Raw genomic sequence first — 56,131 nt, 5'->3', positions numbered from 1 at the left:
GCCTCGCAAAGGAACTCGGCCCGCACGGCGTGCGCGTCAACGCGGTGCGCCCCGGCCTGATCGAGACCGAAATTCATGCAAGCGGCGGCCAGCCGGGCCGTGCGGCCCGTCTCGGCGCGCAGACCCCGCTCGGCCGCGCGGGCGAAGCGCAGGAGATCGCCGAGGCGATCGTCTGGCTGCTCGGCGATACGGCGTCCTACACGACGGGCGCCCTGCTCGACGTCGGCGGCGGCCGCTAAGCTGACGCGCGGCGCAACAATACAGCGGTCGAAAACGCCCAGTGGTCACGGCGCCACAAATCTCCACAATTCCGTGACAGTTTCAGTAAACATCCGTAACAATTCCGTGCTCTACTAGCGGACATTCAGACAGGTGTCTTAAACACGCTGTCCGTTACCCGGATGTAGCCCCTTATCGGTCCTGCCCATGTCGCCGGACCGGCTCGACTCGACCCGAGATCTTTTCCATGCCTGGAACCGCAGCGCCCAGCCGGCGACGCACGTCCGTGCCCGCCCCGGCCGCGCACACCCACTCGACCGCCGATACCGACGTCATCGCGACGCTGGACGCCGCCGGCACGCCCGTCGTCGCGTCGACCGCCGCCATCAGCACCCCACGCAACCGCTCGCTGCTGCTCGGCTGGCGCGCGTGGCTGTTCGTCGTCGCACTGGTGTGCGCGTACACGCTGCCCGGCGTGCTCGGCCACGATCCGTGGAAACAGGACGAAACCTACACGTTCGGCATCATCCAGCACATGCTCGAGACCGGCGACTTCGTCGTGCCGACCAATGCCGGCCTGCCGTTCATGGAAAAGCCGCCGCTTTACGCGTGGGTCGCAACCAGCCTCGCGTGGCTGCTGCAGCGCGTGATACCGCTGCACGACGCGGCGCGCCTGGCGAGCGCGCTGTTCGCCGCGCTCGCGTTCGGCTTCATCGCACGCGCGGCCCGCGTGGCCAGCCGAGCGGACACCTGGTTCGACCTGCGCGTGCTCGGCCCCGTCGTGCTGAGCGCGGGCACGCTCGTCGTCATCAAGCACGTGCACGACATGATGACGGACGTCGCGCTGTTTGCCGGCACGGCAATGGGGTTCTGCGGGCTGCTCGAACTCGTGATGCAGCACGTCGCGCGTGCGCAGCAGATGCGGCACGGGCTGCCGGCGCATCCGGCGAACCGCTGGGCCGCGCCGATCTTCGGCGCGGGCGTCGGCGTCGCGCTGATGGCGAAGGGGCTGTTCGTGCCGCTCGTGTTCGCGGCCACGCTCGTGTGCACGCTGGTGCTCTACCCGGCCTGCCGCACCCGCTCGTTCGCGCGCGCACTCGGCGTCGCCGCGCTCGTGTTCGCGCCGTTCGCGCTGATCTGGCCGACCGCGCTGTTCCTGCGCTCGGAAACGCTGTTCATGACGTGGTTCTGGGACAACAACGTCGGCCGCTTCTTCGGTTTCTCCGTTCCCGAGCTCGGGGCAGAAAATGACAAGCCGCTCTTCATTCTCCGCGCGTTCCTGACCGTCGGCTTCCCGGTCGCGCCGCTCGCGATCGTCGCGCTCGCCCGCGGCGCATGGCGCGACTGGCGCGCGCCGCGCATCGCGCTGCCCGTGCTGTTCGCCGGTATCGGGCTCGTGGTGCTGCAGGTGTCCGCGACGTCGCGCCAGCTCTACATCCTGCCGTTCTTCGCACCGCTCGCGCTGGTCGCCGCGCAGGCGATCGACCGCCTGCCGCGCCGGCTGCATCTCGCGTGGGATTACCTGAGCCGTATCCTGTTCGGCACGGTCGTCGTGCTCGCGTGGGCAATCTGGGCAGTGATGGCCGATCCGGCCGCGTCGCGCGCCGATCTCGCGCTGCTCGGCCGCTGGCTGCCGCTCGACTGGACGATGCCGATCCAGCCCGCGCTCGTGACCGGCGCGCTCGCGCTGACGGTCGGCTGGCTGACGCTGCTGCCGAAGCTGCGCACGGCGGGCCTGTGGCGCGGCGCGCTGTCGTGGGGCGCCGGCGCACTCGTCGCGTGGGGGCTCATCTATACGCTGCTGCTGCCGTGGCTCGACGTCGCGAAGAGCTACCGCTCGGTGTTCGACGACCTGAACGCGCATCTCGCGCTCGAATGGAGCGACGGCGACTGCATGGCGAGCCTGCACGGGCTCGGCGAATCGGAAGCGCCGATGCTGTACTACTTCTCCGGCATCCAGCACACGCCGATCGACGACGCGAAGACGACGCGCTGCACGTGGATGATCGTGCAGGGCGTGCGGGCCGTCGATCCGGCGCCCGGCAGCGAATGGAAGCTGTTCTGGACCGGCGCCCGCCCGGGCGACAACACGGAACTGCTGCGCGTCTACGTGCGCACGCCCGAACAGCACCTGCAGTGATACAGGGCGGCGCGATGCGCCGTCCTGCCCGCCTTCGCTTTCCTCTTCGGCACGGGCCGCGCGCTTTGCGCGATGCCGGCCGGCACGAACCCGCCAGCATCCGCGGGCTCGCCCCCTTCCCTCGTCACACCCCGGTCCGATCGTCAGAACGACGAGCCGGGCTCCCGCAGAAACGCCGTTTCCTCGTCGGTCGACGCGCGACCGAGCATCGCGTTCCGGTGCGGAAAGCGGCCGAAGCGCTCGACGACCGCCGCATGCAGCAACGCGAAGCGGTGGTAACTCTCGCATCCGGCCTCGTCGCGGATACCCGCGCACAGGCGCACGGCCTCGCGCTGGCTCTCGACCGACTCGTCGTGCTCGAACGGCAGATACGCGAACGCGCGGTGATGCCCGCTCGGCAACTGCGCGTCCCAGCCGGCCGCGACGACGCGGCGGGCCAGTGCGAGCGCCTTCGGATCGGCGGCAAACGCGCGCGGCGTGCCGCGATGGATATTGCGCGAGAACTGGTCGAGCACGACGATCAACGCCAGCGCGCCCGATGGCGAAGCGGCCCAGTGATCGCAAGCACCATCGCACGCGGCGTCGAGCAGCGCGCCGTAACGCGTGCGCAGCACGTCGTCGAACGCCGCGCCGCCGTTGAACCAGACCTTGCGGTTCTGCCCGAACTCGGCCGAGCCCAGCTCGCCGAACCAGAAATCGAGAATCTCCCGTGCCTGCGGATCGAGCGCCGCCGCGTCCGCTTTCCCGGTATCGATCGTCATGCAAACTCCAGTACGAGGCGCCGTGTGCGCGCACTCTTCTTTTCCAGTTTCGCGACCCGCAGCCCGCCGATTTCGGCCGTGTTGCGCACATGCGTGCCGCCGCACGGCTGCAGGTCGACGTTTTCGATGCGCAGCAGCCGCACGCGGCCGAGGCCCATCGGCGGCTTCACGCTCATCGTGCGCACGAGTTCGGGCCGCTCGGCCATCTCGTCGTCGGTGATCCATTCGGTCGTGACCGGATGCCCGCCTCCGACGAGGCCCGCGAGGCGCTGCTCGACGTGGTCGCGGTCGATCGCGTCGGAGGTCGCGAAATCGAGCCGCACGTAGTCGGCCGTCACGCTGCAGCCGTCGACCGCGTACGGCAGCACCGCGCACATCAGGTGCGCGGCCGTGTGCAGGCGCATGTGCCGGTAGCGGCGCAGCCAGTCGATCGTGGCGACCACGCGCGTGCCGGGGGCCAGCGTCGCGACGCTCGCCTCCTGGCCCGGTGCGGGCACGTGCACGGCGTCGTCGGGCGTCGCGCCGTCGAACTTCGCCTTGCGCGTATCGGCAATCGCGATCGTGCTGCCGTCGGACAGCGTCAGCGTGCCGGTGTCGCCGGCCTGGCCACCGCCGAGCGGATAAAACACCGTGCGGTCGAGGCGGATGCCGTCGTCGCCGACGGCCTGGACGATCGCCTCGCATTGCGTGAGGTACGCGTCTTCGCGAAACAGCGCTTGTGTCGTCATCGGGAGAGCCTCGTATCGATGGGAGAAACGGCCAGTGTCGCGCCGGGCTGCACGTGCGCCCAGACGCAGATCGTCCCGCGCACGGGCAGCGGCGTACCGGTCGATCAACCGGGCCGGTTGCGCATCCAGTCGGCCGTGTCGTAGAACGAATGCATGAGCCGCTCGCGCAGCGGCTCCGGCAACCCCACATCCTCCATCGCCCACGCCATGCAGCGCAGCCACTGGTCACGCTCGACCGACGCGATCGGGAACGGCAGGTGCCGCGCGCGCAGCCGCGGATGGCCGAACCGGCTGATGTAGTGGTCGGGGCCGCCGAGCCAGCCGCACAGGAACCAGAACAGCTTGTCGCGCGACCCGTCGAGCGACGGCGGATGCAGCGCGCGAATCTGCGCGAACTCGGGCTCGAGGTCCATCAGGTCGTAGAAGCGGTCCACCATGTCGCGCACGCGGGCTTCGCCGCCCACGAGCTCGAACGCCGTCGGCTGCGACGGCGCATCGTCATTCACATCGGTCATACGGATAGTCGGAAAACGGGATCTTCGGGGCCGCGGGCGACGCTCAGGCGTCGCGCAGCGACTGCAGCGCGGGGCGCCGCAACACATTATGCAGGCTCAGCCAGCCGGCCGCACCGGCGCAGACGACGCCGGCCGCGATGCCGGCCGGCACGAGCCACGGATCGACGGCGAGCTGGAAATCGAACACGCGCGACGCGAGCACCCAGCCAACCGCGATCGCGCCCGCCGACGCCAGCACGCCGGCCAGCGCGCCGACCACGACGAATTCCGCGCGCTGCACCGCATTGACCTGCGCGCGCGACGCGCCGAGCGCACGCAGCAGCGCGGCCTCGCGCACGCGCTCGTCGCGCGAGCCGGCGAGCGCGGTGTACAGCACGAGCACGCCGGCCGCGAGCGTGAACGCGAACAGGAACTGCACCGCCCCGACCACCTGCAGCATCATCCGCTGCAACTGCGCGAGGATCGGCGCGACGTCGATCGCCGTCAGGTTCGGGTAGCGCGCGATCAGCGGATCGAGCAGCGCGGCGTCCGATGCCGGCAGATGGAAGCTCGTCAGGTAGACGGCCGGAAAATCCTTCAGCACCGGCGGCGGCATCAGCACGAAGAAGTTGACGCGGAACGAGCCCCAGTCGAGCTTGCGCACGCTCGTGATGGGCGCGTCGACCGTCAGCCCCGTCACGTCGAAGCGCAGCGTGTCGCCCGGTTTCACGTTCAGCGTCTTCGCGAGGCCGGCTTCGATCGAGATCTGCGGCGTGGCCGCGGTGCCGAACCAGTCGCCTTCGACGACCCGGTTGTCGGACGGCAGTTCGGTCGTATACGACAGGTTGAACTCGCGATCGACGAGCCGGCGCGCCTCTTCGGACGAGTACGCATCCGGATTCACCGGCTTGCCGTTGATCGCGACGAGGCGGCCGCGCACCATCGGCGCGGGTACCGCGTCGCGCACGCCGTGCGCGGCCAGATAGGCGGCGACATCGGCGCGCTGGTCGGGCTGGATGTCGATCAGGAACTGGTTCGGCGCATCGGGCGGCGTCGACTGCCGCCAGCCCGCCACGAGGTCGTTGCGCGTGATCGCGATCAGCAGCAGGCACATCAGGCCGAGCGCGAGCGCGGTGATCTGCAGCGCGCTGGCCGTGCCGCGCCGGTGCAGCGACGCCAGCGCGTAACGCCAGCCGACGCCCGCGGCCACGCGCGCATTGCGGACCGCGCGCGCGGCGGCGAACAGCACGAGCCGGGCGATCAGCGCGAACCCGACCAGCGCGCCGGCAAAGCCACCCGCGACGATCAGGCCGAGCTTCAGGTTGCCGGCGGCCACGATCAGCAGTCCCGCGAACAGCACGACGCCGATCGCATACGCGGCCCACGCGGTGCGCGACGCGTCGCCCCACTCACGCCGCAGCACGCGCACCGGCGGCACGCGCGTGAGCGGCACGAGCGGCGGCAGCGCGAAACCGAGCAGCAGCACAAGCGCAGCGCCCATGCCGATCAGCGCCGGCCACACCGTGGGCGGCGGCAGCACGACGTCGATCAGGCTGCCGAGCGCGGCCAGCAGCGCCCAGTGGCCGCCGTAGCCGAGCACCGCGCCCACGGCGCCCGACACGATGCCGACACCGGCGAATTCGAGCGCGAACAGCGCGCCGAGCGTGCGGCGGCTCACGCCGAGGCAGCGCATCGTCGCGCAGCCGTCGAGATGGCGCCGCATGTAGCGCTGCGCGGCCATCGCGATCGCGACCGCCGCGAGCAGCGCGGTCAGCAATGCGACGAGCGTCAGGAAATGGCGCGCGCGATCCAGCGTCTGCCGCACCTGCGGCTGCCCTTCCTGCAACGACTCGAGCCCGACGCCGCGCAGCTTCCCGCCGTCGACGCGCGCGTGTGCAAACGCTTCGAAGCGCGCGACGGCCGGTGCGTCGCCGGCGATCAGCAGCCGGTACGTGACGCGGCTGCCGTAGCCCGTGAGTCCCGTCGCGGCGAGCTCGTCCGCGCGCATCATCAGCCGCGGCGAAAAATTGACGAACGAAAAGCCGCGATCGAGTTCACGGGTGATTGCCGCGGCGACCGTGAACGTGCGCAGCCCGACGCGCACCGTATCGCCCGCCTTCAGGTGCAGCGCGTCGAGCAGCGCCGGGTCGGCCCATACGGTGCCGGGCGCGGGAATCGCGGCTGCCTTCTGCGCGACGGTCGCGCCGGCCGGCAGGATCTCGACCGCGCCGCGCAGCGGATAACCGGGCGACACGGCCTTCACGGCCGCCAGGCGCGACGGCGCGGCGTCGGCGGCCTGCCCGCCCGCGGCGGACGCGATCATGCTCGGGAAGATGGCGGTCGTCGCGGTCCGCAGGCCGAGCGCGCGAGCCTGCCGGTCGAACGACGGATCGACGGGGCGATCGGCGCGCACGACGAAATCGGCGCCGAGCATCTGACGCGCGTCGCGCTCGAGCCCCTGGCGCAGCCGATCGGCGAGAAAACCGACGCTCGTCAGCGCGGCGACCGCGAGCACCAGCGCGAGCACCAGCAGTGTCAGCTCGCCGGCACGCCAGTCGCGCGCGGTCATCCGGGCAGCCTGGTGGATCAGGTCGCGCAGGCCGAAGCGGCCGGCATGCGCGCGCCCGTCATGGCCGGGTCGCCCGGCCGGCGGCTGCGCCGCGTGTTGCGGCCCCTTCAATCGCGTTTCCCTCCGATCGAGTTGAGCCGCGACACCATGTGGTTCGCCATCCCGCGAAAGCCGCCCGACACGCCACGCCACAGGCGCGGCAGCGCCCATGCCGACGCCGCAATGAACGCGGCGAGCAGCACGAGGAACGCGAGCGGAACGAAGAATGCGAGGACGAGCCCGCCGACCACGAGGCCGTCCTCGGTCGACGACGCGACCCAGTTCGAAATCGGTTCGGGAGACAGGTTGATGAGCGCACGCGTGCCGGCCTTCGCCACGTGCGCGGCGCCGGCAAGCGAGCCGCCGGCGAGCCCCGCGACCGCCAGCATGGTCGGGTCGGCATGGCCGAGCGCGCCGGCCGCGAGCACGGCGCCGGCCGGGATGCGGATGAAGGTATGCACGGCGTCCCACAGCGAGTCGAACGCGGGAATCTTGTCGGCAAGGAATTCGGTCACGGCGAGCACGGCCGCGGCGCCGATGACCCACGGCGACATCAGCACGGCCAGCGTGTCGGGCAGATGGAGCCAGCCGAACCGCGCCAGCACGCCGGCGATCAGCACCGTCAGGTACAGGCGCAGGCCGCTCGCCCACGCGAGTCCCGCGCCGAGCGAAATGGCTTCGATCATGGCCCTCTCCTTGCACTTTCCGTGCGTTTTGCCGATTGATCGGATCGGGTCGGACAGACCGGCCGCGCGGCGCGTGGCGACCGGCACCGCGCGCCGCGAGCAGCACGACGGTATTCAGGCCCGAATGCGTTCCATTATAGACAGGCCGGACGGGCGACCGGCGCAATTCCGCGGCGGCGCGGCGCCCGGGCGCATGCGCGCCCGGGAGTCCGTCGTCAGGCGGCCGACGACAGCTTCAGGCCGACCAGCCCCGCGACGATCAGCGCCGCGCTCGCGACGCGTGCGACGGTCAGCGCCTCGCCCATCATCACGATGCCGAACACGAACGCGCCGACCGCGCCGATGCCCGTCCACACCGCGTACGCGGTGCCGAGTGGCAACTGGCGCATCGCGACCGCGAGCAGCCCGAAGCTGGCCAGCGCCGTCACGATCGTGAACACCGACGGACCGAGCTTCGTGAAGCCGTCCGACGATTTCAAACCGGCCGCCCAGGCCACTTCCAGCAAACCGGCGATCAACAACCATACCCACGCCATCTCGACGTACTCCGTATCGGATGGGGCCGTCCCCGTTGAAGCGAATGACCCGGGGTCGTCCCCGGGCGGCGCCGAGTATAACAAGAGGCTTACGGCCCTGCCGGCGGCCGATGCGGGGCGGGATCGGCCGGACGCGGTCAGTTCGCCACGCGCTTCGGCGCGCCGCCGCCGATGCAGCGGTCGTCGCGGTACAGCGCCCATTCCTCGCAGACGCGGCCGTCCTTGAACACGCACATCCCGACCTGCCCGCTCGACAGGTTGCGGATCACGTGACGACCGCCGAGCTTCTCGCAATTCACCGATGCGGGATTGGCGAGCGCCTGTTGCGATGCCGAAGGCTGCTGCCCGGGCGGCAGCGGCTGGGCGAACGCGCCGGGCGCAGCCAGCGCCAGCGCACAGATGACGACCAGACGGACGGACATTGCACGCTCCTCGTTTTTGTTCGCGGAACGGTCAGGATAGCGGGGATTGCGCAGCCGGTGTGCAAGGCCGGCGCCGGTCGCGAGACTGTCGCGCCGGCGCAACCCTGCCGGTGTGCGGCGGCGCGGCCGCATGCGCCGCCTCGCACCACCCCACACCGCCCGTCACACGGCGCCGACGAGCCGGTAGCCGACGCCCGTCTCGGTGACGATGTGCTCGGGCTGCGCGGGATCGGCCTCGAGCTTCTGGCGCAGGTGCGCCATGTAGATGCGCAGGTAGTGATGGCTCTCGACGTGCGACGGCCCCCACACGTCGCGCAGCAACTGGCGGTGCGTGAGCACGCGCCCCGCGTGACGCACGAGCGTCGCGAGCAGCCGGTATTCGAGCGGCGTCAGGTGCACGATCTCGCCGTCGCGCCACACCTGGCGCAGCGCGAGATCGACGGTCACGGTGCCGAAGCTCACCTTCGGCGACTCGTTCGCGCCGCCCTGGTTGCGCCGGCGCAGTTGCGCGCGAATCCGCGCGCGCAGTTCGGACACGCCGAACGGCTTGGTCAGGTAGTCGTCGGCGCCCGCGTCGAGCGCCGCGACTTTCTCCTCTTCCTGCGTGCGGGCGGACAGCACGATCACCGGCACCTCGGACCAGCCGCGCAGCTCGCGGATCACGTCGAGGCCGTCGGTGTCCGGCAGGCCGAGGTCGACGATCACGAGGTCGGGCTTGCGCGTCGCCGCGTCGATCAGCCCCTGCTTGCCCGTCTCGGCTTCGAACACCGCGATGTCCTCCTCTTCGAGCGCGGCGCGCACGAAGCGGCGGATCTGCTTTTCGTCCTCGATCAGGACGACGGTCAGGCTGGGTTCACTCATGGTCTGGCAATGACTCGGATGGGGACGATGCGCCCGGCAGGTCGGATTCGTCGTCGGGCACGGCCGGCGCGGCCGGCGGCGTGTCGACCGGCAGCGTGAACCAGAAGCGCGCGCCCGTCACGTGGCCGTCGGGCGCGGTGCGGTTGAGCGCGCCGATTTTACCGCCGTGCGCCTCGACGATCGCGCGGCAGATCGCGAGGCCGAGCCCGATGCCCGGCGTCGCCGATTCCTTCTCGCCGCGCGTGAACTTGTCGAAGATCCGCGCCTCCATGCCGGCCGGCAGGCCCGGGCCGTGATCGTCGACGTGCACGCGCACGAACGGGTTCCCGTCGTCGGTCACGCGCTCCGCGCCGATGTCGAGCGACGTATCGGGCGGCGTATACTTCGCCGCGTTCTCGAACAGGTTGGTGAACAGCCGCTCCATCAGCACCGCGTCCATCTGCAGCAGCGGCAGGTCGGCGGGCAGCGCGACGCGCACGGGATGGCGCGCGAGCACCCGCCGGCATGCGGCGAGCGCGGCGCCGACGGTTTCCTCGAGCAGCGACCACTGGCGCTTGAGCTGCAGGCTGCCGGCCTGCAGCCGCGCCATGTCGAGCAGGTTCGTGACGATGCCCGTCATGCGCAGCGCCTCGTCGTGAATCGCGTCGACGAGTTCGCCCTCGCGCTGCGCGAGGCGCCCGCCCGCCGCGGCGTCGCCGGCCTGTGCGGCCGCGCGCCCGTTCGCGAGCATCGACGAGAAGCCGACGATCGTCGTGAGCGGCGTGCGCAGGTCGTGCGAAATCGCCGACAGCAGCGAGTTGCGCAGCCGCTCGGATTCCATGTTGACGAGCGCGTCGCGCGCGATCTCGACGTAGTGCACGCGTTCGAGCGCGAGCGCGATCTGCGCGGCGAACGCATCGAGCATCCGCTGCTGCTCGGGCACCTCGAGCTCGTGCGGCTCGCGGGAAGCCACCGCGAGCACGCCGCGCGTGCGCATCGGCGCCTTCAGCGGCAGGTACAGCGCGGCGGTCGCGGGCAGCGTATCGGTGCCGCGCCCGGCCGGCTTCTGCTGGTCGTACACCCACTGGCCGACGTCGCTGTCGAGCTCCGCGCCCGTCAGCGTGACGGCCGCATCGGGCTCCTCGATCTTCTGCCGCACCTGATCCGCGCTGTCGGGCAGCAGGATCGCGACGCGCGCGCGAAACACCTCGCCCACGTGGCGGCTGCCGATCTCGACGATCTGTTCGGTCGTCAACGCCGCGCCGAGCTCGCGCGCCATCGCGTAGATCGCGCCGGTGCGGCGCTCGCGGCGCTGCGCGACGCTCGCCTGGCGCGTCAGCGTCGACGTCAGGTGGCTGATCACGAGCGACGTCAGCAGCATCCCGAAGAAGGTCAGCAGGTATTGCGTGTCGCTGACCGAGAACGACATGCGCGGCGGCACGAAAAAGAAATCGAACGCGGCCACCGACAGGAACGACTGCAGCACACCCGGGCCGCGCCCGAGCCGCACGGCCGAAAACACCACGCCGAGCAGGTACAGCATCACGAGGTTCGTGAGGTCGAGCCGCCCGGACACGACGCTCGCGACGACGGTGATCGCCGCGCAGATCGCGGCCGCATACGCGTAGTGGCGCGGCGGCGAACGATGCGTGCCGAACTGCGCGAACGCATCGCGCCAATCGCGCGCCCGCGCGTCGAGGGGTGCCGCGCGCGCCTCGTCGCTCGCGGACGCGCGAATCAGCATCAGGTCGACGTCGCCCGCGCGTTCCGCCAGCTGCTCGCCAAATGGCCGCACGAAGCGGCGCGCGAGCCCGACCTTCGGCGAGCCGCCCGCGACGAGCTTCGACACGTTGCGCACCTTCGCATAGCCGATCAGCGCGGCGACCGCGTCGGCGCCGGCGAGCGTGGCCGTCTCCGCGCCGAGCTCGGCCGCGAGCTTCAGCGCGTCGAGCGTGCGCTGCCGCCGCGCGTCGGGCAGCCGCTGCAGGCGCGGCGTCTCGACATACACGGCGATCCAGTCGGCCTTCAGGCTCGTGGCGAGCCGCGCCGCCGCGCGCACGAGCGTCGGCGCTTCGGCGCCCGGGCCGACGCACACGAGCAGCCGTTCGCGCGCCTGCCAGATGCGCTGGATCGAACGGTCGGCGCGGTACTCGCGCATCTGCGCGTCGACGCGATCGGCCGTGCGTCGCAGCGCCAGCTCGCGCAGCGCGATCAGGTTGCCCTTGCGGAAGAAGTTGCGCACCGCGCGCTCGGCCTGCTGCGCGAGATAGACCTTGCCGTCGCGCATCCGCTCGAGCAGCTCCTCGGCCGGCAGGTCGACGAGCGTGACTTCGTCGGCCGCGTCGAACACGCGATCGGGCACGGTCTCCCACACGCGGATGCCGGTGATCGCGCCGACCACGTCGTTCAGGCTTTCGAGGTGCTGGACGTTGACGGTCGTATACACGTCGATGCCCGCGTCGAGCAGCTCGTAGACGTCCTGCCAGCGCTTCAGGTGCCGTGCGCCCTGCACGTTCGAATGCGCGAGCTCGTCGACGAGGATCAGTTGCGGCGCACGCGCGAGCGCGCCGTCGAGATCGAATTCGGCGAGCGGGCGGCCGCGATAGTCGATGCGGGCGGGCGGCAGCACGTCGAGGCCGTCGAGCAGCGCGGCGGTCTCGCTGCGGCCGTGGGTCTCGACGATGCCGACGACGACGTCGACGCCTTCCTGCCGGCGCTGGCGCGCGGCCTGCAGCATCGCGTAGGTCTTGCCGACGCCGGCGGACGCGCCGAAGAAGATCTTGAGCTGGCCGCGCCGCTGCTTTTCTTCGTCTCGCTGCAGCTTGTCGAGGAGTTGGTCGGGATCGGGGCGGTTCATGCGTCAGGAGGGCGACACGCCGGATGGCGCGCGAGATACAGTCATTGTGGTTCCAAATCGCCGCAAAAGGCAAAGACGGCGCGAGCGCCGTCGGAAAAAGCGCATCCGGCGCGGATCAGGCCGCGCCGGATGCCGGTCGGCACGCGCGACCGGTCAGTGCGCGGCCTGCGCCGCGTCGAGCGCGAGGTTCAGCTTCAGCACGTTCACGCGCGGCTCGCCGAGCACGCCGAACTGGCGGCCCGCCGTGTTCGCGGCGACCAGTTGCGCGACCGCGTCCGGCGCCAGATTGCGCGCCTTCGCGACGCGCTCGACCTGGTACGCGGCGGCGGCCGGCGTGATCTCCGGATCGAGGCCGCTCGCCGATGCGGTCACGAGGTCGACCGGCACCGGCTTCGACAGGTCGGTGCCGGCGTCGCGCAGCGCGGCGATGCGCGCCTTCACTTGGTCGGCGAGCGACGGGTTCAGCGGGCCGAAATTCGAGCCGCCGGAGCCGGCCGCGTTGTACGGCATCGGCGCGGTGGCCGACAGGCGGCCCCAGAAATACTTCGGCGCGTCGAACGGCTGGCCGATCAGCGCGGAGCCGACGACCTTGCCGTCCTGCTCGATCAGGCTGCCGTTGGCCTGCGACGGGAACACGGCCTGACCGAACACGGTCATCACGGCCGGGTAAGCGAGCCCCGTGACGGCGGTCAGGACGACGAACAGCACGACGAGCGGGCGAATCAACGATTTCATGATGGTTCCTTCAAGGACGGCCGGCTCAGGCCCAGCCGAGCGCGGCGAGCGTCATGTCGATCAGCTTGATGAACGGGAACGGCAGCAGCACGCCGCCGAGGCCGTACACCAGCAGGTTGCGGCGCAGCAGCGACGCGGCGCCGAGCGGCCGATAGGTCACGCCCTTCAGCGCGAGCGGAATCAGCGCGACGATGATCAGCGCGTTGAAGATCACCGCGGACAGGATCGCGGACGCCGGCGACGTCAGGTGCATGATGTCGAGCACGCGCAGTTGCGGGTAAGTCGTCACGAACGCGGCCGGGATGATCGCGAAGTACTTCGCGATGTCGTTCGCGATCGAGAACGTCGTCAGCGACCCGCGCGTCATCAGCATCTGCTTGCCGATCTCGACGATCTCGATCAGCTTCGTCGGGTTCGAGTCGAGGTCGACCATGTTGCCGGCTTCCTTCGCCGCCTGCGTGCCCGTGTTCATCGCGACCGCCACGTCGGCCTGCGCCAGCGCCGGCGCGTCGTTGGTGCCGTCGCCCGTCATCGCGACGAGCCGGCCGGCCGCCTGATGTTCGCGGATCGTCGCGAGCTTGGTTTCCGGCGTCGCTTCCGCGAGGAAATCGTCGACGCCCGCTTCCGCCGCGATCGCCGCGGCCGTCAGCCGGTTGTCGCCCGTCACCATCACGGTCTTGATGCCCATCTTGCGCAACTCCGCGAAGCGCTCCTTGATGCCGCCCTTCACGATGTCCTTCAGCTCGATCACGCCGAGCACGCGCGCCGCCCCTTCCTGCAGGTCGGCCACGACGAGCGGCGTGCTGCCGCGGCGCGCGACGTCGTCCACCGCGCGACGCACCTCTTCCGGGAAGCGGCTGCCGTGGGTTTCGACGTAGCGGCGGATCGCGTCGGCCGCGCCCTTGCGGATTTCGCGGCCGGGGAGATCGACGCCGCTCATCCGCGTCTGCGCGGAAAAGCCGAGGAACGTCGCGTGCAATTGCGCCATGTCGCGCTGGCGAATGTTGAAGCGCTCCTTCGCGAGCACGACGATGCTGCGCCCTTCCGGCGTTTCGTCGGCGAGCGACGACAGTTGCGCGGCATCGGCCAGCGCTTCCTCGGTCACGCCCGGCGCGGGCACGAACATCGACGCCTGGCGATTGCCGAGCGTGATCGTGCCGGTCTTGTCGAGCAGCAGCACGTCGACGTCGCCGGCCGCTTCGACCGCGCGGCCCGACGTCGCGATCACGTTCGCCTGCATCATCCGGCTCATCCCGGCCACGCCGATCGCGGACAGGAGCCCACCGATCGTCGTCGGGATCAGGCACACGAGCAGCGCGACGAGCGCGGTGATCGTCACCACGTGGCCGGCCTTCATCGCTTCGACCGAGAACATCGAGAACGGCAGCAGCGTCGCGGTCGCGAGCAGCATCACGATCGTCAGCGCGACGAGCAGGATCGTCAGCGCGACCTCGTTCGGCGTCTTCTTGCGCTTCGCGCCTTCGACCATCGCGATCATCCGGTCGAGGAACGCCTCGCCGGGGTTCGCGGTGACCTTGACGACGATCCAGTCCGACAGCACGCGCGTGCCGCCCGTCACCGACGAGAAGTCGCCGCCCGATTCGCGGATCACCGGCGCGGATTCGCCGGTGATCGCCGATTCGTCGACCGACGCGACGCCGTCGACGACCTCGCCGTCGGCCGGGATCACGTCGCCGGTCTCAACCAGCACGACGTCGCCTTTACGCAGGTCGGACGCGGTCGTGATGCGGATCGGCGACTTCGGATGCGGCTCGTTGAGCTTCTTCGCCATCACGTCCTTCTTCGCGCTGCGCAGCGACGCGGCCTGCGCCTTCGAGCGCCCTTCGGCGAGCGCTTCGGCGAAGTTTGCGAACAGCACCGTGAACCACAGCCACAGCGTGATCGCGAGGATGAAGCCGGCCGGCGCCTCGGCCTGGCCCGTGAGCGCCGCGATCCACAGGATCGTGGTGAGGATGCTGCCGACGTACACGCAGAACATCACCGGGTTGCGGAACTGCGTGCGCGGCGTGAGTTTCTTGAACGAATCCACGATCGCCGGGCGCAGCAGCGCCGGGTCGAACATGGACCGTGTTGCGGAATGTTGAGTCATTGCGATCTCTTCAAGCTCTTCAGTCTTTTCAATGTGTCGCCATGCGGGCGCGTTACGCGCCCAGCCACATCATCAGGTGCTCGACGCCCGGGCCGAGCGCGAGCGCCGGCACGTAGGTCAGCGCGCCCACCAGCAGCACGGTGCCGAGCAGCAGCACGACGAACAGCGGGCCGTGGGTCGGCAGCGTGCCGCTCGTCACCGCGATGCGCTTCTTCGCGGCGAGCGAGCCGGCGATCGCCAGCACCGGCACGATCGTGCCGAAGCGGCCGAACCACATCGCGATCGCGGTCATCCAGTTGTAGAACGGCGTGCCGACCGTCAGGCCCGCGAACGCGCTGCCGTTGTTGTTCGCGGCCGAGCTGAACGCATAGAGGATTTCCGAGAAGCCGTGCGGGCCCGGGTTCGCGATGCCGGCCTTGCCCGCATCGGCGAGCACGGCGATCGAGGTGCCGACCAGCACAAGCAGCGGCGTGAGCAGCACGACGATCGACACCATCTTCATCTCGTACGACTCGATCTTCTTGCCGACGTATTCCGGCGTGCGGCCGATCATCAGGCCGGCGACGAACACCGCGAGCAGCGCGAACACGAGCATCCCGTAGAGGCCGGAGCCGACGCCGCCGAAGACCACCTCGCCGAGCTGCATCAGCAGCATCGGCACGAGGCCGCCGACCGGCGTCAGCGAATCGTGCATCGCGTCGACCGCGCCGCACGACGCGGCCGTGGTCGCGACCGTGAAGATGCCGGTCTGCGCGATCCCGAAGCGCGTTTCCTTGCCTTCCATGTTGCCGCCCGGCTGCAGCGCGCCGGCCGACTGGTCGACGTGCAGCGCGGCGAGCGTCGGGTTGCCGGCCTGCTCGGCGCTCACCTCGACGCCGGTTGCAACCGCGAACGCGACCGTCATCGCCGCGAGCACCGCGATGCCCTGCCGGCGGTCGCCGATCATGCGGCCGAACACGAGGCACAGCGCGGCCGGGATGATCAGGATCGCGAAGATCTCGATGAAGTTCGAGAACGGCGTCGGGTTCTCGAACGGGTGCGCGGAGTTCGCGTTGAAGAAGCCGCCGCCGTTGGTGCCGAGCATCTTGATCGCTTCCTGCGATGCGACCGGGCCCATCGCGAGCGTCTGCTTCGTCAGCGGCGTCGGCACGGTCACCGCGTTGCCCTTGTCGTCCTTCACCGGGTTGCCTTGCGCATCGAGCTTCGGCGCCGCGTAGGTGCTCGCCTGCAACACCGGCACGTCCTGGTACGCCTTCATGTTCTGCAGCACGCCCTGGCTCATCAGCAGCGCGGCGACGAGCGCCGCCATCGGCACGAGCACGTACAGCGTCACGCGCGTGAGGTCGACCCAGAAGTTGCCGATCGTCTGCGCAGTGTGGCGCGCGAAGCCGCGGATCAGCGCGATCACGACGACGATGCCGGTCGCCGCCGACAGGAAGTTCTGCACCGTCAGGCCGAGCATCTGCGACAGGTAGCTGACGGTCTGCTCGGGTGTGTAGTCCTGCCAATTCGTATTGGCGACGAAGCTGACGGCGGTGTTGAACGCGCCGTCGGCCGTCATCGCGCCGAACTGCTGCGGGTTGCCGGGCAGGAAGCCCTGCAGGCGCAGCAGCCCGTAGAGGAACAGCACGCCGAGCGCGTTGAACGCGATCGTCGCGACCGCATACTGCTTCCAGTTCATCTCAGTGCCGGCATCGACGCCGGCCACGCGATACAGCACGCGTTCGAGCGGCCCGAACACGCGCACGACGCGCGAGCTGCCGTCCATCACCGCGGTCAGGTAGCGCGCGACCGGCATGGCCGCCGCGAGCAGCACGACGATGAACAGCAGCGTCTGCAACAGGTTGTTCGCGTTCATTCGATGTCCTCCGCGCGCAGCAGCGCAAAGACGAGATACGCGAACAGCAGGGCCGTCGAGGCACCCGCCAGCCAAAGCATCCAGGTCATGCGCGCCCCCCGCGACCGTATTGCACGAGCTTGTCGCAACCGGCAAGCAAACCGAGGATCAGCGCGGTGAAGAGCACCAGTGCGCCGATGAAAACCCCATCCATTTTTTGTTCTCCGTCGTCGAAATCGGACGACTAGAACCTTATGGGAACGCGCGTAAAGGGCGGGTCAAAGCTATCGGGGTGGGTATAAAAAACGCGTAAACGCGCGCGGCGGGACGAGAGCAGATCTAGGCGGGACGGACGGCGCCGCAGCGCCGCCCGCGACAGGCGCGTGCCGGCTTCGCGCCGGCACGCGGGGACGGGTCAGGGAACGAGGATCGTCGAACCGGTGGTCTTGCGCGCTTCCAGATCGGCATGCGCGCGGCCGACTTCGGCGAGCGGGTAGCGCTGGTTGATGCTCGTCTTCACCTTGCCCGACAGGATCACGTCGAACAGCTCGGCGGCCGCGGCGTCGAGATCGGCGCGCTTCGCGATGTACGAGAACAGCGTCGGCCGCGTGAAGAACAGCGAGCCGCGCGACGAGAATTCCTTCGAGTCGATCGGCGGCAGCGGGCCCGACGCATTGCCGAAGCTGACGAAGTAGCCGAGCGGCGCGAGGCAGTCGAGCGAGCCGACGTAGGTGTCCTTGCCGATCGAATCGTAGACGACCGGCACACCCGCGCCGTTCGTGATTGCCTTCACGCGCTCCGTGAAGTTCTCGCGCGTGTAGACGATCGGGTGATCGCAGCCGTGCGCCTTCGCGAGTTCGGCCTTTTCGTCGGAGCCGACCGTGCCGGTCACGGTCGCGCCGAGCGCCTTCGCCCACTGGCACACGAGCAGCCCGACGCCGCCGGCCGCCGCATGGATCAGGATCGTATCGCCGGCCTTCACCGGGTACGTGCGGCGCAGCAGGTAATGCGCGGTCAGGCCCTGCAGCATCACCGACGCCGCGTCGTCGTAGCCGATGCCGTCCGGCAGCTTCACGACGCGCTCGGCCGGCATCACGCGCTCCTGCGCATACGCGCCGGGCGGCTGCCCGACATAGGCGACGCGGTCGCCGGCCCTGAACGCGGTCACGCCGTCGCCGACGGCCGTCACCTCGCCCGCCGCCTCCATCCCGAGGCCGCCGGGCAGCGGCTGCGGATACAGGCCCGTGCGGAAATACACGTCGATGTAGTTGAGCCCGACCGCGTGTTGCCGGATGCGGACTTCGCCCGCCTTCGGCGCGCCGACCTCGACATCGACCCACTTCATCACGTCCGGGCCGCCCGGCTGGTCGTATCGGATTGCTTTCGGCATCGTTTTGCTCCTTTTATCTGAAATTCCGGTTCGGCAAACGCGTCGATACCCCCCAAAGGCGATACATGCAGACGCGGGGCTCGGCGGGTGATTCTCGCGCGTCGTGCATGGTCATGCAGCGCGTCGTCGAAATCCCTTCACTGCCGTAGGGTTTTCGCGGAAGACGGCCCGCACTCGCCCCCCATGCTGGCAGATGACACGACGTCGAGCCGGTCGCCGTTGTTGGTTCATCAAGCGTGCGGCGCACATGCCATGCGCAACACTTTGTCACCTTCAAGTCACGGCCCGCAAGGTGGATGAAATGGCCTCGGGTACGCGACGGCAAAGCGCCGCCGCCCGGCGGGCCCGTGTGTCGTGCGCCGCAATGGAGCGCCCAAGACCATTGAACGGAAGACGGCCGTGCTATTTTGCTTTTCGCCGAATCCACGAGCCCCATGCCATGAGCGTCTTTTTCATCCGGAGTGTGTTTCTTTTCGCGTCGTTGTCGGCAAGCATCGGCATCGCACAGGGCGCCGCGATACCGCGTGTCGACGGCACCCGACTACTCGACGGCATGAGCCGCACCGACAACACGCCGTACGCCGACGCCGAGCGCCACGCCATGACCGGTTACCTGGCCGGCGTGGCCGATACCACCGAAGGCAGGGACTGGTGCGACAACGGGCGCGTCAAACCGCGAGAAATCGATTCGGAAGTGCTCGGCGCGCTACACGAACTGCCGACGGACGCACTGAAGGCAAGTGCGGCAGGTATGGTCACCCATGTCTTGAGACAAAACCACCCTTGCGGTTAACAGCCCCCCTGAACGCCGGACATAGCCTCTCACTTAAGCTAGCAGGTAGGCTGGCGAACTGATCGCAACGTCTCGAAGATGGCGTTTGGCGCTGAAGAGGCAATTTGCATCACTGTCCGCACTTTCATTCATGATCGGTGTTGCTTCGCCACCCTATGAATATGCTTACTTATTCTGGCACGGACGCAGGAAAGTCTCTCTCAGTCGCCCCGCCACGTATTACCGATACAGCTTTTTCTGTGGCTGTCCCATCGCTCCCACGTGGGGCACGGCCCATTATCGACGACCAGTCTGGCGCGTGTGTGGGCTTCATCCACGAAGGCGCGAAAAACGTTTGGCATGTTTTTGACGTATCTGGTCAATACGTCGGGATCGAGGAAGCTCCCTTAGAATCACCCCTCGTTGACCCATATGATTTGGTTCTCATAGGTTCTGCGGCATTGAAGCTCATACGCACCGGCTTCAACACCGTTTCCCGATTGGCGACCGGACGCGCCGCGGTCTCTGCCACATCAAAGATGACGAGCAGAATACTTCCGCTTCTGCGCAGTAGACTGCAAGGCTTGCCGGTGAGGCGATTGCAGTTTACCGAGACAACGGCCAAGCACATGGCAAACCCGGGTCGATTTGTACCTGTTCACATCCTCCATTTGGCGATCAAGTATGGAAGGCGAATGCCCGACCCCCAGAAGGTGGCGGGTGTATTTCGATATGAAATCGAGATGTCCCGCTTTGTGAAGAGGGGAACAATCTTCATTCGAGAGCGTAAAACGCTGGAAGTTGTCGTTCGAGAGTCCGACTGGACAATCCTCCACTTTATGTACTATTGACACATGCTGATCATTGAAACAGATGACTTTCGACTTCAAATGGAGCCCGTTGCCGCGCGACGCGAGGAACCGGGAGGCCCGTATCTTGAATGGATCGATGTACGAATCCAATTGACGGTACCGGGCATTCAGGCGGAAGGGCGATGGAGTGTGATGCCCGACGAGTTGCGACAATTTCGGCAACAGATTCAATCCATGCAAACGCAGCTTCAATCCGGGCAACGAGCGGATTTAACCAGCGTCGAGCCGGGGTTTGAACTCACATTACGAATGCTCGATCGAGGCGTAATCGTAGGCGACTGGCGCTTTCAGCCAATCCCTCCCGATGGAGCATGCATCACGGGGCATTGCGGGCTGGATCAGTCGTTCTTGCCCGAACTGCTACAAGGAATCGAATCCCTTCTATCGTTCAGCGGAACGAGCCATTCACCGTAATCGAGGCCCTCGCGCGCGGAGGCACGTGCCTTGGTCGACGCCGTAGTCAGCCAGCCGACGGCTTCACCGAACGCGCAAGCACGCTCGCCAGCTCGATTGTGTGCCAGGCCATCACGCCAAGAAGCGGTGCCGTCATGAGCGGCGCGCCGAAGCCGTCGAACCCGGCCGTTGCGTGGCAATGCACCGACCCGCTCGCTCGACAGCGAAGCATTCGGCACGATCCGTCCGAAACTCCGCGGCCGATCGCATACGACAACCTCTTAAACGAAACCCCCGACCGTTAAAGCGCGGCGTTCTTCAACAGCTGACTAGCAAACATCCTGCATGTTCCTCGCCAGATCGTCGAGCAGCATCCGCGCGGTCGCGACGTTGGTCGCGACCGGCACGTCGTGCACGTCGCATGCGCGCACCAGCGCGGTGATGTCGGGGTCGTGCGGCTGCGCGGTCATCGGGTCGCGCAGGAACACGACGATGTCGACGCGGCCGTCGGCCAGTTCCGCGCCGATCTGCAGGTCGCCGCCGAGCGGCCCCGACAGCTTGCGCTCGACCTCGAGCCCGTGCGCGGCGGCGATACGGCCGCCCGTCGTGCCCGTCGCGACCAGCCGGCATTGCGCGAGCGTCTCGCGATACTGGCCCGCGAGCGCGACGATCTCGTCCTTCTTCGCGTCGTGCGCAATCAGTGCGATGCGGGGTTTGCTCATCTCCAGTTCCTTCGTCGTTCGGTTGTTGTCGTGATCGTGAATCGAAAAGCGCGGGTCAGAACGTGCCCGGATACGCGCCGCCGTCGAGCAGCCAGTTCTGCCCGGTGATGTAGCCGGCGTGCACGCTGCACAGGAACGCGCAGGCCGCGCCGAATTCGGCGCGCGTGCCGAGGCGCCCGGCCGGGATGTCCTTGGTGCGCCGCGCGCGCATCTCGTCGACCGACACGCCCTGCGCCTTCGCCGACGCGGCGAGCGTCGTCGCGATCCGGTCGGTGTCGAACAGCCCCGGCAGCAGGTTGTTGATCGTCACGCCCTGCCCCGCGACCTTGCGCGACAGCCCCGCGACGAAGCCGGTCAGCCCCGAGCGCGCGCCGTTCGACAGCGCGAGCACGTCGATCGGCGCCTTCACGGCCGAACTCGTGATGTTGACGATCCGGCCGAAACCGCGGCCGATCATCCCGTCGACGGTCGCCCGGATCAGCTCGATCGGCGTCAGCATGTTCGCCTCCAGCGCGCGGATCCAGTCGTCGTGGGAAAAATCGCGGAAGTCGCCGGGCGGCGGGCCGCCGGCATTCGTCACGAGAATGTCCGGCTGCGGGCACGCGGCGAGCGCGGCCGCGCGGCCGTCCGGCGTCGTGATGTCGCACGCGACCGCAGTGACCGACACGTTCGCGCCGGCGCGGATCTCTTCCGCGGTTTCCTCCAGCGTGTCGCGCGTGCGCGCGACGATCACGAGGTTCGCGCCCTCGGCGGCCAGCGCTTCCGCGCAGCCACGCCCGAGGCCCTTGCTGGCCGCGCACACGAGCGCGGTCTTTCCTTCAATGCCGAGATCCATCGTCGCTTCCCTGGTGGCGCGCGTGCCGGCGCGGCCCCGCGTTGCCGCCGGCGGGCAGGCGAACGGGCGTGCGCGGCACGCGGATTGTCGAGAGACGTCGATAATATCCGGATCGCGCGGCGCGCCTTGGTAAAATTGCGGCCATAAGTGACGGCCGGCCCGTGCCCGCCGCCGCCCCCGATCCCCTTTTGCCGCCAAGGCACCCCGTCATGAAACAGGACAGCCGTTTCCCGAACCTCTTCATCACCGATCACCCGCTGATCCAGCACAAGCTCACGCACATGCGCGACAAGGACACGTCGACGCGCACGTTCCGCGAACTGCTGCGCGAGATCACGCTGCTGATGGGCTATGAGATCACCCGCAACCTGCCGATCACGACCAAGCGGGTCAAAACCCCGCTGGTGGCGGTCGACGCGCCGGTGATCGCGGGCAAGAAGCTCGCGATCGTGCCCGTGCTGCGCGCGGGCATCGGAATGTCGGACGGGCTGCTCGACCTGGTGCCGTCGGCGCGCGTCGGCCACATCGGTGTGTACCGCGCCGAGGATCACCGCCCGGTCGAATACCTGGTGCGCCTGCCGGACCTGGAAGACCGCATCTTCATCCTGTGCGACCCGATGGTCGCGACCGGCTATTCGGCCGTGCATGCGGTCGACGTGCTCAAGCGCCGCAACGTGCCGGCCGCGAACATCATGTTCGTCGCGCTGGTCGCCGCGCCCGAGGGCGTGCAGGTGTTCCAGGACGCGCACCCGGACGTGAAGCTGTTCGTCGCGTCGCTCGACTCGCACCTGAACGAGCACGCGTACATCGTGCCGGGCCTGGGCGACGCCGGCGACCGCCTGTTCGGCACCAAGAACTGACCGAACCGGGCGGCCGGCGCCGTCGCGCCGCGCATCCCGGCGCGCCGCGACGGCCGCCCCGGCCGTTCGGCCATGCGCGGCGGCCCCGAACCGGCGGTCGCCGCGTGATAAAATCACGTTCCACTCGACACGCGCGGCCCCGCGGCTTCATGCCCGCCGACACGGCCGCCGATTCAACGACACATTGCAACAATCGCCCGCGCTGCGCGCCCGGGCACGGAGAAAGGTATGGCTGGTCATTCGAAATGGGCCAACATCAAGCATAAGAAGGCTGCGGCCGACGCGAAGCGCGGCAAGATCTGGACCCGCCTGATCAAGGAAATCCAGGTGGCGGCGCGCCTCGGCGGCGGCGACGTCAACTCGAACCCGCGCCTGCGTCTCGCGGTCGACAAGGCAGCCGACGCGAACATGCCGAAGGACAACGTCAAGCGCGCGATCGACCGCGGCGTCGGCGGCGCGGACGGCGCGAACTACGAAGAGATCCGTTACGAAGGCTACGGCATCAGCGGCGCGGCGATCATCGTCGACACGCTGACCGACAACCGCACCCGCACGGTCGCGGAAGTCCGCCACGCATTCTCGAAGTTCGGCGGCAACATGGGCACCGACGGCTCGGTCGCATTCATGTTCGATCACGTCGGCCAGTTCCTGTTCGCGCCCGGCACGTCGGAAGACGCGCTGATGGAAGCCGCGCTCGAAGCCGGCGCGAACGACGTGAACACGAACGACGACGGCTCGATCGAAGTGCTGTGCGACTGGCAGGCGTTCTCGGCGGTGAAGGATGCACTCGAAGCCGCGGGCTTCAAGGCCGAACTCGCCGAAGTGACGATGAAGCCGCAGAACGAAGTCGAATTCACCGGCGACGACGCGGCGAAGATGCAGAAGCTCCTGGACGCACTCGAGAACCTCGACGACGTGCAGGACGTGTATACGAACGCCGTCATCGTCGAGGAATGAGATGCCGGCCGCCGTGCGCAGCGTTGCGACGGCGGCCCGACCGATTTCGCGGCCGGCGCGCCTGAGCGTGCCGGCCGCCCTGTTTTCTAGTCTGCGGGGAATCCCATGAAACTACTCGTCGTCGGTTCCGGCGGCCGCGAACATGCGCTGGCGTGGAAGCTCGCGCAGTCGCCGCGCGTCCAGATGGTCTACGTCGCGCCCGGCAATGGCGGCACGGCGCAGGACGAGCGTCTGAAGAACGTCGACATCACGTCGCTCGACGAACTCGCCGATTTCGCGGAACGCGAAGGCGTCGCGTTCACGCTCGTCGGGCCGGAAGCACCGCTCGCGGCCGGCATCGTCAACCTGTTCCGCGCGCGCGGCCTGAAGGTGTTCGGCCCGACCCGCGAAGCCGCGCAGCTCGAAAGCTCGAAGGATTTCGCGAAGGCGTTCATGAAGCGCCACGGCATCCCGACCGCCGACTACGAAACCTTCGCCGACGCGGCCGCCGCCCACGCATACATCGACGCGAAGGGTGCGCCGATCGTCGTGAAGGCCGACGGCCTCGCGGCCGGCAAGGGCGTCGTCGTCGCGATGACGCTGGAAGAAGCGCATGCGGCCGTCGACATGATGCTGTCGGGCAACAAGCTGGGCGACGCCGGCGCACGCGTCGTGATCGAGGAATTCCTCGATGGCGAGGAAGCCAGCTTCATCGTGATGGTCGACGGCAAGCACGCGCTGGCGCTGGCTTCCAGCCAGGACCACAAGCGCCTGCTCGACGAAGATCGCGGCCCGAACACCGGTGGCATGGGCGCGTATTCGCCCGCGCCGATCGTCACGCCGCAGATGCACGCACGCGTGATGCGCGAGATCATCATGCCGACCGTGCGCGGGATGGAGAAGGACGGCATCCGCTTCACGGGCTTCCTGTACGCGGGCCTGATGATCGACAAGGACGGCAATCCGCGCACGCTCGAGTTCAACTGCCGGATGGGCGACCCGGAAACGCAGCCGATCATGGCGCGCCTGAAGAGCGATTTCTCGAAGGTCGTCGAGCAGGCGATCGCGGGCACGCTCGACACCGTCGAGCTCGACTGGGATCGCCGCACCGCGCTCGGCGTCGTGCTGGCCGCGCACGGTTATCCGGACACGCCGCGCAAGGGCGACCGCATCAACGGGATCCCGGCCGAGACCGCACAGGCCGTGACGTTCCATGCGGGCACGACACTCGCCGACGGCGACAAGCTCGTGACGTCCGGCGGCCGCGTGCTGTGCGTGGTCGGCCTCGCCGATTCGGTGCGCGAAGCGCAGCAGCATGCGTACGACACGATCAACCAGATCAATTTCGAAGGCATGCAGTACCGCCGCGACATCGGCTTTCGCGCGCTCAACCGCAAGAGCGCGTGACGTCGCCATCGCCGCCCCGCGCCCTCGCGGCGGCGGCCCGTCTGCCGGGGTTCGATAGAATGCCCGGCAGACGCTTTTTTTACGGCCCCCGCTCAGGGCGGGGGCAGCCAGTCCAGACATGACCGATTCGACCTACGACGTGACGCGTGTGCGCACGTACCTCCAGGGCCTGCAGACACGTATCGCCGACGCGCTCGGCGCGCTCGACGGCACGCCGCTCGCGACCGACACGTGGCAGCGCGGGCCGGCCGAACGCCTGCGCGGCGGCGGCTGCACGCGGATTCTCGAAGGCGGCCGCGTGTTCGAACGCGCGGGAATCGGCTTTTCCGACGTCGCGGGCGACGCGCTGCCGCCGTCGGCGAGCGCGGCGCGCCCGCAGCTCGCGGGCCGCGGCTTCGAGGCGCTCGGCGTGTCGCTCGTGCTGCACCCGCGCAATCCGTACTGCCCGACCGTGCACATGAACGTGCGGATGCTGATCGCGACGAAACCGGGCGAGGCCCCCGTGTTCTGGTTCGGCGGCGGCATGGATCTGACACCGGTTTACGGTTTCGAGGACGACGCGCGGCACTTCCACCAGACCTGCAAGGATGCGCTCGACCCGTTCGGCATCGAGCTCTACCCGCGCTTCAAGCAATGGTGCGACGAATACTTCTTCCTGAAGCACCGCAACGAGATGCGCGGCATCGGCGGGATCTTCTTCGACGATTTCTCGGAGCCCGGTTTCGAACGCTCGTTTGACATGATGCAAAGCGTCGGCGATGCGTTCCTGCAGGCTTACCTGCCGATCGTCGAGCGCCGCGCCGGGCTGCCGTATGGCGAGCGCGAGCGCAACTTCCAGGCATACCGCCGCGGCCGCTACGTCGAATTCAACCTCGTGTTCGACCGCGGCACGCTGTTCGGCCTGCAAAGCGGCGGCCGGACCGAGTCGATCCTGATGTCGATGCCGCCGGTCGCGAACTGGCGCTACAACTGGCAGCCCGAGCCGGGTTCGCCGGAAGCGCGCCTGACCAGCGACTTCCTCGTGCCGCGCGACTGGGTCTGAGCCCGCGCGCCCCCGCTGCCCCAACGAAAGGACGCCGTTTCTGGACACCACCACCCGCCCCGCCCCGCTGCCGCGTCGTATCGGCTTGCTGGGCGGTACTTTCGACCCGATCCACGACGGCCATCTCGCGCTCGCGCGCCGGTTCGCCGGGCTGCTCGACCTGACCGAACTCGTGTTGCTGCCCGCCGGGCAGCCGTACCAGAAGCGCGACGTGTCGGCCGCCGAGCACCGGCTCGCGATGACGCGCGCGGCCGCCGCCACGCTGTCCGTGCCGGGCGTGAGCGTGACCGTCGCCACCGACGAGATCGAGCACACCGGCCCGACCTACACGGTCGAGACGCTCGCGCGCTGGCGCGAGCGGATCGGCCCGGATGCGTCGCTGTCGCTGCTGATCGGCGCCGACCAGCTCGTGCGCCTCGATACGTGGCGCGACTGGCGCACGCTGTTCGACTACGCGCACATCGGCGTGTCGACGCGCCCGGGCTTCGAGCTCGGCGCGGCGCCGCCGGACGTCGCGCGGGAGATCGCCGCGCGGCAGGCCGGCGCCGACGTGCTCAAGGCCACGCCGGCAGGCCGCCTGCTGATCGATACGACCCTTTCGTTCGACATCGCCGCGACCGACATCCGCACGCACCTGCGCGAATGCATCGCGCGCCATGCGCAAATGCCCGACGCGTCGGCCGAACATGTGCCGGCCGCCGTATGGGCCTATATTCTTCAACATCGCCTCTACCATTCCTGAATCCATGGATATTCGTAAACTGCAGCGCGTGATCGTCGACGCCCTCGAAGACGTCAAGGCGCAAGACATCAAGGTGTTCAACACCAGCCACCTGACCGAACTGTTCGACCGCGTGGTCGTCGCATCGGGCACCTCCAACCGCCAGACCAAGGCCCTCGCGTCGAACGTGCGCGACAAGGTCAAGGAAGCCGGCGGCGACGTCGTCAGCTCCGAAGGCGAGGACACCGGCGAATGGGTGCTGGTCGACTGCGGCGACGCGGTCGTGCACATCCTGCAACCGGCGCTGCGCCAGTACTACAACCTCGAGGAAATCTGGGGCGACAAGCCCGTGCGGATGAAGCTCGGCGGCGGCAAGGGCAACGGCTTCGCCACGGCGAGCGAAGACGACGAGGAAGAGGAAGAAGCGCCCGCACGCCCGGCGCGCAAGACGGCCGCCCGCCGCCGTTAAGCCGTCACGCGTCTCCCGATGAAGCTTTTCATCCTCGCGGTCGGCCACAAGATGCCGGGCTGGATCGCATCCGGCTTCGACGAATACACGAAGCGGATGCCGCCCGAACTGCGCATCGAGTTGCGCGAAATCAAGCCTGAACTGCGTTCGGGCGGCCGCAGCGCCGAAAGCGTGATGGCGGCCGAGCGGCAGAAGATCGAGGCCGCGCTGCCGAAGGGCGCGCGCATCGTCGCGCTCGACGAGCGCGGCCGCGACTGGACCACGATGCAGCTCGCGCAGGCGCTGCCCGGCTGGCAGCAGGACGGCCGCGACGTCGCGTTCGTGATCGGCGGCGCCGACGGGCTCGATCCGGACCTGAAAGCGCGCGCCGACGTGCTGCTACGTATCTCGAGCATGACGCTGCCGCACGGCATGGTGCGCGTGCTGCTCGCCGAACAGCTTTACCGGGCGTGGAGCATCACGCAGAATCACCCCTACCACCGCGCATGACGTGTCGTCCTCGAGACGCGCGCCGCGCGCGCTCAACGAGATAACGACACCATGCCGTCCAGCACGTCCCCCGCGCTTTTTCCGACCCCGCTTTTCCAGACGCTTTACCTCGCTTCGCAAAGCCCGCGCCGCCAGGAGCTGCTGCAGCAGATCGGCGTACGCTTCGAGCTGCTGCTGCCGCGTCCCGACGAGGACGCCGAGGCGCTCGAAGCCGAACTGCCCGGCGAAGCCGCCGACGCGTATGTGCGGCGCGTGACCGTCGCGAAAGCCGAGGCCGCGCGTGCGCGCCTCGTCGCGAGCGGCAAGCCGGCCGCGCCGGTGCTGGTGGCCGATACGACCGTGACGATCGACGGCGCGATCCTCGGCAAGCCGGCCGACGCCGACGATGCGCTCGCGATGCTCACCCGCCTCGCCGGCCGCGAACACGCAGTATTGACCGCCGTCGCCGTGATCGATGCCAGCGGCGAACTGCTGCCGCCCGCGCTGTCGCGGTCGTCGGTGCGCTTCGCGGCCGCGTCGCGCGACGCGTACGCGCGCTACGTCGAAACCGGCGAGCCGTTCGGCAAGGCCGGCGCGTACGCGATCCAGGGCCGCGCGGCCGAATTCATCGAGCGAATCGACGGATCCCATTCAGGTATCATGGGTCTGCCCCTTTTTGAGACTGCCGCGCTGCTGCGTACCGCACGCGTCGCCTTCTGAGCCGCCCATGAACGAAGAAATCCTGATCAACCTCACGCCGCAGGAAACGCGCGTCGCACTCGTCCAGCAAGGCGCGGTGCAGGAGCTTCACGTCGAGCGCACGCTGTCGCGCGGGCGGGTCGGCAACATCTATCTCGGCAAGGTCGTGCGCGTGCTGCCCGGCATGCAGTCGGCGTTCATCGACATCGGCCTCGAGCGCGCGGCGTTCCTGCACGTCGCCGACATCTGGCATCCGCGCCTCGCGGGCGAGCCGCAGTCGGGCACGCCGCACCAGCCGATCGAGAAGATCGTGTTCGAGGGGCAGACGCTGATGGTGCAGGTGATCAAGGATCCGATCGGCACGAAGGGCGCGCGGCTGTCGACGCAGGTCAGCATCGCGGGCCGCACGCTCGTCTACCTGCCGCAAGAGCCGCATATCGGCATCTCGCAGAAGATCGAGAGCGAGGCCGAGCGCGAGGCCGTGCGCGCACGCCTGACGGCCGTGATCCCGCCGGACGAGAAAGGCGGCTACATCGTGCGCACGATCGCCGAGGACGCCACCTCCGACGAGTTGGCCGGCGACGTCACGTACCTGCGCAAGACCTGGGCGACGATCGTCGCGCAAGCGCAGCGGCTGCCGGCGACGAGCCTGCTGTACCAGGATCTCGATCTCGCGCAGCGCGTGCTGCGCGATTTCGCGAACGACGACACGACGCGCATCCAGGTCGATTCGCGCGAGACGTACCAGCGCCTCGCGGAATTCGCGGGCGAGTTCACGCCGGCCGTGAGCCCGAAGCTGCATCACTACACGGGCGAACGGCCGCTGTTCGACCTGTACAACATCGAGGCGGAGATCCAGCGCGCGCTGTCGCGCCGCGTCGACCTGAAGTCGGGCGGTTACCTGATGATCGACCAGACGGAAGCGATGACGACGATCGACGTGAACACGGGCGGCTATGTCGGCGCGCGCAACTTCGACGACACGATCTTCAAGACCAACCTCGAGGCCGCGCACACGATCGCGCGGCAGCTGCGGCTGCGCAACCTCGGCGGGATCATCATCATCGACTTCATCGACATGGAGAACGCCGAGCATCGCGACGCGGTGCTGTCCGAGCTGAAGAAGGCGCTGTCGCGCGACCGCACGCGCGTGACAGTCAATACCTTTTCGCAGCTCGGGCTCGTCGAGATGACGCGCAAGCGCACGCGCGAGTCGCTCGCGCACGTGCTGTGCGAACCATGCCCGACCTGCCAGGGCAAGGGCCAGGTGAAGACGTCGCGCACCGTGTGCTACGACATCCTGCGCGAGATCCTGCGCGAATCGCGGCAGTTCAACCCGCGCGAGTTTCGCGTGATCGCCGCACAGCAGGTGATCGACCTGTTCCTCGACGAGGAATCGCAGCATCTCGCGATGCTGATCGACTTCATCGGCAAGCCGGTGTCGCTGCAGGTCGAATCGAATCTGAGCCAGGAGCAGTACGATATCGTGCTGATGTGACGGTGCGTTCTTGTGCGGTTGCGCGATGCCTGCCCGGCGCGGCACGGATTTCCGCACCTGCATGCATCGCCGAACGGCTATTCCTCGCCGGTTGCTTTCCGTGCGAAGCGCTCGATTGCGTCGCTATCCCATCGGCCGAGACGCATCGCTTCTTCCAGCATGCCGAGTGTCAGGGGTACGCGCGGCGGCTTGCGATAACGCTCCGAAAACAGCGCGAGAAACGTCGTCACCATGTCTTGCCCCTCAGGACCGAAGTAGCGGTCGTAGGGGAACTCAGAGACATGCACGCCGAACGTTTCTGCCCATGTGTCGATGAACTCGACTGCGTCGACTCCGGTCACGCCCAGATCCTCTTCGAGGCGCGACGATGGTTCGATCCTCAGCTGACCGCCGAACAACGGTCGACCAAGCTCTTCACGTGTAAATATGGCCAGCTTTTCCCACGTATCGGTCGGCACGATCAGAACACCCTGTCTTCTGGTTTGGCGACGGCGTTGTACCGGCGCACCGTGCTGAACATGATGACGGCTGCAGGCGTGAGATCCTCACGCCCGTCGTACGCATGGCGATTGTCCGACATACGGCCCTCGTCGTTGTTCGAATGACCGCAGACCTTAGCAAAGCCGAACACGCTCGCCATCCCTGTATCATTCGGTCAGGCGCGCAATAGGCCGCTTGACCAGGCCGCACGGCGAACGGCGCCTCGCGCAATTGTTTAAGAACAGTTTCGGGCACTGTCCCGCGATACGCCCGCTTTCGCCTCCAGCCTCGCCCATGCCGCACGTCGACAGGGTGCCCGCGCCATCTGCCGCGCTATCCTTTCTCACCTCTCATTCACTCAGCACACACCATGAGCCAAGGCCACAACCGCCGCCAGCGCAAGAAACTCCACATCGGCGAATTCCAGGAACTCTCGTTCAACGCCACCGCGCATTACCGCAACGACATGACCGACCTCGAGCGCGGCCAGTTAATCGACGCATTCATCGACTTCGTCGAAGCGAACGGGCTGCTGACCGTCGCGTCCGCGGACGAAGGCATCGGCGCGTACGTGATCTCCGGCGCGCCGCGCGGCACGACGACCGACGCCGATCGCGAGCTCGTGCGCGGATGGCTGGCCGCCCGTCCGGAACTGAAGGACGTCCAGGTCAGCGAATTCGCCGATGCGTGGTATCCGGACGCCTGATTTCCCGGGTTCACGCTGCTTCGGACAACGCCCGTGCCCGCCCGTCATGACGGCGGGCCAGGCCGGCGCTGCTGCTTCCGAATGATCATGATGGCCGCTGGCGTTGCGGCGCCGATGTCGCTATCCGCGTAGCCGAGCCAACGCACCGACGGCAGCGGCGCCGGTGCCCGCATCGTCGTCGATCAGTCGCGGGAGCCCCCCGCGACGGCCTCCGATCCCTTCCTTTTCCCCACGGTCCGCCTGCAACAAGCCATCGATATCGGTCCTGAAAGCAAGACACGTTAAACTCTCACCTCGCGTGGTGCGCCGCCCGCACCCGCCATCCATCGCCAGCCGCGTGCCCTCGGGCCGCCCCCGACCCATGGAGTGAGTGTCAATGAGCGGCGGACTCCCGTTTCCCGCATCCTGCAAGTCGTTGCCGTCCTCGACGGTCTTCCTGATTCTCGCCGTCGCCGCGTTGCTGTCCGGCTGCGGGCTGCTGCCGGTCCAGAACCCGCCCGCGCCGATCAGCGAGGCGCTCGTCGAGCCTGTCGAGGAAACCGCCGGCGAGCCGCTGACGATGCCGCCCGTGCCCGCGCCGACGCACCCGGAGGAACCGGAAGCGCCGAAGAAGCCGCACCGCGAGGTGACGCGGCCCAAGCCCGTGCAGCGCCCCGAATCGCCGACCCCGCCGCCGCCTCCGCCCCCGCCGCTCGTCGCGACGCGCTCGCTCGACCGTACCCAGATCCATGCGCTGCTCGACAGCGAAGTCGCGCGCCGCAACGGCAAGGTGGTCGGTCGCGCAGTCGACATGGTGGTCGACGCGAGCGGCAAGCCGCGCGAGATGATCGTCAACCTGCAGGGCTTCATGGGGATCGGCGACCGCAAGGTCATCTTCCCGTGGAACGTGTTCCGCTTCACGCCGGGCGGCAAACAGGAGCCGATCGTGCTCGACGTGCCGTCGGGCGACCTGCCGCCCGCCGCGCGGCCGAAGGCCGTGCCGCTGTCGGGCTCGGCCGCGGCGTCGCCGGCGACGCGGCTGCCGATGCTCGACAGCGATGTCGAGCGCCCGAACGGCACGAAGATCGGCCGCATCGTCGACGTGCTGATCGACCGCGGCGCCCAGCCGCAGGCCGTCGTGCTCGACCTCGGCGGCCTCGTCAATACCGACCGCCGTTCGATCGCCGCAAGCTGGGGCGCGCTGCGCTTCGTCACGCGCGACAAGGCGCTGCACCCGCAGCTCGACCTGAACGACGCGCAGATCAAGGCATCGCCGCCGTACGCGGCCGACAAGCCGATCGTCGCGGTCTTCCCGCCTGTTGCCCCGGCCGCGCCGGCTTCGTCTGCGAGTGCCACCCGATGACGATCAAGCATTCCGTCAGCGTTCGCAGTCTCCGCTCCCTCGACTGGCTCAACTTTTTCGTTGCAAACGTTCAAACCGGGTTCGGTCCGTTCATCGCGTCCTATCTCGCGTCGCACAAGTGGACGCAGGGCGAGATCGGCATGGTGCTGTCGATCGGCACGATCAGCGCGATGGTCAGCCAGGTACCGGGCGGCGCGGCCGTCGATGCGCTGAAGAACAAGAAAGGCGCGGCCGCGTGGGCGATCGCGGCCATCATCCTGTCCGCGGTGCTGCTCGCGTCGAGCCCGACGATCGTGCCGGTGATCGCGGCCGAGGTGTTCCACGGCTTCGCGAGCTGCATGCTGGTGCCGGCGATGGCCGCGATCTCGTTCTCGCTCGTCGGCCGCGCCGACCTCGGCGACCGGCTCGGCCGCAACGCGCGCTGGGCATCGATCGGCAGTGCGGTCGCGGCGGGCCTGATGGGGCTGACCGGCGAATACTTCTCCGCGCGCGCGGTGTTCTGGCTGACCGCCGTGCTGGCGCTGCCCGCGCTGTTCGCACTTGCGATGATCCAGCCGACGCACCAGGTGATTCCGCAGTCGTCGAAGCCTGACGACCTCGACGAAGCCGGCGAGCGCGAAACGCTGCTCGAGCTGCTGCGCGACCGCCGGATGCTGATCTTCGCGGCCTGCGTCGTGCTGTTCCACCTGTCGAACGCCGCGATGCTGAACCTCGCTGCCGGCGAAGTCACGGCCGGGATGGGCGAGAACGTGCAGCTCGTGATCGCCGCGTGCATCATCGTGCCGCAGGCGATCGTCGCGATGCTGTCGCCGTGGGTCGGCCGCTCCGCGCAGCGCTGGGGGCGCCGGCCGATCCTGCTGCTCGGCTTCTCCGCGCTGCCGGTGCGCGCGCTGCTGTTCGCCGGCGTCAGCAGCCCGTACCTGCTCGTGCCGGTGCAGATGCTCGACGGCATCAGCGCGGCCGTGTTCGGCGTGATGCTGCCGCTGATCGCGGCCGACGTCGCGGGCGGCAAGGGCCGCTACAACCTGTGTATCGGGCTGTTCGGGCTCGCCGCCGGGATCGGCGCGACGCTCAGCACGGCCGTGGCCGGCTACGTCGCCGATCACTTCGGCAACGCGGTCAGCTTCTTCGGGCTCGCGGCCGCCGGCGCGCTCGCGGTGCTGCTGGTCTGGCTCGTGATGCCCGAAACTCGCGTCGAGAACGGCGATGCGACGACCGACGAACCGGCGCCCGCCTCGCCCGAACAGGCGCATTGACGGCGGCGCGCCGCCGCTACCCGCTTCTTGGCCGACGCACGATGGATACGATCAGGACACTCAACGAAGCCCGCCAGCAGATCCAGCAGTCGATCTTCGATCTGTTCAAGGGGCTGTCATTCAGCGAGCGGCTCGCGCAAGGCGGGCTGATGGCGCTGCAGGCCGTCTGCGGCGCGTGCCTCGCGTATGCGATCGGCCGCGCGATGCATACCGAGCAGGCCGTGTGGGCGGCGATCACCGCGATCGCCGTCACGCAGCACAACTACTCGGACACGATGTCGCTGTCGCGCGACCAGTTCATCGGCGCGATGGTCGGCGGCATCCTCGGCTTCGCCGGTGCGGCGCTGGGCGGCGATCGCCTCGTCGCGTATGCGATCACGGTCGCGGTCGTGATCGTCTGCTGCTGGTGCCTGAACATCGGCAGCGCGGCACGGCTCGGTGGCGTGACCGCGACGATCGTGCTGCTGTTCCCGGGCAATGGCCCGCTGTGGGACGTTCCGCTGATCCGGCTCGGCGAAGTGGCGCTCGGCACGGTGTGTGCGCTGGGCGTGTGCTGGGTGATGTCGAGAATCGAGCGGCGCTGGTTCCGCCGCGCGGCGGCAAAGTGACGCGGTGCCGGGCAACGCGCCCGGCAGCCGGATGAACGATCGGAACGCTGCGTGACGGTTACGGACCGGGTTACGGACCGACCCGCAGCACGATGCCCGAGCCGATCTGCACGAGCAGGTAGTCGCCGCCGACGCCGACCCAGTGATAGCCGCGCGGCGGCGCACTCAGGCGGTAGCCGCGCCAGTCGTCGACCACATACTGGCGATCGCGGAACTCCTCCGGCAGCCGGTCGCCCCTGTGCCAGTCGCGGCGCGGCTGGTCGGCCCAGCGCGGCGGCACGTCTTCAGCGCGGCCGGGCCCTTTGCGCATGTCGTGCTTGTCGTGCCCGTACGCATGGCCATTGCCATGATCATGCCGCCGGTCGTCCTGCTGTGCGCTGGCCAACGTCGACGCCGCCAACGCGGCGGCCATGAACAAAACGGCAAGAATCGGGTGCCTTGTTACCATCATCCACCTCCCGTCGAACCGCCGGCGCCGGGATGACGCCACGGCCGGACAAGGCTAGCACAGCTCGCAGGGCCCGCCGGTTGCGCGGCGTCACGCACGAGGCAGCGGGTATACTCTCGCTCACCTTCGATCCGAACGATTTTTCATGGCTGAACCTACGCTCGGCGTCGCCATCATCGCCCACAACGCGGCCCGCCGGCTCGCGCAGTGCCTCGACGCGCTCGCCTTCGCGGACGACGTCGTTGTCGTCGACGGCGGCAGCACCGACGACACCGTCGAGATCGCCCGCGCGCATGGCGCCCGGGTGATCGTCGCCGCCGACTGGCCGGGCTTCGGCCCGCAGAAGAATCGCGCACTCGCGGCGCTGTCGACCGACTGGGTGCTGTCGATCGATACCGACGAAGTCGTGTCGGACGAACTGGCCGCATCGATCCGTGCTGCGATCGGCGCGCCGCGGGCCGACGTCTATGCGATCGATCGCCTGTCGGCATTTTGCGGCACCTGGGTGCATCACAGCGGCTGGTATCCGGACTGGATACCGCGCCTGTTCCGGCGCAACGCCGCCCGCTTCTCGGACGACCTCGTCCACGAGCGGCTGGTGTTCGACGGCCGCGCCGAGCGGCTCGACGGCAGGCTGCTCCATTATTCGTACGACGACCTCGAAGCGGTGCTGCGCAAACTCGACGCGTATTCGAGCGCCGGTGCACGACAGCGCCGCGCGGCCGGCGAGCGGGCGACGGTCGGCAAGGCCATCCGGCGGGGGATCTGGGCGTTCGTGCGGACCTACGTCATCCGCCGCGGGTTCCTCGACGGGCGTGCGGGACTGATGATCGCGGTATTCAACGCGGAGACGGTGTACTACCGCTTCCTGAAGCTCGCGCACGACGACACGCACGCGTCTGGCCGCTAGGCGGTCACGGCGGGCAATGCGCCGACGGCGCGCGGGTTACGCGCCGCTGCGCGGCAACGCCGACACGTCGATCACCGATTCGCGCGGAGCCTCGAAGGCCGGCCGGCCTTCGACGAGCGCCGTCGCGACGGCAATCACGCGCTGCGCGGAGAGTTCCGTCAGGCAGCGGCTCCAGCTTTCGAGATGACGGTCGCAGCCTTCGAGCTTGCAGGGCACGCACTCGCCGTCGCCTTGCATCAGATAGACGTTGCCGCGCTCTGCCGAGCCGCGCAGCGGCCAAGGCTCGTCGTGCGCGGGCCAGTTGGCGGGCCACGGCCCCCAGCGTACCGGGTTGGATGGCCCGAATAGCGCGAGCGTCGGCGTCCCGCACGCGGCAGCGACGTGGGTCGCGCCGGTGTCCGGCCCCACGAACAGCCGTGCCCGGCGAATCAGTTCGGCGGTCTCGCCGAACGTCAGGCGTCCGACGAAATTCGCGACCGGCTCGCCCGCGGCAGCCACGATCCGCTGCGCATACTCGATCTCCGCCGCGCCCGGCCCACCGCTCAGCGCGACGTCGAAGCCGCTTGCGCGCGCCCAGCGGATCAGTTCGACCCAGCCGTCCTCGCGCCACTGTTTGTAACGGAACATCGGGGATGGGTGCAGCACGATGTGCTGTCGCGTACTCGACAGCGCGGCCGGCCCATACAGCAGCGTGTCGAAGCGCGCGATGCGCGCCGGATCGGTGCCGATGCCGGGGGCGACCACTTCCGCGCAAGGCGTCACGCCGAGCGCTTCGGCAATCGCGAGACTGCTCGTCACCGTATGGACCTCGCCGTGCCGGTTGAGCGCGATACCGTCCAGCATGAAACGCGTCAGCCGCGTGACCCGCTCCGGATCGACGAGCCCCACGCGCCGGCGCCCGCCGAACCATGTATAGAAACGGGCGCGATCCGAGCTGATCGCCGCGCATGCGAGGTCGTAGCGCCGCCACAGCCTGAAAGCGTCGGCGAACCGCTCGCGCGGCTTCGCTCGCTGGGCGACGACGATCACGCGACGGATGTCGGGGTTGTGCTCGAGCACGCCTTCGGTGCCCTTGAACACGATCATGTCGATCTGTGCGTCGGGCCAGCGCCGCTTCAGCGAACGGACCAGCGGCGTCGCCAGCAGCACGTCGCCGATCCGGCGGGTGCAGGAAACGAGAATGCTGCGTGGCGGCGCATCGAGCGTGAGGGGAACAGTCACGGCAGGTGTCGGTGAATCAGAACACACCATTTTAGCGAAATCGCCTGTAGCAAACCATCGAACACCAGTCGTTACGCCGTAAGCAAGCCATCGATGAGCGATGCGATTCGCCGGTTCGCGGCCGCCACGTCGAGCGAGGCGACCTTCGCCGCTGCGCCTGCCGCGAGCGACGCGCGCAGGGACGCATCGGTGACGATCCGCTCGAGCGCGGCCGACATCGCGTCGATATCGCCAACCGCCACAAGCAGGCCCGCGTTGCCGTCGTCCAGCAGGTCGCGCGGCCCCGTCGGGCAATCTGCCGCCAGAACCGGCGTACCGAGCGCCATCGCCTCGCCGAGCACCATCGGTGCGCCCTCGTAGCGGCTGCTGAGCACCAGTGCGTCGGCCGCGCGAATGAACGGGAACGGATTCGCGCAATAGCCGACAAAGGTGACGGCATCGCGCACTCCCAATTCCGCAGCCAGTTGCTCGAGCGTCCGGCGGTCCGGGCCGTCACCGAGCAGCACAAGCGCCGGGACGTCCGCACTGCGTGCGCGCCACCTCGCGTAGGCGTGCAGCAATGTGCGGTGATCTTTCTGTCCTTCGTCGAGCCGGGCGACCGATACGACGAAGCGGCTCGCCGGCCGCTCGAAATCAGCCTCGGCGCGGCGACGGATCACATTTACGTCGATCACGTTCGGCAGATCGGCGATCCGCACGCCGGCCCCGGCGAACATCTTCTCCGCCTCACGCCGCATCGCGGGCGTGAGCATGGCGATCGCCGCATAGCACGCATACTGTCGCGTGCGCCGAGCCATGTATGCATCGCTCTTGTTCCCGAAGCGCGCAACGAAGCTGTAATGGCTCACACCGAACCAGCGCGCAGAGCCGCGACCGGCTATACGCCGCAGTGAAAAGTCGAAATCGCAGACGACGTCGAAGCCGGCCGCGATCCGCAGGAAACGACGCGCGACGAGCGAACGAACTGCTACGTGGGTCATCAGCTTGTGCGCCAGCTTCTCGCCGAAGCGTAGCCGCCGGCGGCGCTCGACCTGATGCAGCACATGCGACCAGCGAGCCTCCGCCAGCACGTGAACCGGTACGTCAGCGGGAATCGCGCCGCTGCGTCGCAGCGCATCGAGATCGTCGGTCGGGAACGCCACCGACAACGCGGGCGCGAACTGGCGACGATCCAGCGCATTCAGCCATGCGACCAGCGCGGTTTCCGTGCCGCCCCGCCCGAAGTCGTCGATATGGAACAGCAATCGCACGGGCTTGCCGTTCGCGATCGGCCTGCCTGCTTCGGCGCGGCTTGCGATGGCGTTCACGACGCGCTTCCCGGCTGCGCGCGACGCACGCCTGCGCGTCGCTCGCCATACCCGAGCATCAGCCCGGCAAATGCCCAGAATGCCAGGATCGTCGTCTGCCACATGAAATCGTCCACCAGATTCTTCGTGACCATCCCGACAACAAGCGCGATGCCGCCCACCGCGATCCACGGCTCGACCTTGCGCAACCGCCAGAACGCGATGCCGAGCGTCGCCAGCAGCAGCGCCTCCAGCGTCAGCCCAATGCGTCCGGTCTGCAGCCACGTATTCAGGAAAAGATTGTGCGCGTGCGTCAGCGCCTGTGGTTCGAGCGCCAGCAACTCGGGCGGCATCTCGCTGCGGTAGGCCATTCCCGGCACCGGTTTGCCGAAACCAATACCGAGCCATGTGTGCCGACTGCCCTGCTCGTCATAGAACTTCCACAGCTTGGGTCGTGTGTCCGACGACAGCGTGTCGCCGACTGCGGTCATGCCGGGCGGCACATACAGCCGCACGCCGGCGATCGAGATGTCGCGCGACGCGGCCAGCGGCGGCTGCGAATCGTGATAGCGCAGCCGCGCACTAATTTCGAGCGTACCGATCGCACCGGCGCCGACGACGACCGCTGCCAGGGCCGCCAGCAGCAGATGATGCCGGTACAGCGGATAAAGACCGATCAGCAACACCACCGCGGCAGCAGGCCAGAAGAAGCGATTGAGGGTGGCAAGCCCGACCATCCCGCAAAACACGAGTCCCGTCACGCCGACCCAGCGCCAGCCGCGCTTGGGTACGAAGAACGCGCAAAACAGCGCCATTGCGAACGCAACGAGCGTACTCGTATGCCCCACCCGTGCATAGAAGCGCAACGGGAATGTTTCGGGTGTCGGCGGCTGCAACTTGCCCCAGTAGATCACGCTGATCGCAGCAAGCAACGCGCACGCGAACCACACGGTCAGCGTGACGCGTTCCGGCCGCTCGACCCGCGTGCCGAACAGCCAGAAGCCCCAAAACGACAGCAGCGGATACACGACCTCGTCGAACCACGCATGCCGGCTGACGTCCGGAAACACCGACCAGCGGGTGGCCGCAAAACTCCAAGCCGCCCAGCCGACGATCGGGAGAAACAATGGCCACCGGAACACTGCCGGCCGCCCCCGCACGCAAGCGGCACCGATCAGCGCAATCCCGACCAGCACCATGCTGCAGTTCACGAACGCCGCCATGTGCCCGAACATGACCGCGAACATCAGAACGGGGCAGCCAATCCACAGAAGACGCTCCATACGCGCCGCAATTACAGTCATCGAACTTGCACCAGAACTTGTTGCAGTGCGCCACGGACCGCGTCCACCGACAGCCCGCTCATGCATCCCGCGCAGCCGTCGTGCCACGCGACGCATGTCGTGGCGTCGCGGTCACATCTCCGAATCCACTGGACGTGACGCCGGAAAATATAGGGTTGATCGCGGCATGGCATGTCCGCGATCGTTACGGCGGCGAACGGAACGTCGCGCCAGTAGCGTCCGGCACCGTGAACCAACGCGCTGCCAGGCCCGAACAGCGTGACGGTCGGTACGCCGACGAGGCGCGCGAGATGCGCGACGCCCGTATCGGGGCAGACAACTGCCCTGGCGCCCGCATAGAGATGCCAAAGATCGGCGAGACCGAGTTTCCCGGCGAAGTTCGGCTGCCCGGCGCGCGGCCCGATCTGTTCGATCAGGTCGGCTTCGTTCTTGCCGCCACTCCACACCACCCGATAGCCGCCCGCCTCCATGTCGGCCGCCAGCGCTCGCCAGCGCTCGACCGGCCAGCGCTTGACCATCGTGCTGGCGCCCGGATGCAGCACCACGTATGGCCGCTCCCGAAGCGTCGCTGGCAACTCGACGCTCGGCGGCGGCACCGGCCAGTCGTCCGGCCGGTATGCACGTGGGGGAGGACCGTCGACCAGGTCTGCGATCAGGTCGCCCCACGCGGCCTGGGCATCGGGGTACGGGCGGGGCTCGTCGACCGGCCAGTTCTTCCACGCGGGAGAATCGCCGTCGTGCGCGACAATCCAGCGGCAGCCGGCCGCAAGCGCGAGCCAGCTGTGACGGTTGTCCGCTGCGACGAAGCCGAGATCATAAGGCCCCGATGCCAGCAAGCGGCGCACCGACACGGAGTCACGCGGATCGAAGGCCAACGCCTGAACGCCAAACGGTTCGCCCGCATACAGAGGTGCGATCGCCTTCGGACACGCGAGCGCGATGCGTGCGTGCGGGTATTGTTCGCGCAGCTTCGCCAGCAATGGTGTCAGCAACAGCGTGTCGCCGAGCAGAAGGTGATGCGCGATGAAAATGCTCGCCGGTTGCCGAGGCCTGCGCCGCAGCGGCTTGCACAGCAATCTCGGCAGAGCCCGCGCGAAGATGTGGATACGTCCGGGGAAACGGCTCATCGGTTAACAGCGGGCTGTCTCGATGGCAAAATTCGCGACGCGCATCGGCCCGCCGAACAGCCGAGTCGTCACACGAATCACCATGATCATTGTGAATTAAATAAGTATTTGCACGGAGCAAATCGCGCCGACCAACCGGCTCGAATCACCGGAGCGGAATGGCCAGCCGCACCACCCAAACAGGTCGCCAGAGTATACCATCGCCCCTTCGCGCCCCCGAACCGGAAGCCGTCTGACAAATTGCCCCTTGCAGGCCCGGACGCCGCTACGCCGGCGCCCAGGCCGCGCGGGCCAGCGCGAGCAATTGCTCGACATGATGGCGCACGCCTGGGTCGTAGCCTACCGCGTCGCGCGCGACGGCGACCCGGTCGCCGGCTCGCACACGGTTTGCGGCCGTCACCAGCACGGCGCGCAGCGCATCGACATCGTCCGCCGCGAACGTCAGCTTCGCAGGGTCCGCAATTACGTCATGGCAGCCGAGCGTGGGCGGCAAGATCACGGGCGTCCCGCACATAACTGACTCGATGCCGACCAGCCCGAACGGCTCGTATTTCGATGCAAGAATCGTGTAATCCGCCGCGCGGTATCCGTCCTCGATGTCTTTCACGTAGCCGATGTAGCGCAGTTGTGCCGATGTCCGCTCGGGCGGGCGGCCGGCCACCGCGACGACGATCGACGCGTCCGTACCCTGCAGCGCAGCCTCGATCAGCGGCAAGCCCTTGCGCACGTGGCTGCTCGACGGAAACAGCAGCACGACGTCGCGCTCGCCGAAACCGAAGCGGCGCCGCAACGCCTTGCGCTCATCGTCGCCGACAGGTGTGAAGCGCTGCGCATCGACGGGGGGATACAGCATGCGAATTCTGGCGTCATCGACGCCGTACAGCGTGCGCAGTTCGTCACGCATCATTTGCGAATGCGCGACAACATAGCGCGCATTCGCGTACTGCCGGCTCTCGAGCGCAATCTGGCGCCGGTCGAAATAGCCCGGTGCTCGGCCGATCGCACGCAAGAACCCTCGATGTGTGCCGCCGCAAATCGCGATCTCCGAGCAGACGACCCGATTACAGCCGATCAGCACATCAACGTCGGCCGCGCGGCGTGCACCGCGGAGCCGCCATGAGAACCATTCGTCGCGCAGCTTGCTGGGCAGGAACGATACGTTGATCCGATGCGGCTCGACGAGCCGCGCCTCCGGAATCGACGCGTCGACGGACCGCGCGAAGAACGCGGGCGTCACGCCCGCCTCCGCCATTCCCCGCGCGATATCGATCGCGTAGCGCTCGAGGCCGCCCCCGTGTTTCAGCGCATTGGCCGACAGACCGATCTTCATCCCGGCACTCGCGACACGAGCCCGCACGACACTCACCCGGCCTCCTGCTGGAACTGGATCCGATGCAGGTGGGCATACAGGCCACCGGATTCAAGCAGCGCCGCATGGCTGCCGCTCTCGACGATTCTGCCGCCGTCCATCACGAGAATCCGGTCTGCGCGCTCGATCGTCGACAGCCGGTGTGCGATCACTAGCGTCGTGCGGCCCTTCATCAGCGTCTCGAGCGCCGCCTGAACGTGACGCTCGGATTCGGAATCGAGTGCCGACGTCGCTTCGTCGAGAATCAGGATCGGCGCATCCTTGTAGATCGCGCGCGCAATCGCGAGGCGCTGGCGTTGGCCACCCGACAGGCGCATGCCGTTGTCGCCAACGAGCGTATCGAGCCCGTCGGGCATCGCTTCGACCGTACTGAGCAGATTCGCGGCGCGCAGCGCCGCCGTCACGCGTTCGCGGTCGGGGCTCTGCCCGTACGCGACGTTGCTCGCGATCGTGTCGTTGAACAGCACGACGTCCTGACTGACCATCGCAATCTGGTCACGCAAGTCACGTAACCGATACTCGGGTAACGCGACGCCGTCGACGAGGATCTCTCCGGATGTCGGATCGAAAAAGCGTGGCATCAGGTTGACAAGCGTCGTCTTGCCGCTGCCTGACGGCCCTGCGAGCGCGACCATCTCGCCAGGCGCCACGTCGAACGACACGCGGTCGAGCGTTGGCTTGCCGGTGCCGGCGTGATACGCGAACGACACGTCGTTGAAACGAACCCGGCCGGTCGCCCGCTCGAGCGGCTTACCGCCGCCTTCGGGTTCGCGTGGTTCATCGATCAGGCCAAAGATCAACTCGGCCGCCGTCATCCCGCGCTGAAGCGGCTGGTTCACGTCCATCAGGTGCTTGAGCGGCGAAATGATCAGCAGCATCGCGGTGACGAATGCGACAAAGCCACCAACCGTCGTCTGGTCGTTCGAGGACTGCACGACGGCAATCGTCAACACGACAGCAAGCGCGATCGACGCGAGAAACTGCGTGAGCGGCTGCGCAAGCCCCCCCGACACGATCATCCTCATCGAATAGCCGCGCAGACGCCGGCTCAATTCGTTGAAGCGGCCGATTTCGTACTGTTCACCATTGTGAATCTTGACGACCTTATAGCCACCCACGGTCTCCTCGACGATGTACGCCAGCTGGTTCGTCAGCATCTGGTGTTCGCGGTTCAGCCGGCGCAACCGCCGGTTGATCTTGCCAACGAGCCAGCCGATACACGGCAGCAACACGGCAACGATCAGTGTCAGCCGCCAGTTCAGGTAGAACAGATAGCCAAGCAGAAAGATCACCGTCAACGAATCGCGCACGAGCGTGATCAACACGCCGAGCAATACGTTCAGAACCTGGTTGACCTCGAAGACGACCGCATTGATCACCGTACTCGCGGTCTCGCGTTGGAAAAACGACACGCCGGTGTGGATCATCCGGTTAAACATCTCGATCCGTAGATCGAGCAGGATCCGGTTCGACACATACTGAAGCAGATAGTTGGACGCGTACTGAGCGGCGGCACGCACAAGCGCGAGACCAACGACCGCGATCGGCACGTAGAGCTTCGCGCTCACGTCACCCTTGGTGCCAAAGCCGCGGTCGAGCAGCGGCTTGAGCAACGCTGGAATCCCGGCTTCCGTTGCTGCGACGACGGCCATCGCAAGTACGCCCGCCACCATCACCCACAGGAGCGGTTTCAGGTACGGCCAAAGACGGCGCGCGACGACCACAGGCGACGATGCGTCTTCCCCGCCTATGGGTTTGCTAAGAGTAGGCTTGACGCTCAAGGTGCCCTCAAGGAATTTGAATCGAAAGACATTCAGTAGACAATTTCGACGACGCTGCCGTCGAACGCCGCGCGCAGCTCCGTCAGCAGCACGTCGCTCGGCTTCACGCGCCATGCGTCGCCCAGGCGCATTTCGCCTTGCGCCCGCGCATTGCTGTAGTGGATCTGGACTGCAAGCCCGTTCGGCAGCGGCGCCTGCGGACGCCGACCGCCATCGCGGCCGCCGCCGCGCGGCGCGGGCGCTTCGACCAGGTTCGCCGCGGCCGGATCGTCCTTCGACACGTGCGGCTCGAGCACGCGGCGCAACGCGACCGCATCGGCGTTGCCGTTCATCGTCAGCCGCACGGCCTGCGCATAGCGGCTGCGCGCGCGCTCGAGATCCATCACGGTATCGGCCGTGAAGCGAAGGCCGCCGGTGAACGCGTCGTTACGCGCCTGCCCCTGTACGATCAGCAGCTCGTCTTCCTTGAACAACGCCTTGTTCGCCTCGAACTGTTCGTTGAAGATCGTGATCTCGCACTGGCCCGAGCCGTCGTCGAGCAGCGCGATCAGCATCTTGCCGCGCTGGGTCATCTGCGTGCGCAGCGACGCGATGATGCCGGCGACGAGCTTGTCGCGCCCTTCCTTCAGGTCGCCGACCTTCTGCCGCACGAAGCGGCGCACTTCGTCGCGATACGCGTCGAACAGGTGGCCGGACAGGTAGAAACCGAGCGCGGCCTTTTCTTCCTGCAGGCGGCGCTTGTCGTCCCACGCGGGTTCGTCGACGAGCGCGTGCGCATGCGGCGACTCGGCGCCCATGTCGAACAGGCCGGCCTGCATCGCGTTCGCTTCGGCCTGGTCAGCCGCTTCCATCGCGAGCGGCACCGACGCGATCAACTGCGCACGGTTCGGGTTCAGCGAATCGAATGCGCCGGCGCGGATCAGCGCCTCGACCGTGCGGCGGTTGACGACGCGCCGGTCGATCCGTTCGCAGAAGTCGAACAGATCGGTGAACGCCTTTTCCTCGCGCGCACGCAGGATTTCCTCGATCGCGTTCTGGCCGCTGCCCTTCACCGCGCCGAGACCGTAGCGGATCGTGCGCGAGCGCTTGCCGTCGGCTTCCGCGACCGGCTCGAACCGGTAATGCGACTGGTTGATGTCCGGCGGCAGCACGGCGAGGTTGTTCACGACGCAGTCGTCGAACAGGATCTTCACCTTGTCGGTGTCGTCCATCGCGAGCGTCATGTTGGCCGCCATGAATTCGGCCGGATGGTGCGCCTTCAGCCACGCGGTGTAATACGCGAGCAGCGCATACGCGGCCGCGTGCGACTTGTTGAAGCCGTAGCCCGCGAACTTCTCCATCAAGTCGAAAATCTCGTCGGACTTCTCGCGCGTGAGGCCGTTCTTCGCCGCACCCTCGGCGAAGATCTCGCGATGCTTGGCCATCTCCTCGGGCTTCTTCTTGCCCATCGCGCGACGCAGCAAGTCCGCGCCGCCGAGCGAGTAGCCGCCGATGATCTGCGCCATCTGCATCACCTGCTCCTGATAGACCATGATGCCGTAGGTCTCTTTCAGGACGGGTTCGACGCGCGGATCCGGATAGTCGACCTTCTCGCGCCCGTGCTTCCGTGCGCAGAAGCTCGGGATCAGGTCCATCGGGCCCGGACGGTACAACGACACGAGCGCGATGATGTCCTCGAAGCGGTCGGGCTGCGCATCCTTCAGCATGCCCTGCATCCCGCGGCTTTCCAGCTGGAACACCGCGACCGTGTTGGCCTTCTTCAGGATCTGGAACGAGGCCGGATCGTCGAGCGGCACCTGCGCGAGCGACCAGTCGGCCTTCGACGGATCGAGGCGGCGGATGTAGCGCTCGGCCCAGTCGAGGATCGTCAGCGTCGTGAGACCCAGAAAGTCGAACTTCACGAGGCCGACGGCTTCGACGTCGTCCTTGTCGTACTGGCTGACCACGCCGCCGTCGTCGCCCTGCGTGTACAGCGGGCAGAAATCGGTCAGCTTGCCGGGCGCGATCAGCACGCCGCCCGCGTGCATCCCGACGTTACGCGTGAGGCCCTCGACGCGCTGCGCGAGATCGAGCAGCTGGTGGACTTCGTCCTCGTGGTCGTAGCGCTCCTGCAGCTGCGGCTCTTCCTTCATCGCGTCGGCAATCGTCACGTGCTTGCCGGGCTTGAACGGGATCAGCTTCGCGATGCCGTCGGTGAACATGTAGCCGAGGTCGAGCACGCGGCCGATGTCGCGCACGGCCGCCTTCGCGGCCATCGTGCCGAACGTGGCGATCTGCGACACGGCGTCCGCGCCGTATTTCTCCTTCACGTACTGGATCACGCGATCGCGGCCGTGCTGGCAGAAGTCGATGTCGAAGTCGGGCATCGACACGCGTTCCGGATTCAGGAAGCGCTCGAACAGCAGGTTGTAGCGCAGCGGATCGAGGTCGGTGATGCCGAGCGCGTACGCGACCAGCGAGCCGGCGCCCGAGCCGCGGCCCGGGCCGACCGGCACGCCGTTGTTCTTCGCCCAGTTGATGAAGTCCGCAACGATCAGGAAGTAGCCGGGGAAGCCCATCTTCGTGATGGTCCCGCACTCGAATTCGAGGCGCTTGTAGTACGTGTCGCGCTGCGCGTCGCGCTCGGCTTCGACCGGATACAACTGCGCGAGGCGGGTCTCGAGCCCTTCCTTCGACAGCTGGACCAGGTAGTCGTCGAGCGACATGCCGTCCGGCGTCGGGAACAGCGGCAGTTTCGGCTTGCCGAGCTCGAGCTTCAGGTTGCAGCGCTTCGCGATCTCGACCGTGTTCGCGATCGCCGACGGCAGGTCGGCGAACAGCGCGGCCATGTCGTCCTGCGTGCGGAAATACTGGTCGGTCGTGAAACGCTTCTGGCGCCGCGGATTCGCGAGGATGTCGCCTTCCGAGATGCACACGCGCGCCTCGTGCGCGGTGAAATCGTCGTCGGTCATGAACTGCGTCGGGTGCGTCGCGACGACCGGCAGCTTCAGCGACGCGGCGAGCGTCGCGGCCTGCTGGATATACGCCTCGGCGCCCGGCTGGCCGTAACGCTGCAGCTCGATGTAGAAGCCGCCCGGAAACACCCGCGCCCAGCGCTCGGCGTGACGGCGCGCGGCTTCTTCGTTGCCCGCGGCCAGCGCGAGCCCGATATCGCCCTGTTGCGCGCCCGACAGCGCGAGCAGCCCCTGCGCGAGCTCGCCGTCGAGCCAGCTCGCGTCGAGTTCCGCGCGGCCGCGGTACTGGTTCGTGAGCCACGCCTTCGACAGCAGCTCGCAGAGATTCAGGTAACCGACCTTGTCCTTGACCAGCAGCAGCAGCCGCGACGGCTTGTCGCGGTCGTCGGGATTGGCAATCCAGACGTCACAGCCGGCGATCGGCTTGATGCCCTTGCCGCGGGCTTCCTGGTAGAAACGGACGAGACCGAATGCGTTGCCGAGATCGGTGAGCGCGAGCGCGCCCTGACCGTCCGCGGCCGCCGCCTTGACGATGTCGTCAATGCGCACGATGCCGTCGGCGATCGAGAATTCGGAATGAACGCGAAGATGGACGAAGCGAGGATCTGACATGGGCGCTATTGTAGCCGCCTCGCCGCGCAGGCTGCCCAAAAAATGCCCGCTTTGGCCGTTCGGCCGAGCACGCGGCGACGCGTCGCGCGGCTGGCCGATCGGCCGGGTACCGATGCCCGCGCCGTTTGCGGGATAATACGGTTTTTCGAATCAACGCCCCGGCTTCGCACCCTTTTTTGCGGGCCGCCGTGCGGCCGTTTTCCCGTCGGACCATCATGACCATCGTCAACCTCGCCGCCTACCACTTCGTCTCGCTCGACGCGAACGAGCAATGGCGCCCGCTCGTCACCGCCCGCTGCAACGAACTCGGCCTGCGCGGCACGATCCTGCTCGCGCCGGAAGGCATCAACCTGTTCGTCGCCGGCACGCGCGAAGCCGCCGACGCGTTCATCGCGTACATTCGCCACGATCCGCTGTTCGAAGGCAAGTTCGCGACGCTGCAGTTCAAGGAAAGCCTGTCCGACTCGCAGCCGTTCCGCCGCATGCTCGTGCGCCTGAAGCGCGAGATCATCACGATGAAGAAGCCCGCGATCAAGCCGGAGCTCGGCCGCGCGCCGTTCGTCGACGCGCGCACGCTGAAGGCGTGGCTCGACCGCGGTCACGACGATACGGGCCGCCCGGTCGTGATGCTCGACACGCGCAACGCGTTCGAAGTCGACGTCGGCACGTTCGACAACGCGCTCGACTACCGGATCGACAAGTTCAGCGAATTCCCGGAAGTGATCGACGCGAACCGCGCCGACCTCGAAGGCAAGACGGTCGTGTCGTTCTGCACCGGCGGCATCCGCTGCGAGAAGGCCGCGATCCACATGAAGGAAATCGGCATCGACAACGTGTACCAGCTCGAAGGCGGGATCCTGAAGTACTTCGAGGAAGTCGGCGGCGCGCACTACCACGGCGACTGCTTCGTGTTCGATTACCGCACCGCGCTGAACCCGCAGCTCCAGCCCACCGAGAACGTCACGTGCTTCGCGTGCCGCGCGGTCGTCACGCCGGAAGCGCAACAATCGTCGCGCTACGTGCCCGGCAAGTCGTGCCCGGCCTGCGCACAGGCAGCCAGCGCCGCGTAACGGCGCGTCGCACCGCGCCCCGCCGATGAACCACGGCTATCGCGGCCGCTTCGCGCCATCACCCACCGGCCCGCTGCACTTCGGCTCGCTGGTCGGCGCGCTCGCGAGCTGGCTCGACGCACGCGCGCACGGCGGCACCTGGCTCGTGCGCATCGAGGATCTCGACGGCCCGCGCACGGTGCCCGGCGCGGCCGACGACATCCTCGCGACGCTCGCGCATTTCGGCATGACGCCCGACGCGCCGCCCGTGTGGCAAAGCACGCGCGATGCCGACTATGCCGCCGCGCTCGAGCGGCTCGTCGCGGCCGGGCTCGTGTATCCGTGCGGCTGCACGCGCAAGGAAATCGCCGATTCGCTGCGCGCCGCCCATGAACGCCACACGACGCTCGCGTATCCGGGCACCTGCCGCACCGGCCTGCACGGCAAGCCCGCGCGCGCATGGCGGCTGCGCGTGCCGGACGGCGACGACGCGCTCGTCGTGTTCGACGATCGCTGGCAGCGCGCGCAATCGCAGAACCTCGCGACCGAAGTCGGCGATTTCGTGCTCAAACGCGCGGACGGCCAATGGGCGTATCAGCTCGCGGTCGTCGTCGACGATGCCGACGCCGGCATCACGCACGTCGTGCGCGGCGCCGACCTGCTCGATTCGACCGCACGCCAGATCTATCTGCAGCGCTGCCTCGGCGTGCCGACTCCCGAGTACCTGCACGTGCCGGTCGTCGTCGATGCGAACGGCGACAAGCTCAGCAAGCAGACCGGCGCGACGGCGCTTGAACGCAACGATCCGCTGCCGGCGCTGCAGGCCGCGGCCGCGCATCTCGGTCTGTCGGACGATGGCGAGCTACCGGGCCATACGATCGACGCGTTCTACGCGGCCGCGACGGACGCGTGGGCGCGTCGCTTCGGGCCGCGCGCCGGTTGACGCGCTTGCACGACACCGGCCCGTGCCGACTACGTTCCGGCATCCGTCAGCGGCGAATCCGATCGCATGAAAGCGTGACGGAAGCCTGAGCGCCACGTCCGCTACGACACCGCATCGAAATATCCAACCCCGCGCGGCAAGCGACAACCTCCGCACGCACGCCCCGTCCCGATCGCGTCGCCCAATGAAAAACGGGCACATGCTCGTCACATGTACCCGCTTGTCCGGCAGCGCTCGCGCGCCGCCCTGCCGCTCCGCCCGGCTTACGCCGACGGTTTGCGCGGCATGCCGAACCCACCGAGCAGCGCGGCGACCTGGCGCTTCGGCCCTTTCTTCTCCGGCTGCTGCGCGGCCTGCGCGTCGTCCGGCTGCTTCGCCGACGCCGACGGCTCGTACGGTTTCAGGAAGAAATCGTCGACCGGCGCTTCGTGGCGGCGATGATGGGCGCCACGCTCGGAACTGCCCGACCGGCGACCCGATGCACCGCGATGCTCGTCGCGCTCGCGCCGGCCGCCCCGTTCGCCACCGCGCTCGCTGCTGCGCTCAGCGCCACGCTCGCCGGTGCGCTCGCCGCCGCGCTCGTCGTGACGCTGGCGCGCCGGCTTGTCGATCCTGAGCGTCTGCACTTCGAGCGGACGCTTGATCAGCTTCTCGATATCGGCGAGCTGCTTGCGCTCGTTCGGGCTGCACAGCGACAGCGCGTCGCCCGTCGCCCCCGCGCGGCCGGTACGGCCGATCCGGTGCACGTAGTCTTCCGCGCTGAACGGCAGGTCGAAGTTGATCACGGCCGGCAGCTCGGCAATGTCGAGGCCGCGCGCGGCCACGTCGGTCGCGACCAGCGCCTCGATCTCGCCGCGCTTGAACGCGTCGAGCGCCTGCATCCGCTCGAGCTGCGTCTTGTCGCCGTGAATCGCCGACGCGACCACGCCGTCGCGCTCGAGATTGCGCGCGAGGCGGCTCGCGCCGATCTTGCTGTTGCAGAACACGATCACCTGCTTGAGGCCGCGATCGCGCAGCAACTGCACGACGGCCGCCTGCTTGTCGCCTTCGGCGACGTCGTAGACGATCTGCGTGACGTTCGCGTTCGTCGAGTTGCTGCGCGCGACCTCGATCGTCTGCGGGTTGCGCAGGTAGGTCGATGCGAGCTTCTTGATTTCGCCCGAGAACGTAGCCGAGAACAGCAGCGTCTGACGCTCCTTCGGCAGCAGGTTCAGGATGCGCTGCAGATCGGGCAGGAAGCCCATGTCGAGCATCCGGTCGGCTTCGTCGAGCACCAGGATCTGCACCTGGCCGAGGTTCGCCGTCTTTTGCTGCACGTGGTCGAGCAGGCGGCCCGGCGTCGCGATCAGGATCTCGACGCCGCGGCGCAGTTCGGCCGATTGCGGGTTCATGTCGACGCCGCCGAACACCACCGCGCTGCGCAGCGACGTGTGCTTCGCATACGCGTGCACGTTCGCGGCGACCTGGTCGGCGAGTTCGCGGGTCGGGGTGAGGATCAGCGCCCGCACGGGGTGGCGCGCCGGAGACGCGCTCGTGCTGGCGTGCGGCAGCAGGCGCTGGATGATCGGCAGCGAGAAGCTCGCGGTCTTGCCGGTGCCCGTTTGCGCGGCGCCCATGACGTCGCGGCCGGCGAGCACGACCGGAATGGCCTGCGCCTGGATCGGCGTCGGCGTCGTATAGCCCTGCTCCGCAATGGCTTTCAGGATATCGGCGGCAAGGCCGAATTGGTCGAAGGTTGCGTCGACGGGCTTGGCGACAGAATCGGACATGGTGGCGTTTCGCTCAAAAGGCGCGGCGGGGACATCGTGCGTCAGGCCGGCCGGGCCTGCGCTCATCACAATTCGGAAATAGACGGAGCCGCGGCGCGCCGCGCGGCGCCGCTCTGGCGCTTGGGACCGGTTCAATGCGAACGCTGGACGCCAGGCCGTGCGGACTCCGTTCGGCGCGAATGCCGGCGGAAAGGGCCGTATTGTAGCACCGTGCGGGCATCTGTCCGTGACAACGCCGCGAACGGCCGCGGCCGCGGTTCGCGCGGCGTGCCTGTCCGGGCCCGTGCGGCCGAGTGACTGGCCGATCGGGCTATTCGTATCGGCCAGTGAACAATATTAGGGGCTCGATCTCGAAGTCTCGTATCGACATGCCCGCCGCCAGCCGCGCGTACCGAGCCTTCAGCCCGGCAGCCGGTCAAATACGCTCGCGCCCGCCTCTCAGCCCTTCTTCTTTTTCTTCTCGACCTGCACGCAGTCGCCCAGCAGCGGCGGCGACTTCGGGTCGGCGATCTCGTCGCGCAGCGTCGCTTCCTTGCCCTTCGTCCACCACGTATAGCGTCCGGCCTGGTAGCGCGCGCCCGACGCCGATACCGTGTCGACGAACAGCATCTGCTTGCCGTCGACCGGCACGAGCGCGAAGCTCTGGCCGTTGCCCGCGAGCCAGTACGACACGCGCACCGGCGACTTGTGGTTCGCGCACTGGTAGACGGTTGGCTGGCGCGCGTCGGCGTCGATCTCTTCGACGGTCAGTTGCGCGGCATGCGCGACGGAAACGGCGCTGCCGGCGAGCGCAAGCGCGGCGAGGGTTGGGCGAATCATGCAGGTCCTCTCACGAGACGGGTGAAAACGCGCCGTCGCAGGGCGCGCGGTTATTGTTTATAAGGTTGGCGGGAAATCGCGTCGACGGCCGGAATCAGGGATCGATCACATCCGCGCACGCATCGGTCGGCGCCGCGGCGACATGGCCGACGAGCGGCACGATCTTGAGGCCCGCCGATGCCACCCGGCACGGCGCGGCCGCGAGGCCGCAGCCCGCGAGACTCGCGATGAGCGCCAGCGCGACGCCCAGCTTTCCGATACGCAACCCTCTCGACGCCATCCTCTTCTCCTCGTTCCGTCAGCGCGCCGACACGGGCCGGACGGCCGCGGCAGCACGCTTCGCGCGTTCGCGGGCTTCGTCGACGGTCGCGCCGGTCGCCAGCGCGACGCCCATGCGCCGCTTCGCAAAACTTTCCGGCTTGCCGAACAGGCGCAGGTCCGCGCCCGGCACCGCGAGCGCGTCGCGCACGCCTTCGAACGCGATTCCGCGCTCGTCGAGCCCGCCGTAGATCACCGCCGACGCGGCCGGCGTGCCGAGCGCCGGATCGACCGGCAGCCCGAGAATCGCCCGCGCGTGCAGCTCGAATTCCGACTGGCGCTGCGAGGCGAGCGTGACGAGGCCCGTATCGTGCGGCCGCGGGCTCACCTCGGAGAACCAGACGTCGTCGCCGCGCACGAACAGCTCGACGCCGAACATCCCGCGCCCGCCGAGCGCCTCGGTCACCTTGTGCGCGATCGCGCGCGACTTCTCGAGCGCCGCCGCGCTCATCGGCTGCGGCTGCCACGATTCGACATAGTCGCCCGCCACCTGCACGTGGCCGACCGGTTCGCAGAAATAGGTGCGCGTGTCGAGCGTCGCCGGGTCGATCGCGCGCACGGTCAGCTGCGTGATCTCGTAGTCGAAATCGACGAAGCCCTCGACGATCACGCGGCCGTGGTTCACGCGCCCGCCCGCCATCGCGTAGTCCCACGCGGGTTTCACGTCGGCGTCGGTCTTCACGACCGACTGCCCCTTGCCCGAAGACGACATCACGGGCTTCACGACGCACGGCATGCCGATCTTCGCGACGGCCGCGCTGAACGCCTCGAACGAATCCGCGAACGCATACGGGGAAGTCGGCAGGCCGAGCGCCTCGGCCGCGAGCCGGCGGATCCCTTCGCGATTCATCGTGAGCTGCGTCGCGCGGGCGGTCGGGATCACCTCGGCGAGGCCGGCCGCCTCGATCGCCGCGAGCGCGTCGGTGGCGATCGCCTCGATCTCGGGGACGATCAGGTGCGGGCGCTCGGCCTCGACGATCGCGCGCAGCGCGGCCGGGTCCGTCATGTCGATCACGTGCGCGCGATGCGCGACCTGGTGGCCGGGCGCGTCCGGATAGCGATCGACCGCGACGACTTCGACGCCGAGACGCTGCAACGCGATGATGACTTCCTTCCCGAGTTCGCCGGCGCCGAGCAGCATGACGCGCGTGGCCGAGGGTGAAAGCGGTGTACCGAGCCGCTGACCGATCTGCATGTGATTTCCCGCTGGTTCTGTTGGAGGACGAAAACGGCTTCGATGTTAACACGGGCATCCGGGCCGGTTTGGGCGGTTTGGCCGCGCCCGCGTCGGGTCGCGCGAAGCGCGCGGGCGGCCTGCGAACGTTTTCACGCGCGAAGTGTCGGCTCGCCTGCCGCAGGGCGGGTGCGTTACTCTTACGCCTTGATCAGAATCCGAAGAGGAACGAGGCTCATGTCCCACCTGTCCGCGGCCGCACGCGCACGCACCGGCCTGCTTCGCCCGTTGCGCGCGCCGCTCTGCGCGTTGACGCTTGCCACGCTTCTCGCCGCCTGTGCGATGCCGACCCATCCCGATTCCGCCGCCCCCGCGCCCGACCCGTACAACCCGGCCGCCGTCCAGTTGCTCGACGACACGAGCTGGGAGCTCACCAGCTGGGTGAACGCCGACGGCACGCAACGCGCGATCCCGCACGGCGACAACGGCGAGCCGATCAAGCTCGCGCTGTCGACCGACTCGGGCATCCGGCGCGCGAGCGGGTTCTCGGGCTGCAACCGCTACATGGGCACCTACGCGATCAAGAACGGCCTGCTGAGCTTCGGCCCGCTCGCCGGCACGCGGATGGCCTGCCCGAACACGCTCGGCGGCCAGCTCGAATCCGCGTACCTCGACGCGCTCGCCCACGTCGAGAAGACCGGCGTACAGATGCGCGCGCCCCAGCAATTGCAGATCGTGACCCAGGCCGGCGCAACGCTGACGTTCACGCACCGGAGCCCCTGATGCACGGCGCGCGCGAAGGCCGACCGACCGCCTTCGCGTGGCGCGCCACGCGCATGTGCCACCCACGTGCGTCACGCGGCGTGAATCGAAATCACGCCGCGTTAGAGTCTTGTTCGCCGGCCGGTTAAACTCGGCGGGTCGCGCCCCGCGCGCCCCTCCCCACTCCTGTTTCAAAGCATGCACACGGTTGTCTTCGGCTGGTTCGGCATCTCCGCCGTCTGGTTCCTCCTTCTCTTCTGGCGTCTCGTGCAGGCGATGCTGCCCGGCGGCGGCGGGCTCGCCGGCCGCGGCTCGATCCGCCTGTGGCTCGGCTTCGCCGCGGTATTCGTCGCAAGCTGCACGCTGACGAGCCCGCTGTCGGGCCCCGACACGAACGCGCTCGGCCATGCATTCTCGGCCGGCTTCGCCCACCTGCTCGGCCCGATCGGCACGCCGGTCGCGATGGTCGTGCTGTTCTTCGCCGGCTTGCCGTGGCTGAGCGGCATCGGCTGGCGGCAGTTCGCCGCGTGGGTCGACACGTCGTTCGGCGTCAAGCTGTCGCGCGACGGCGGCGACGACGACGCGCGCGGGATCGCCGACCTGCCGCGCAGCGCGCTGCATCGCGACGATGACGTCGTGCAGCCGACCACCGCGCACACCGTCAACTCGATGGCGCCGCGCCAGAACGGCCGGTATTCGCGCCCGACGGTGTGGAAACCCGATCCGCAGGCGCGACCGAAGCCGCGCGGCAAGACACCGCCGCGCCCGCTTGCGGAACCCGTCGCGCCGTCCGGCTGGCTGAAGCCGACCGCGCCGCAGCGCACGCCTGCGCCGCCCGCGCCGATCCCGGCCAGCGCGATGCCGCCGCCGACCACCGGCAGTACCGCCAGCCTCGCGCGCGCCGCGGCGAACGCACAAGTGCCGCGCCCCGCGCCCGCTCCGCTTCCGGTCGGGTTCGAACCCGTCCGGCCGCGTCCGACCGCCGCGCGGCCGGCCACCGCCGCGCTGACGCCGACCGCGCCGCGCGCCACGGTCACGCCGCGACCGGCCGGTACGCAGCCGCAGCGTCCGCCGGTGCGACCAGTCGCAGGAACGGCGGCAGCCGGCCAGTCGCCGGACGCGGCACGACGCCGCCCGGCGCCGCCCGCGCCGGCGCGCGCGCCGCTCTATGCGTGGACCGAGAAGCCGGCCGCACCGATCACGCCGGCGCCGAGCGTTCACGACACGCTGCGATCGATCGAGGCCAGCACCGCGCAATGGGCGTCGCTGGGCGGTGCGCAGTCGGCCGATGCGACGCACGCGGCGGCCGCAGCAGCAGCCGTGGCCGGCGTAACCGCGGCAACAGGCAGCGTGGCCGCGCCGGCATCGGCGGCCGCGTCGAACGCGTTCGCCCTCGCGACGCATGACATCGCAGCCCAGGACAGCAATGTCCCGGCCGAACACGATGCCGCGTCCGCTTACGACGACGGCGCGCCGATCGTGCTCGACGCCTTCATGCCGGCGGAATCCGGCATCGCGCATGCTCCGGGTGTCGAATTGCCCACTCCGGCATTCGAGGACGCCGAACCGAACGCACGGTCGAATACCGGCATCGACGATGCCGCGTTCTCGCATCGCGCCGGCGACGAGATCCATCACATCGACGAAGCGCCCGCCACGCCGGCATCCAGGATCGCCGCCGCGCCGTCGTTCGACGCACCCATCGACCTCGCGCCTTGGGAAGATGTCGTCAGCCCGCCGGTTTCTGCGCTCGACGTGTCGACCGGAAGCCGGATCGCCGAGTCGCTGGCGGACACCGCGCGACCGGAATCCGCTCATCCAGCCTTCGCGCAAGCA

53 protein-coding genes (2 of these 53 running past the window's edge) are annotated in these 56,131 nt (G+C 68.2%); 23 read left to right on the top strand and 30 right to left on the bottom strand.

Features of this window, described 5'->3' with window-relative positions; genetic code table 11:
- Together HWW87_RS23480 and HWW87_RS23475 are read left to right on the top strand one after the other, a co-directional pair.
- On the top strand, window positions 1-239 hold the 3' end of the coding sequence (locus HWW87_RS23480; RefSeq protein ID WP_175822350.1) for an SDR family oxidoreductase. The gene continues 523 nt to the left of window position 1, outside the view; only the last 239 of its 762 coding nucleotides appear in the window; its start codon lies beyond the left edge, outside the window; it ends in the stop codon at window positions 237-239.
- A 227-nt stretch (window positions 240-466) separates the two neighbouring features.
- Window positions 467-2,359 (top strand): glycosyl transferase, encoded by a 1,893-nt coding sequence (locus HWW87_RS23475; protein WP_175822349.1) that lies wholly within the window; start codon window positions 467-469, stop codon window positions 2,357-2,359.
- 143 nt (window positions 2,360-2,502) lie between these two features.
- Here the strand turns inward: HWW87_RS23475 and HWW87_RS23470 are convergent, their stop codons facing one another.
- The 14 genes from HWW87_RS23470 to HWW87_RS23405 form a co-directional block, all read right to left on the bottom strand.
- Window positions 2,503-3,120: a DUF924 family protein gene (locus HWW87_RS23470; RefSeq protein WP_175822348.1), complete on the bottom strand. Its 618-nt coding sequence runs from the start codon at window positions 3,118-3,120 to the stop codon at window positions 2,503-2,505.
- Entirely contained in the window at window positions 3,117-3,848 is a 732-nt protein-coding gene (locus HWW87_RS23465; RefSeq protein WP_175822347.1) for an alanyl-tRNA editing protein, read from the bottom strand. The genes HWW87_RS23470 and HWW87_RS23465 overlap by 4 nt, the downstream gene beginning before the upstream one ends.
- 104 nt (window positions 3,849-3,952) lie before the next feature.
- Window positions 3,953-4,363 carry a group II truncated hemoglobin gene (locus tag HWW87_RS23460; RefSeq protein WP_034207992.1) on the bottom strand — a complete coding sequence of 137 codons (411 nt, stop codon included), beginning with the start codon at window positions 4,361-4,363 and terminating at the stop codon, window positions 3,953-3,955.
- A 43-nt stretch (window positions 4,364-4,406) separates the two neighbouring features.
- Entirely contained in the window at window positions 4,407-7,022 is a 2,616-nt protein-coding gene (locus tag HWW87_RS23455; RefSeq protein WP_175822346.1) for an FtsX-like permease family protein, read from the bottom strand.
- Window positions 7,019-7,636 carry a DUF4126 domain-containing protein gene (locus tag HWW87_RS23450; protein WP_089468041.1) on the bottom strand — a complete coding sequence of 206 codons (618 nt, stop codon included), beginning with the start codon at window positions 7,634-7,636 and terminating at the stop codon, window positions 7,019-7,021. Before HWW87_RS23450 ends, HWW87_RS23455 begins: the two co-directional genes overlap by 4 nt.
- A gap of 215 nt (window positions 7,637-7,851) precedes the next feature.
- Window positions 7,852-8,172: a quaternary ammonium compound efflux SMR transporter SugE gene (sugE, locus tag HWW87_RS23445; protein WP_006497024.1), complete on the bottom strand. Its 321-nt coding sequence runs from the start codon at window positions 8,170-8,172 to the stop codon at window positions 7,852-7,854.
- Between the two features lie 137 nt (window positions 8,173-8,309).
- Window positions 8,310-8,594 (bottom strand): DUF333 domain-containing protein, encoded by a 285-nt coding sequence (locus HWW87_RS23440; RefSeq protein ID WP_175822345.1) that lies wholly within the window; start codon window positions 8,592-8,594, stop codon window positions 8,310-8,312.
- A gap of 162 nt (window positions 8,595-8,756) precedes the next feature.
- The gene (gene kdpE, locus HWW87_RS23435) at window positions 8,757-9,455 is read right to left on the bottom strand and encodes a two-component system response regulator KdpE (protein ID WP_174388205.1); all 699 of its coding nucleotides are present in this window, start codon (window positions 9,453-9,455) and stop codon (window positions 8,757-8,759) included.
- Complete coding sequence (locus HWW87_RS23430) at window positions 9,448-12,291, bottom strand: DUF4118 domain-containing protein (RefSeq protein WP_175822344.1); 2,844 nt, start codon at window positions 12,289-12,291, stop codon at window positions 9,448-9,450. Before HWW87_RS23430 ends, kdpE begins: the two co-directional genes overlap by 8 nt.
- Before the next feature lie 153 nt (window positions 12,292-12,444).
- Complete coding sequence (gene kdpC / locus HWW87_RS23425; RefSeq protein ID WP_175822343.1) at window positions 12,445-13,026, bottom strand: potassium-transporting ATPase subunit KdpC; 582 nt, start codon at window positions 13,024-13,026, stop codon at window positions 12,445-12,447.
- Window positions 13,027-13,051: 25 nt separating this feature from the next.
- Window positions 13,052-15,136 carry a potassium-transporting ATPase subunit KdpB gene (gene kdpB, locus HWW87_RS23420; protein WP_175822342.1) on the bottom strand — a complete coding sequence of 695 codons (2,085 nt, stop codon included), beginning with the start codon at window positions 15,134-15,136 and terminating at the stop codon, window positions 13,052-13,054.
- 52 nt (window positions 15,137-15,188) lie between these two features.
- Complete coding sequence (kdpA, locus tag HWW87_RS23415) at window positions 15,189-16,994, bottom strand: potassium-transporting ATPase subunit KdpA (RefSeq protein WP_175822341.1); 1,806 nt, start codon at window positions 16,992-16,994, stop codon at window positions 15,189-15,191.
- Window positions 16,991-17,083: a K(+)-transporting ATPase subunit F gene (gene kdpF, locus HWW87_RS23410; RefSeq protein ID WP_006752209.1), complete on the bottom strand. Its 93-nt coding sequence runs from the start codon at window positions 17,081-17,083 to the stop codon at window positions 16,991-16,993. The genes kdpA and kdpF overlap by 4 nt, the downstream gene beginning before the upstream one ends.
- Window positions 17,084-17,388: 305 nt before the next feature.
- A complete protein-coding gene (locus HWW87_RS23405; RefSeq protein WP_175822340.1) occupies window positions 17,389-18,363 on the bottom strand; it encodes a quinone oxidoreductase in 975 nt (324 codons plus the stop codon).
- A 439-nt stretch (window positions 18,364-18,802) separates the two neighbouring features.
- On the opposite strand from HWW87_RS23405, the gene HWW87_RS23400 reads away from it, so the two are divergent.
- The 3 genes from HWW87_RS23400 to HWW87_RS23390 all read left to right on the top strand — a co-directional run bounded on the left by HWW87_RS23400 (window position 18,803) and on the right by HWW87_RS23390 (window position 20,421).
- Complete coding sequence (locus HWW87_RS23400) at window positions 18,803-19,156, top strand: Rap1a/Tai family immunity protein (protein ID WP_175822339.1); 354 nt, start codon at window positions 18,803-18,805, stop codon at window positions 19,154-19,156.
- 302 nt (window positions 19,157-19,458) lie between these two features.
- A complete protein-coding gene (locus HWW87_RS23395) occupies window positions 19,459-19,986 on the top strand; it encodes a hypothetical protein (RefSeq protein ID WP_175822338.1) in 528 nt (175 codons plus the stop codon).
- A gap of 3 nt (window positions 19,987-19,989) precedes the next feature.
- Window positions 19,990-20,421 carry a hypothetical protein gene (locus HWW87_RS23390; protein ID WP_175822337.1) on the top strand — a complete coding sequence of 144 codons (432 nt, stop codon included), beginning with the start codon at window positions 19,990-19,992 and terminating at the stop codon, window positions 20,419-20,421.
- A gap of 308 nt (window positions 20,422-20,729) precedes the next feature.
- On the opposite strand, the gene HWW87_RS23385 is transcribed toward HWW87_RS23390, so the two are convergent.
- On the bottom strand, window positions 20,730-21,122 hold the full coding sequence (locus HWW87_RS23385) for a methylglyoxal synthase (protein ID WP_006478230.1): 393 nt from the start codon (window positions 21,120-21,122) through the stop codon (window positions 20,730-20,732).
- Window positions 21,123-21,177: 55 nt separating this feature from the next.
- Window positions 21,178-21,957, bottom strand: coding sequence for an SDR family oxidoreductase (locus HWW87_RS23380; RefSeq protein ID WP_175822336.1), 780 nt, complete (start codon window positions 21,955-21,957; stop codon window positions 21,178-21,180).
- Window positions 21,958-22,166: 209 nt separating this feature from the next.
- Between HWW87_RS23380 and upp the strand changes: the two genes are divergently transcribed.
- The 9 genes from upp to rng all read left to right on the top strand — a co-directional run bounded on the left by upp (window position 22,167) and on the right by rng (window position 30,057).
- Window positions 22,167-22,817, top strand: a complete 651-nt coding sequence (upp, locus tag HWW87_RS23375; RefSeq protein WP_175822335.1) for a uracil phosphoribosyltransferase — start codon at window positions 22,167-22,169, stop codon at window positions 22,815-22,817.
- A 228-nt stretch (window positions 22,818-23,045) separates the two neighbouring features.
- Window positions 23,046-23,774, top strand: coding sequence for a YebC/PmpR family DNA-binding transcriptional regulator (locus tag HWW87_RS23370; RefSeq protein WP_006478227.1), 729 nt, complete (start codon window positions 23,046-23,048; stop codon window positions 23,772-23,774).
- A 105-nt stretch (window positions 23,775-23,879) separates the two neighbouring features.
- Complete coding sequence (purD, locus tag HWW87_RS23365; RefSeq protein ID WP_174433048.1) at window positions 23,880-25,160, top strand: phosphoribosylamine--glycine ligase; 1,281 nt, start codon at window positions 23,880-23,882, stop codon at window positions 25,158-25,160.
- A 118-nt stretch (window positions 25,161-25,278) separates the two neighbouring features.
- The gene (gene hemF, locus HWW87_RS23360; protein WP_175822334.1) at window positions 25,279-26,202 is read left to right on the top strand and encodes an oxygen-dependent coproporphyrinogen oxidase; all 924 of its coding nucleotides are present in this window, start codon (window positions 25,279-25,281) and stop codon (window positions 26,200-26,202) included.
- A 40-nt stretch (window positions 26,203-26,242) separates the two neighbouring features.
- On the top strand, window positions 26,243-26,944 hold the full coding sequence (locus HWW87_RS23355) for a nicotinate-nucleotide adenylyltransferase (protein WP_175822394.1): 702 nt from the start codon (window positions 26,243-26,245) through the stop codon (window positions 26,942-26,944).
- Window positions 26,945-26,948: 4 nt separating this feature from the next.
- Window positions 26,949-27,392 (top strand): ribosome silencing factor, encoded by a 444-nt coding sequence (gene rsfS, locus HWW87_RS23350; protein ID WP_006484266.1) that lies wholly within the window; start codon window positions 26,949-26,951, stop codon window positions 27,390-27,392.
- An 18-nt stretch (window positions 27,393-27,410) separates the two neighbouring features.
- Window positions 27,411-27,881 carry a 23S rRNA (pseudouridine(1915)-N(3))-methyltransferase RlmH gene (gene rlmH / locus HWW87_RS23345; RefSeq protein WP_034208007.1) on the top strand — a complete coding sequence of 157 codons (471 nt, stop codon included), beginning with the start codon at window positions 27,411-27,413 and terminating at the stop codon, window positions 27,879-27,881.
- A gap of 51 nt (window positions 27,882-27,932) precedes the next feature.
- The gene (locus HWW87_RS23340) at window positions 27,933-28,580 is read left to right on the top strand and encodes a Maf family protein (RefSeq protein ID WP_175822333.1); all 648 of its coding nucleotides are present in this window, start codon (window positions 27,933-27,935) and stop codon (window positions 28,578-28,580) included.
- A gap of 7 nt (window positions 28,581-28,587) precedes the next feature.
- The gene (gene rng, locus HWW87_RS23335) at window positions 28,588-30,057 is read left to right on the top strand and encodes a ribonuclease G (RefSeq protein WP_174389088.1); all 1,470 of its coding nucleotides are present in this window, start codon (window positions 28,588-28,590) and stop codon (window positions 30,055-30,057) included.
- Between the two features lie 77 nt (window positions 30,058-30,134).
- Here the strand turns inward: rng and HWW87_RS23330 are convergent, their stop codons facing one another.
- On the bottom strand, window positions 30,135-30,515 hold the full coding sequence (locus HWW87_RS23330; protein ID WP_175822332.1) for a DUF1493 family protein: 381 nt from the start codon (window positions 30,513-30,515) through the stop codon (window positions 30,135-30,137).
- A gap of 2 nt (window positions 30,516-30,517) precedes the next feature.
- The gene (locus tag HWW87_RS23325) at window positions 30,518-30,697 is read right to left on the bottom strand and encodes a hypothetical protein (protein ID WP_175822331.1); all 180 of its coding nucleotides are present in this window, start codon (window positions 30,695-30,697) and stop codon (window positions 30,518-30,520) included.
- Window positions 30,698-30,907: 210 nt separating this feature from the next.
- Here HWW87_RS23325 and HWW87_RS23320 point away from each other — a divergent pair, with 210 nt between their 5' ends.
- The 4 genes from HWW87_RS23320 (at window position 30,908) to HWW87_RS23305 (ending at window position 34,449) form a co-directional block, all read left to right on the top strand.
- Window positions 30,908-31,243 (top strand): 50S ribosome-binding protein YggL, encoded by a 336-nt coding sequence (locus tag HWW87_RS23320; RefSeq protein WP_069618124.1) that lies wholly within the window; start codon window positions 30,908-30,910, stop codon window positions 31,241-31,243.
- Between the two features lie 376 nt (window positions 31,244-31,619).
- Window positions 31,620-32,585, top strand: coding sequence for a PRC-barrel domain-containing protein (locus HWW87_RS23315; protein WP_174433043.1), 966 nt, complete (start codon window positions 31,620-31,622; stop codon window positions 32,583-32,585).
- On the top strand, window positions 32,582-33,841 hold the full coding sequence (locus HWW87_RS23310) for an MFS transporter (RefSeq protein WP_174433042.1): 1,260 nt from the start codon (window positions 32,582-32,584) through the stop codon (window positions 33,839-33,841). Before HWW87_RS23315 ends, HWW87_RS23310 begins: the two co-directional genes overlap by 4 nt.
- Window positions 33,842-33,882: 41 nt before the next feature.
- Window positions 33,883-34,449: an FUSC family protein gene (locus HWW87_RS23305; protein ID WP_174433041.1), complete on the top strand. Its 567-nt coding sequence runs from the start codon at window positions 33,883-33,885 to the stop codon at window positions 34,447-34,449.
- Window positions 34,450-34,519: 70 nt separating this feature from the next.
- Here the strand turns inward: HWW87_RS23305 and HWW87_RS23300 are convergent, their stop codons facing one another.
- Complete coding sequence (locus HWW87_RS23300) at window positions 34,520-34,900, bottom strand: RcnB family protein (protein WP_175822330.1); 381 nt, start codon at window positions 34,898-34,900, stop codon at window positions 34,520-34,522.
- A 142-nt stretch (window positions 34,901-35,042) separates the two neighbouring features.
- Here HWW87_RS23300 and HWW87_RS23295 point away from each other — a divergent pair, with 142 nt between their 5' ends.
- Window positions 35,043-35,807 (top strand): glycosyltransferase family 2 protein, encoded by a 765-nt coding sequence (locus HWW87_RS23295; RefSeq protein WP_175822329.1) that lies wholly within the window; start codon window positions 35,043-35,045, stop codon window positions 35,805-35,807.
- Between the two features lie 36 nt (window positions 35,808-35,843).
- Here HWW87_RS23295 and HWW87_RS23290 read toward each other — a convergent pair whose 3' ends face one another.
- The 7 genes from HWW87_RS23290 to dnaE all read right to left on the bottom strand — a co-directional run bounded on the left by HWW87_RS23290 (window position 35,844) and on the right by dnaE (window position 47,461).
- The gene (locus tag HWW87_RS23290; protein WP_175822328.1) at window positions 35,844-37,058 is read right to left on the bottom strand and encodes a glycosyltransferase family 9 protein; all 1,215 of its coding nucleotides are present in this window, start codon (window positions 37,056-37,058) and stop codon (window positions 35,844-35,846) included.
- A 41-nt stretch (window positions 37,059-37,099) separates the two neighbouring features.
- Window positions 37,100-38,335, bottom strand: coding sequence for a glycosyltransferase (locus tag HWW87_RS23285; protein ID WP_175822393.1), 1,236 nt, complete (start codon window positions 38,333-38,335; stop codon window positions 37,100-37,102).
- Entirely contained in the window at window positions 38,332-39,618 is a 1,287-nt protein-coding gene (locus HWW87_RS23280; protein WP_244107326.1) for an O-antigen ligase family protein, read from the bottom strand. The genes HWW87_RS23285 and HWW87_RS23280 overlap by 4 nt, the downstream gene beginning before the upstream one ends.
- Window positions 39,615-40,745, bottom strand: a complete 1,131-nt coding sequence (locus HWW87_RS23275) for a glycosyltransferase family 9 protein (RefSeq protein ID WP_175822327.1) — start codon at window positions 40,743-40,745, stop codon at window positions 39,615-39,617. Before HWW87_RS23275 ends, HWW87_RS23280 begins: the two co-directional genes overlap by 4 nt.
- 265 nt (window positions 40,746-41,010) lie before the next feature.
- Window positions 41,011-42,075: a glycosyltransferase family 4 protein gene (locus HWW87_RS23270; protein WP_175822326.1), complete on the bottom strand. Its 1,065-nt coding sequence runs from the start codon at window positions 42,073-42,075 to the stop codon at window positions 41,011-41,013.
- A gap of 32 nt (window positions 42,076-42,107) precedes the next feature.
- Entirely contained in the window at window positions 42,108-43,895 is a 1,788-nt protein-coding gene (gene msbA / locus HWW87_RS23265; RefSeq protein WP_175822391.1) for a lipid A export permease/ATP-binding protein MsbA, read from the bottom strand.
- Window positions 43,896-43,927: 32 nt separating this feature from the next.
- Window positions 43,928-47,461, bottom strand: coding sequence for a DNA polymerase III subunit alpha (gene dnaE, locus HWW87_RS23260; protein WP_175822325.1), 3,534 nt, complete (start codon window positions 47,459-47,461; stop codon window positions 43,928-43,930).
- 215 nt (window positions 47,462-47,676) lie between these two features.
- Between dnaE and HWW87_RS23255 the strand changes: the two genes are divergently transcribed.
- Window positions 47,677-48,531: a sulfurtransferase gene (locus HWW87_RS23255; RefSeq protein WP_175822324.1), complete on the top strand. Its 855-nt coding sequence runs from the start codon at window positions 47,677-47,679 to the stop codon at window positions 48,529-48,531.
- A 25-nt stretch (window positions 48,532-48,556) separates the two neighbouring features.
- A complete protein-coding gene (gene gluQRS / locus HWW87_RS23250; protein ID WP_175822323.1) occupies window positions 48,557-49,453 on the top strand; it encodes a tRNA glutamyl-Q(34) synthetase GluQRS in 897 nt (298 codons plus the stop codon).
- 263 nt (window positions 49,454-49,716) lie between these two features.
- On the opposite strand, the gene HWW87_RS23245 is transcribed toward gluQRS, so the two are convergent.
- The 4 genes from HWW87_RS23245 to purT all read right to left on the bottom strand — a co-directional run bounded on the left by HWW87_RS23245 (window position 49,717) and on the right by purT (window position 53,554).
- Window positions 49,717-51,288 carry a DEAD/DEAH box helicase gene (locus HWW87_RS23245; protein ID WP_175822322.1) on the bottom strand — a complete coding sequence of 524 codons (1,572 nt, stop codon included), beginning with the start codon at window positions 51,286-51,288 and terminating at the stop codon, window positions 49,717-49,719.
- 372 nt (window positions 51,289-51,660) lie between these two features.
- Window positions 51,661-52,041: an MliC family protein gene (locus HWW87_RS23240; protein ID WP_174433030.1), complete on the bottom strand. Its 381-nt coding sequence runs from the start codon at window positions 52,039-52,041 to the stop codon at window positions 51,661-51,663.
- A gap of 94 nt (window positions 52,042-52,135) precedes the next feature.
- Window positions 52,136-52,321, bottom strand: coding sequence for a DUF6726 family protein (locus tag HWW87_RS23235; RefSeq protein WP_174389104.1), 186 nt, complete (start codon window positions 52,319-52,321; stop codon window positions 52,136-52,138).
- A gap of 18 nt (window positions 52,322-52,339) precedes the next feature.
- Complete coding sequence (purT, locus tag HWW87_RS23230; RefSeq protein WP_175822321.1) at window positions 52,340-53,554, bottom strand: formate-dependent phosphoribosylglycinamide formyltransferase; 1,215 nt, start codon at window positions 53,552-53,554, stop codon at window positions 52,340-52,342.
- A gap of 216 nt (window positions 53,555-53,770) precedes the next feature.
- Between purT and HWW87_RS23225 the strand changes: the two genes are divergently transcribed.
- Both HWW87_RS23225 and HWW87_RS37240 read left to right on the top strand, forming a co-directional pair.
- Window positions 53,771-54,316 carry an META domain-containing protein gene (locus tag HWW87_RS23225; RefSeq protein ID WP_175822320.1) on the top strand — a complete coding sequence of 182 codons (546 nt, stop codon included), beginning with the start codon at window positions 53,771-53,773 and terminating at the stop codon, window positions 54,314-54,316.
- Window positions 54,317-54,493: 177 nt separating this feature from the next.
- On the top strand, window positions 54,494-56,131 hold the beginning of the coding sequence (locus HWW87_RS37240; RefSeq protein ID WP_175822319.1) for a DNA translocase FtsK. Its footprint extends 2,919 nt past the window's final position; only the first 1,638 of its 4,557 coding nucleotides appear in the window; the start codon lies at window positions 54,494-54,496; its stop codon lies beyond the right edge, outside the window.

Source organism: Burkholderia sp. BCC0419 (assembly GCF_902830285.1).
Classification (GTDB): domain Bacteria; phylum Pseudomonadota; class Gammaproteobacteria; order Burkholderiales; family Burkholderiaceae; genus Burkholderia.
The sequence above is the reverse complement of the archived record's forward strand: the minus strand, read 5'-3'. Positions and strand labels throughout refer to the sequence as shown.

Excerpts from the sequence above, each read along its gene's own strand:
- HWW87_RS23475 (WP_175822349.1), top strand. The coding sequence starts at position 467 with ATGCCTGGAACCGCAGCGCCCAGCCGGCGACGCACGTCCGTGCCCGCC.
- HWW87_RS23470 (WP_175822348.1), bottom strand. The coding sequence starts at position 3,120 with ATGACGATCGATACCGGGAAAGCGGACGCGGCGGCGCTCGATCCGCAG.
- HWW87_RS23465 (WP_175822347.1), bottom strand. The coding sequence starts at position 3,848 with ATGACGACACAAGCGCTGTTTCGCGAAGACGCGTACCTCACGCAATGC.
- HWW87_RS23460 (WP_034207992.1), bottom strand. The coding sequence starts at position 4,363 with ATGACCGATGTGAATGACGATGCGCCGTCGCAGCCGACGGCGTTCGAG.
- HWW87_RS23450 (WP_089468041.1), bottom strand. The coding sequence starts at position 7,636 with ATGATCGAAGCCATTTCGCTCGGCGCGGGACTCGCGTGGGCGAGCGGC.
- sugE (WP_006497024.1), bottom strand. The coding sequence starts at position 8,172 with ATGGCGTGGGTATGGTTGTTGATCGCCGGTTTGCTGGAAGTGGCCTGG.
- HWW87_RS23440 (WP_175822345.1), bottom strand. The coding sequence starts at position 8,594 with ATGTCCGTCCGTCTGGTCGTCATCTGTGCGCTGGCGCTGGCTGCGCCC.
- kdpE (WP_174388205.1), bottom strand. The coding sequence starts at position 9,455 with ATGAGTGAACCCAGCCTGACCGTCGTCCTGATCGAGGACGAAAAGCAG.
- HWW87_RS23430 (WP_175822344.1), bottom strand. The coding sequence starts at position 12,291 with ATGAACCGCCCCGATCCCGACCAACTCCTCGACAAGCTGCAGCGAGAC.
- kdpC (WP_175822343.1), bottom strand. The coding sequence starts at position 13,026 with ATGAAATCGTTGATTCGCCCGCTCGTCGTGCTGTTCGTCGTCCTGACC.
- kdpB (WP_175822342.1), bottom strand. The coding sequence starts at position 15,136 with ATGACTCAACATTCCGCAACACGGTCCATGTTCGACCCGGCGCTGCTG.
- kdpA (WP_175822341.1), bottom strand. The coding sequence starts at position 16,994 with ATGAACGCGAACAACCTGTTGCAGACGCTGCTGTTCATCGTCGTGCTG.
- kdpF (WP_006752209.1), bottom strand. The coding sequence starts at position 17,083 with ATGACCTGGATGCTTTGGCTGGCGGGTGCCTCGACGGCCCTGCTGTTC.
- HWW87_RS23405 (WP_175822340.1), bottom strand. The coding sequence starts at position 18,363 with ATGCCGAAAGCAATCCGATACGACCAGCCGGGCGGCCCGGACGTGATG.
- HWW87_RS23400 (WP_175822339.1), top strand. The coding sequence starts at position 18,803 with ATGAGCGTCTTTTTCATCCGGAGTGTGTTTCTTTTCGCGTCGTTGTCG.
- HWW87_RS23390 (WP_175822337.1), top strand. The coding sequence starts at position 19,990 with ATGCTGATCATTGAAACAGATGACTTTCGACTTCAAATGGAGCCCGTT.
- HWW87_RS23385 (WP_006478230.1), bottom strand. The coding sequence starts at position 21,122 with ATGAGCAAACCCCGCATCGCACTGATTGCGCACGACGCGAAGAAGGAC.
- HWW87_RS23380 (WP_175822336.1), bottom strand. The coding sequence starts at position 21,957 with ATGGATCTCGGCATTGAAGGAAAGACCGCGCTCGTGTGCGCGGCCAGC.
- upp (WP_175822335.1), top strand. The coding sequence starts at position 22,167 with ATGAAACAGGACAGCCGTTTCCCGAACCTCTTCATCACCGATCACCCG.
- HWW87_RS23370 (WP_006478227.1), top strand. The coding sequence starts at position 23,046 with ATGGCTGGTCATTCGAAATGGGCCAACATCAAGCATAAGAAGGCTGCG.
- purD (WP_174433048.1), top strand. The coding sequence starts at position 23,880 with ATGAAACTACTCGTCGTCGGTTCCGGCGGCCGCGAACATGCGCTGGCG.
- hemF (WP_175822334.1), top strand. The coding sequence starts at position 25,279 with ATGACCGATTCGACCTACGACGTGACGCGTGTGCGCACGTACCTCCAG.
- rsfS (WP_006484266.1), top strand. The coding sequence starts at position 26,949 with ATGGATATTCGTAAACTGCAGCGCGTGATCGTCGACGCCCTCGAAGAC.
- rlmH (WP_034208007.1), top strand. The coding sequence starts at position 27,411 with ATGAAGCTTTTCATCCTCGCGGTCGGCCACAAGATGCCGGGCTGGATC.
- HWW87_RS23340 (WP_175822333.1), top strand. The coding sequence starts at position 27,933 with ATGCCGTCCAGCACGTCCCCCGCGCTTTTTCCGACCCCGCTTTTCCAG.
- rng (WP_174389088.1), top strand. The coding sequence starts at position 28,588 with ATGAACGAAGAAATCCTGATCAACCTCACGCCGCAGGAAACGCGCGTC.
- HWW87_RS23325 (WP_175822331.1), bottom strand. The coding sequence starts at position 30,697 with ATGGCGAGCGTGTTCGGCTTTGCTAAGGTCTGCGGTCATTCGAACAAC.
- HWW87_RS23320 (WP_069618124.1), top strand. The coding sequence starts at position 30,908 with ATGAGCCAAGGCCACAACCGCCGCCAGCGCAAGAAACTCCACATCGGC.
- HWW87_RS23315 (WP_174433043.1), top strand. The coding sequence starts at position 31,620 with ATGAGCGGCGGACTCCCGTTTCCCGCATCCTGCAAGTCGTTGCCGTCC.
- HWW87_RS23310 (WP_174433042.1), top strand. The coding sequence starts at position 32,582 with ATGACGATCAAGCATTCCGTCAGCGTTCGCAGTCTCCGCTCCCTCGAC.
- HWW87_RS23305 (WP_174433041.1), top strand. The coding sequence starts at position 33,883 with ATGGATACGATCAGGACACTCAACGAAGCCCGCCAGCAGATCCAGCAG.
- HWW87_RS23300 (WP_175822330.1), bottom strand. The coding sequence starts at position 34,900 with ATGATGGTAACAAGGCACCCGATTCTTGCCGTTTTGTTCATGGCCGCC.
- HWW87_RS23295 (WP_175822329.1), top strand. The coding sequence starts at position 35,043 with ATGGCTGAACCTACGCTCGGCGTCGCCATCATCGCCCACAACGCGGCC.
- HWW87_RS23290 (WP_175822328.1), bottom strand. The coding sequence starts at position 37,058 with ATGGTGTGTTCTGATTCACCGACACCTGCCGTGACTGTTCCCCTCACG.
- HWW87_RS23280 (WP_244107326.1), bottom strand. The coding sequence starts at position 39,618 with ATGACTGTAATTGCGGCGCGTATGGAGCGTCTTCTGTGGATTGGCTGC.
- HWW87_RS23275 (WP_175822327.1), bottom strand. The coding sequence starts at position 40,745 with ATGAGCCGTTTCCCCGGACGTATCCACATCTTCGCGCGGGCTCTGCCG.
- HWW87_RS23270 (WP_175822326.1), bottom strand. The coding sequence starts at position 42,075 with ATGAAGATCGGTCTGTCGGCCAATGCGCTGAAACACGGGGGCGGCCTC.
- dnaE (WP_175822325.1), bottom strand. The coding sequence starts at position 47,461 with ATGTCAGATCCTCGCTTCGTCCATCTTCGCGTTCATTCCGAATTCTCG.
- HWW87_RS23255 (WP_175822324.1), top strand. The coding sequence starts at position 47,677 with ATGACCATCGTCAACCTCGCCGCCTACCACTTCGTCTCGCTCGACGCG.
- gluQRS (WP_175822323.1), top strand. The coding sequence starts at position 48,557 with ATGAACCACGGCTATCGCGGCCGCTTCGCGCCATCACCCACCGGCCCG.
- HWW87_RS23245 (WP_175822322.1), bottom strand. The coding sequence starts at position 51,288 with ATGAGCGCAGGCCCGGCCGGCCTGACGCACGATGTCCCCGCCGCGCCT.
- HWW87_RS23240 (WP_174433030.1), bottom strand. The coding sequence starts at position 52,041 with ATGATTCGCCCAACCCTCGCCGCGCTTGCGCTCGCCGGCAGCGCCGTT.
- HWW87_RS23235 (WP_174389104.1), bottom strand. The coding sequence starts at position 52,321 with ATGGCGTCGAGAGGGTTGCGTATCGGAAAGCTGGGCGTCGCGCTGGCG.
- purT (WP_175822321.1), bottom strand. The coding sequence starts at position 53,554 with ATGCAGATCGGTCAGCGGCTCGGTACACCGCTTTCACCCTCGGCCACG.
- HWW87_RS23225 (WP_175822320.1), top strand. The coding sequence starts at position 53,771 with ATGTCCCACCTGTCCGCGGCCGCACGCGCACGCACCGGCCTGCTTCGC.